Here is a 56,291-nt window from a genome sequence, read left to right as displayed (position 1 = left end):
CTGGGCCGAAGCCAGCGCGGCGACGGCAACGGTTGCGAACAGGATCTTCTTCATGGCGGGTCTCCGATACTCAACTAACAAGGCTCGCGCATCGCGCGCCGTCGATGCATCGGAGATAGATCGCTTTTGAATAAAATGCTGTCACTCCCGCAGCACACCGGCCTCCAACCCGACCTTCTCCGGGCAAAGGTTCTGGCGTAGTTAGTAATGCACTAACGAAGGCTGAACCGGGAGTTAACGCCGGGCCCCTTTGTGCCGCCGCGGCACAACCGGTTAAGGCGCGTTAAGAGCTCGATGCAGAGCCGCGACTGCGTCGCGCAGCTGCTCGCGATGAACGATGTCGTCCTTGGGCATCGAAGCGATGCCGGCGGCGAGCTCGTGCAGAATCGCGGCGAGCAGTCCGAAGTTCAGGTGCATATGGATCGACTTGCGGACGTCCTCTGGGCCGGGCCGCTCCAGGGTCAATGCCAGGCCGGATGATTCGAGATGGGCTTCGAACCGCGAGGAATGCTCGAACGTGCCGGCATAGAGCTTGTCGGGATATTCGAGCGCGATCTCAGCCTTGTCCGGGATGGGTTTCGACATGGTGGCTCCTGAAGCGACGATGCATGAATGTTCGCAGATCCGCCTCCCGCCGCCTTGCGCCAGGTCATAGTGGGAGGAGCGCCTGCATCCTCTGCCGAAGCGGGTTGGACCGCATTTCTACGGGGGCGGAAATTTACCTTCCCTGAGAAAAGGTTGTGCACGCTGATCAAATTAACGACTCGATGCCGGTCGTTCCGGACGGACCAGCTCCATGCAAGCGAGCGGAGAGGGCTCCGGCGGGGCGACGGCGGGTGCAGTCTACCCTCCAGCGAATGTGCCGCCGACATGAAGATGCGTCTCTCCATTTCCACGTTCATTGCGGCTTTTGGCCTTGTGCTCGCACTCGGCTTCGGTGCGGTCGTGCTGACCAGCGCCTATGCGCTGCGCGAGCTCAAGGTCGGCGGGCCCCTCTACGACAAGATCAAGCTCGGCAATGATCTGGTGGCCGACATCCTGCCGCCGCCTGAATATGTGCTCGAGGCCTATCTCGAGGCGACCCTCGCACTCCGGACGCCGAACGATCTCGACACGCACGTCAATAAGCTGGCGCAACTGAAGAAGGACTATGAGGATCGCAAGACGTTCTGGACCGGCTCGGCGCTGCAGCCTGATCTGAAATCGCTGCTGGTCGAACGATCGGACGGCGAGGTCCGGAAATTCTGGCAGGCCCTGGAGGCCGAGTTGATCCCGGCGCTGCGCTCCGGCGACATGGCGAAGGCCGATGCCGCCTATGTCCGTCTGGCCGAAGCCTACGCCGCCCACCGCGCGGTGATCGATACGCTGGTCGACAAGGCGAACAAGCTGAATTCGGACATGGAGGCGACGGCGGCGACCCAGGATCGCAGCATCTCCATCATTGTGTGGACCGTGTCCGGCATCGTTCTGGCTCTGGTCGTCGCCGGCATGTCGGGGCTGGTGATCGGCGTCGTCCGTCCGCTGTCGCGCATGACCGGGCTGATGCGGCGGATCGCCGAGGGCGATCTGTCGGCCGACATTTCCTATTCGGAACGCGGCGACGAGATCGGCGCGATGGCGGGCGCGCTGAGCATCTTCAAGACCAACGCGCTCGAGAACGCGAGCCTCCGCGACAGGCAGGAGCGCGATCGTGCGGCCGCCGAGGAGCATAAGAAGCGCGCCATGCTCGACATGGCCGACGTGATCGAGCGCGAGACCGAGACGTCCGTCGAAGCTGCGGCCGGCGCATCGCGCCAGGTCGAGGCCGTCGCCGCAGGCCTCTCGAAACTGGCCGAGGAACTGTCGACCGATGCGCAATCGGTGGCCGCAGCCTCGGAGAAGTCGCTCTCCAATGCCCAGACGGTCTCGTCGGCAGCCGAGCAACTGAGCTCGGCGATCCGCGAGATCTCGAGCCAGGTGGCGCGCGCCAGCACGATCACCAAATCGGCGGTGACCGAGCGCGAGAAGGCGAAGAACACGATGCTCTCCTTGTCCACGGCCGTGGACAAGATCGCCGAGGTCTCCAACCTGATCGGCGGCATTGCCGAGCAGACCAACCTTCTGGCGCTCAATGCCACCATCGAGGCCGCGCGCGCCGGCGATGCCGGCCGCGGCTTTGCCGTGGTTGCGGCCGAGGTCAAATCGCTGTCGGATCAGACCGCCAAATCGACCGAGGAGATCTCGCGGCTGATCGGCGAGGTGCAGACCACCACGCAGGCGACCGTCGACGTCGTCGAAGGCATCGGCAGCCAGATTTCCGAGATCGACGAGGTCGCAGCCTCGATCGCCGCGGCGATGGAGGAGCAGCACGCGGCGACCCAGGAGATCAGCCGCTCGGTCCAGTCATCGGCCAGCGCGGCGCGCGACGTGTCGTCCAAGATCGGCAATGTCGGCAGGGACGCCGGCATGGTCAACGATCGGGCCGCCGAGGTGCGCAACGCCATCGGCTCCGTGGCAACGGGCCTGACCTCGCTCCGTGCCACGCTGGTGAAGGCCGTCAGGACGGCGACCGCCGAAGCCGATCGCCGTCAGTCGCCGCGGTTGAAGTCGAGCCTGTCGATCAAGGTCGTCGACGATCGCAGGGGCACGGTGAAGGCCGATCTGGTGGACATTTCCGAAGGCGGCGCCTGGTTCCGGTTCGACCCCGAACCGGGCATCGGCGATCGCGGCGTCATGGAATTCAGCGGCTTCGACGGCAGCGTGCCGTATCGGGTTCGCGCCCGTGAAAAGGACGCGCTGCATGTCGAGTTCGACCCCGGCCAAAATCGCGAGACGTTCCTGGCATGGTTCAGGCGGACCTTCGCACGGCAGGCGGCGTAGACGGAGCGAGGTCGCCTGCCTCCGCTCTCGGTCGGGAGAACGGAGGCATTGCTTCGAACGGGCTTCGTCAAACCGCCAATGTCATTGGCGCGAGACCAGATCGCTGATCCGCACCGGAAAGCGCCTGATCCGAATGCCGGTCGCGTGCGCCACCGCGTTGGCGACCGCCCCGGCAGAGCCGGTGATGCCGATCTCGCCGACGCCCTTGACGCCGAGCGGGTTGACGAACGGATCGTGCTCCTCGACCGTGAAGGCCTCGATCGCCGGAACGTCGGCATTCACCGGCACATGATACTCGCCGAGATTGGCATTCATGATCCGCCCGGTGCGGCGATCGGTGACCGCCTCCTCGTGCAGCGCCAGCGAGATGCCCCAGATCATGCCGCCGACGAGTTGGCTCTTCACCAGCTTCGGATTGATGATCCGTCCCGCCGCGAACGCGCCGACCATGCGCGTGACGCGGACCTGGCCGAGATCGGGATCGACCTTCACCTCGGCAAAGACAGCGCCATGTGAATGCATCGCATATTGCTCGTTGGCCGCAGGGTCCGGCATGCCGCTGCCGGAGCCCTCGACCTGGTCGAGGCCGGCGCGGGCGAGGATGTCGGCGTAGCTCTCGCCGCGGCCCTCGTCGTCGCGCCGAAGCAGCCGACCGTTGCGCGCGATCACGCCGGCGTTGCCGGCGCCGAACAGTGGCGAGCGCTGGTCTGATGTCGCGAGCTCGGCGAGCCTGGCGATGACGGCGGCGCCCGCATTGTGGATCGCAGTACCGACCGTCGCCGTATGTGCCGAGCCGCCGGCGATGCCGGCATCCGGCAGGTCGGAGGTGCCGGCCTTGAACGTCACCCGGTCGAGTTCGAGCGCGAGCGAGTCTGCCGCGATCTGTGCGAAGGCGGTCAAGGCGCCCTGGCCCATGTCGTGCGCGCCGCTCTCGACGACGCCGGTGCCGTCGCGCCGGATCACCGCGCGGGCCTGGCCCGCGAACATCAGCGCATGGAACGTCGCCGTGCCCATGCCCCAGCCGACCAGGAAGCCGTCCTTGTCGCGCATCATCCGCGGCTTCAGCGGCCGCTCCCACCAGCCGAACCGCTCGGCGCCTTGCGTGTAGCACTCGCGCAGCGCCTTGGATGAGAACGGTTTGCCCGTGGTCGGCTCGACCTCGGCGTAGTTCTTGACCCGGAAGGCGAGCGGATCGAGGCCGCAGGCTTCCGCCATTTCGTCGACGGCGCTCTCCAGCGCGATCGATCCCGGCGCGATTCCGGGGGCGCGCACGAACAGCGGCGTGCCCGTGTCCATGCGTACCGCGTCATAGGTCGTCGCGATCGCCGGCGCGGCATAGAGCGTGTGCGTCACATGCGCCGCCGCTTCGTAGAAGTCCTCGAAGCTGGAGGTCGCGATCCGGGCGTGGTGATGGATGCCTGCGAGCTGCCCGACCGCGCTGGCGCCGAGGCGCAAGGTCTGCCGGGTCGGCGAGCGGTGGCCGAACGGGCCGTAGAGCTGCTCGCGGCGCGCCACAAGCTTCACCGGGCGGCCGACCATCCTGGCGGCGAGAATGCCGAGGACCTGCGGCCCGGCCATCAGGCCCTTGCCGCCGAAGCCGCCACCGAGATAGGGGCTGCGGATCAGGATGTTCTCAGGCGCGATGCCGAACAGCTCGGCAAGGCGGCCGCGCATCATCACCAGGCCCTGGGTCGGCGTGTCGATGATGAGCCTGTCGCCCTGCCACTCGGCGACGATCGCGTGCGGCTCCATTGCGTTGTGATAATGCGGCGGGGTCTCGTAGATCGCGGTGATCTGCTTGTCGCTGCCCGCCAGCGCGGCCTCGACATCGCCGTGATGGCTCTCGGCTGGAAAACCCATGCCGACGACAGGCGGCACATAGGCGTCGGCCGCATCGAGACCGATGCGGGCCGGCTCGGCCTCGTAGCGCGGCGACAGCAGCGCGGCGCCCTCGGTCGCGGCTTCCAGGCTTTCGGCAATGACCAGCGCGATCGGCTGGTTGGCGTAGCGCACACGGTCGTTCTGCAGCGCCTCGAAGCGGAATGCGAACGGGTTCGGCTTGCCGTCGGGATCGGCGTGCAGCGGCGGCCGGTTGGCGGAGGTCATCACCTCGACCACGCCGGGATGCGCCTTGGCGGCTTCGACGTCGAGCGCGACGACGCGGCCGCGCGCGATGCTGGAGACGGCGAGCACGGCATAGAGCAGGCCGGGCGGATTGTTGTCGGCGGCATAGCGCGCCGTGCCGGTGACCTTGGCACGGCCATCGACGCGCGACAGCGGCTGGCCGATGTTGGAGCCGTGTCTGATATGGGCGGGATCGCGGGAGAGATTGAGCTCAGGCGTCATGAAGTGCTCCTGGAACGGCGGAGAAGGGAGAGGCCGGCAGCGCCGGCACGCGCGACGGCGTGCCTTGCGCAGCGGCGGCCAGCGCGCGCATGATCAGGCTGCGCGCGAGAGGGATCTTGTGGGCGTTGTCGCCGGATTGCTTTGCATCGCGCAGCGCGATGTCGGCAGCCTGCTGGAATGTGTGCGGCATAGCCGGCTGGCCTGCGAGCAGCGCTTCGGCCTGGTGGGCGCGCCATGGCTTGGCAGCGACGCCGCCGAGCGCCAGACGTGCGTGCTTGATCGCGCCGTTCTCGATCACGAGACCGGCCGCGGCCGAGACGACGGCGAACGCATAGGAATTGCGCTCGCGCACCTTCAGATAGCGCGCGTGCCCTGCGAACGCCCGCGCCGCCGCGGGCAGCCGGACCGCGACGATCATCTCGCCCGGCGCGAGCACGGTCTCGCGCTCCGGCGTGGTGCCGGGCAGGAGATGCAGCGCCTCCAGCGCGACCTCGCGCCGGCCGGAGCCGCCTTCGATCTCGACGATCGCATCGAGCGCGGCGAGCGGCACGCAGAAGTCCGAGGGGTTGGTGGCGATGCAGGCCTCGCTCCAGCCGAGCACGGCGTGCTGATGGGTGTCGCCCCCGCGCGCGTCGCAGCCTGCGCCGGGCGCGCGTTTGTTGCAGGCCGAGGCCGGATCATAGAAATACGCGCAGCGTGTCCGCTGCAGCAGATTGCCGCCGACGGTGGCCGCATTGCGCAACTGTGCCGAGGCGCCCGACAGCAGCGCTTCGGCGACTGCCGGGAAATCGCGCGCGAAGGCCGCGTCATGCGCAAGGTCCGCATTGCCCACCAGCGCGCCGATCCGGACGTCGCCATTGCCGAGCGTCTCGATCCGCGTCAGCTCCTTGATCTGCGAGATGTCGACCAGCCGCGCCGGCCTGATGACATTGCCCTTCATCAGATCGAGCAGGTTGGTGCCCGAAGCGAGATAGGCCGCGCCCGGCGCGCTGGCCGCTGCGACCGCCTCCGCGACCGTCGACGGCTTCACATAGTCGAACCGGTTCATGCCGCGCGCTCCTTGTTCTCGGCGAGCGTCGCCTGGGCGTCGAGCACCGCCTCGACGATGCCGACATAGGCGCTGCAGCGGCACAGATTGCCGCTCATGCCTTCGCGCACGCGCTCCGGATCGCCGCCGGCGTGACCTTCGTTGATGAGCCCGACCGCGCTCATGATCTGGCCGGGCGTGCAGAAGCCGCATTGCAGGGCATCGTGGGCGATGAAGGCTACCTGCACCGGATGGAGCTGGTCGCCTTGAGCGAGCCCTTCGATGGTGGTGATCGCCGCGCCGTCGAGGCTGACGGCCAGCGTCAGGCAGGAATTGATGCGGCGGCCGTCGACCAGGACGGTGCAGGCGCCGCACTGGCCGCGGTCGCAGCCCTTCTTGGTGCCGGTGAGGTGGAGGCGCTCGCGCAGCAGGTCGAGCAGGGTGACCCTGGGGTCGTCGAGCGCAAGCGTTCGCGGCTCACCGTTGACGGTGAGTCTGACAGTCCAATTCATGCGTTGTTCCGATCGAAGCGATGGCCTAATCGGATCGCAGCGGGCACCGCCTTACGGGCGATGGTCCGTCCAGATCCAGCGACCGCGGGACGACAGCTGAGGAAGGTTGGCTGTCCCGGGTGGCAGGTCTATCTATACGGAGGGTTCCTCCGTTTAGCAAGGGGACATGAACGGTCCGTCATCAAGAGCTGGTGAGATGGAGACGAAACCACAAGACCGCCATCGCAAGCCGCGCGCCGATGCGCAGCGCAACCGCGAGCGCGTGCTCGAGGCGGCCAAGGCGGTGTTCAGCGTCGGCGGCGCCGAGGTCAGCCTGGAGGCGGTGGCGCGCCAGGCCGGCGTCGGCATCGGCACGCTGTATCGCCATTTCCCCACCCGCGAGGATCTGTTCGAAGCGGTGTACCGGCGCGAGGTCGAGCAGCTCGCCGAGCTTGCGGAAGAGCTGAAGAGCGAGCCGTCGGCGGTCGAGGCGCTCCGCCGCTGGCTGCGCTCGACGGTGCAGTTCGTCGCCACCAAGAAGGGCATGATGGCCGCGCTCGCGATCGTCATGAACGCGAACTCTGAGCTCGCGGCCTATTCGCACGGCCACCTCACCCGCTCGATCGGCGCGCTGCTGGCGCGTGCCGTCGCGGCCGGCGAGATCCGCAGCGACATCAGCGCCGACGACGTCCTGCGCGCGCTGATCGGCATGTGCTACATGCACGACCAGACCGGCTGGCAGCAGAGCGTGCTGCGGCTGTTGGATGTGTTCGTGGATGGGCTGCGGGTGGGGAAGGGGCGGGCGTGAGATTGCCTCACGCTGCGTATTAGCCGCTCATTGACTTGCCCGGGCCGACACGTCCGACGGCACTCTCGTCCGGGCGATACTCCGTAGATCCGGATGCTCCCTCCATCGTCATTCCGGGGCGCGCGAAGCGCGAGCCCGGAATCCATAACCACGTTCTGTTGCTGAAATTCGCAGTGCCTCTGTACGGCCCTCTCGCTCCACAACCAAGACCTGTGAGTATGGATTCCGGGCTCATTCGCTGCGCGAATGCCCCGGAATGACGAAGTTGGCGTGGGGTGATGCTATGAAACCGGCGTCCCGCAGGCGGCGCAGAATTTCGCGCGGGGTGTTCTCAACGGCTTTCCACACGACGTGCACGCCGGACCGAAATCACTTCGTCGATGGTGCCAGATCGCAAGGGCATTCGTCTCGTCAAAGCCGGTCAGTTCACGGTAGCGCTGCAGCACGCCCGCTTTGCTATCGACCGCAGCGGCGGCTTGCCCGAGAGTACATTCATTCAACCGCCGGTAGTCTTTGATGTCGTCGATCGGTTTCCTCAGGAGAGGCTCGATCTCCACCCACTCCTTCTCATCGAGCATGGGCACCTCGATGCCACAACGCCAGCAATATACTGTGATGGCCATCTCACCCCCGCAACCATTCCATCAGCGCCTGCGCCGTTTCCTCCGGCTGCTCGGGCTGCGGCAGGTGACCGCAATTCTCCAGCACGACCAGCCAGCTGCCGTCGATGCCGTCGGCCATTTCCTTCGACAGGCTGTTCGGGATGGTGTTGTCGGTGTCGCCGGTCAGCACCAGGGTCGGGCAGCGGATCGCTGTCAAGGTCGGCCGCGAGTCCGGACGCGACATGATGGCCGTCAGCTGCCGGATGAAGCCGATGACGCCGACCTCCTCGGCCATGTCGTGCACGAGCTGGCGCAGCCGCGGATCATCCTGGCGCGACGGATGCACGAAGCCCGAGAACAGCTCGTCGACCACGCCGTGATAGTCGCCCTCCTTGGCGCGGGTGATCATGGTGCGGCGGCGGGCGCTCGCCTCCGGCGTGTCGGGCCGCGCCTGGGTGTTGATCAGCGCCAGCCGACCCACGCGTTCTGGCGCCTGGCGCATGATCTCGAGCGCGATGTAGCCGCCCATCGAATGTCCCGCGAGCGCGAAGCGCGGCGGCGCCTCGGCCAGGATGCGGCGCGCGATCGCGGCCATGCTGTCATCGCGGATGTGGTTGGCCACCATCACCGGCCCGAGCCGCCACAGCGCCGGGATGACAGGCGCATAGATGCGGGGCGACGAGATCAGGCCAGGCACCAGCACGAGCGGCAGCGCATCAGTCATGGGTCTTCCCCCCGGAAACGGCATTCACCTGCAGGTCCGGGTGTTGTCCGCCCGGCATGCCATTTACGCGCGAGGGGCGGCCGATGTCCAACGATGTGCTGCGGCTCGCGCCCGCCGCCCCAGGCCGACAACCTCGTCCCCAGCCGTGTCCTGGCTCCTCCTGCGCCTCTTCGCGGCAGCGGGGGGGCCGGTCGGATGATCGCGGTGATCGGGGCGCCCGCGATGCTGCTTGGGCCGCGGCGCCTTCGGCTTTCGTGATTGCGGCGCCATTCGCGGCAATCTGGTGGCGTCGTCCGCAATTCGCGCGTGAGATCGGAGATCGAACTACTTCCGCTCCGGATCATGCCACCATCGCATGCAGCGCGATGATACCTGGATGGACCATCAATCGTGGCAAACAGGGTCGGGCGTCACGATAATATCACGTAATGGGCGTGGGCCGCGGCGTCGCAAGGCCTGCGACCACAACGATTAGTTCGCGCGGCCGGTAACTTCACGTGGCCGGCGATGGCCGGCTCTCTCGTGCTGCTGCGGAGATAAGTTGGTAGCACCGCGCTGTCGGTGATGACATCGGAAGGATTGTCGCGCGAAGTCCGGCTCTCACGAGAACGGCGGGTGCGCCGATCCGCGATGCAGCGAGGGGCGGGACGACGTGCTCGATCAGCGGCGCGACGATGCCTCTCGGCGATGTCGCTGCCGGATGGAGCAGCGGCGCTCGTGGCCGCGAGTTCGATGCGAAGGTTGCGGTGGCGTGACCTGATGCGCGAGCGAGAGCGAGCGCGCCAGCGGCCGAGGCCTCTCCTCGACGATCAGACGAGCAGAGGCTGCGCCGTCGCCGCGAGCTTCTTCAGCAGCGGCAGGAAGCGCTCCTTCATCTCGTCGACGCCGATGCGATCGACGTGGCCGCCGATGTTGGCGGCGGCGATGATGCCGCCGTCATATCGGCGAATCGGCACTGAAATCGAGCGGAAACCCTGCTCCGCCTCACCGTCGACGAGCGAGTAACCGTCGTCGCGGACGGCGATGATCGACGCGAGCAATGCTTCCTTGTCGGTGATCGTCTGCGGCGTCATCTCGGTCAGAGTCATGCGCTCGACGGCCTGGCGCAACTGATCGTCCGGCATCCGGCTCAGCAACACGCGGCCGACCGACGTGCAGAACGCCGGCAGCCGATAGCCGATTTCGAGCCCGGTCGAGAACATCCGCGTCGAGGTCGCGCGCGCGATGAAGACGACCGACTCGCCGTCGAGGACGGCGAGCGAGCAGACCTCGCGCGCCTCGCCGGCCATGCTGTCCATCAACGGCTGCATCACGCTGTTGATCTGGTTGGAGGCGAGATAGCTGGAGGCCAGCAGCAGCACGCGCGGCGTCAGCGAGAACAGCCGGTCGTCGCCATGGACGAAGCCGGAGGCCTTCAGGGTCAGCAGAATCCGTCGCACCGTGGCGCGGGCGAGGCCGGTGAGTTCCGCGGCCTTGCTCAGCGTCATCGGCCGGCCCTCGCGGCTGAAGGCTTGTATCACCCGCAGGCCGCGATCGAGCGCTTCCACGAACTCGGGGCCGTCGCCCCGAGCCTGCTTCTTCTCCTCATCAGTGCGCTTCAGTTTCGGCATCGGCCTGACATGATCCGCTGTTGTTGTTTTCGGCCGCAGTGAAGCTGCAGTCCGTTGGCCCCTCGGCTTCGGTTGTAGCTTTTTCACTTGCGCTTCTCCCCACTTAAAGCGAATCTAATCTGGGCGAACATGTGTTCGTCTAGCGAACATTATTAGATGATCGCGTGACGCTCAACGCCCGACTTGCGACGGAACAGGAGAGACGGCCATCATGATGAGCCAGGAGCAGAACGACCTGATCACGCGCGTCGGACCCGGCGCGCCCGCCGGTAAACTAATGAGGATGTACTGGCAGCCGGCCGCGCTGGTCGATGAGCTCGTGGGCGAGCGGCCGGTGCGCGCGGTGAAGCTGCTCGGCCAGGACTTCGTGCTCTTCAAGGATGCGCAGGGCCGCTACGGACTACTTGATCGCGATTGTCCGCATCGCGGCGCAGATCTCGCCTTCGGACGGCTGGAGAACGGCGGGTTGCGTTGCGCCTTCCATGGCTGGCTGTTCGACGCCGACGGCAATTGTCTGGAGACGCCGGCCGAACCGGCGGGCTCGCCGCTGTGCAAGAACGTCAAGCAGCGCGCCTATCCCGTGGTCGAGAAGGGCGGCATCCTCTGGGCCTGGCTGGGCGAGGGCGCCGCCCCGGCGTTCCCGGATCTCGACTGCTTCACCGCGCCAGACGCCTACACCTTCGCCTTCAAGGGCCTGATCGAGTGCAACTGGCTGCAAGCGCTGGAGGTCGGCATCGACCCCGCGCATGCCTCGTTCCTGCACCGCTTCTTCGAGGACGAGGATACGTCGACCGCCTATGGCAAGCAGTTCCGCGGCGCCTCCGCCGACAGCGAGCTGCCGATGACCAAGGTGCTGCGCGAATACGATCGTCCGATCATCAATGTCGAGGGGACCGAATACGGCCTGCGCATCATCGCGCTGCGTGAGATCGATGCCGAACGCACCCACGTGCGCGTCACCAATCAGCTGTTCCCGCATGCCTTCGTGATTCCGATGAGCACGGAGATGACGATCACGCAGTGGCACGTGCCGGTCGATGACGAGAGCTGCTATTGGTACGCGATCTTCACCAGCTATGGCGCGCCGGTCGACCGGGCGAAGATGCGGGCGCAGCGGCTCGAGCTCTATGAGCTGCCCGACTATCGCTCGCGCAAGAACAAGAGCAACGACTACGGCTTCGATCCACGGGAGCAGGCGACCGCGACCTACACCGGCATGGGCAACGACATCAACGTGCACGACCAGTGGGCGGTGGAGTCGATGGGCCGAATCCAGGACCGCACCCGCGAGCATCTGGGCCAATCCGACAAGGCGATCATCCAATATCGCCGGCTGCTGCGCGAGCAGATCGAGAAGGTCGCGAGCGGCGAGCCGCCGATGCTGTTCCTCGATGCCGCTGAGGCCCGCAGCGTGCAGGGCCCGGCGACGATGGACGGCATCGGTCCGACGCGCGGCTGGGAGACCTATTGGATGGAAGTCGACGTCCGCCGCCGCCGCAACGCCCCCTGGGCCCCGCCGGTGCCCGCGGATATCGTGCGGCGGGCCCCGCATCTGAGCGCGGCGGAGTAGCTCCTTTGCTCCGAGCTGCCGTAGGGTGGGCAAGGCCGGCGGAACGGCGCAGCGTGCCGTCCGACGGCCCGCCCACCATTCACGCGCACCGTCGCGGCGGTGGGCGCGTCGCGTTCGCAGTGTCCACTGGCGCAACAGCGGAGGCAGCGCCGCGAGCGCGCCTTTGCCCGTCCTACGATTCGAGGAGCCATCGTTGAGTTTCGTCGACAAGCATCAGTTGTGGACCGTCGAGCAGGCCGAGGCCGCAATGCGCATGCGCCGCCTCGCCGAGGAGCACGGCCTCACCACCATCCGCTTCTCGTTCCCGGACCAGCATGGCATCCTGCGCGGCAAGACACTCACTGTCGATGCTGCTTTGTCCTCGCTCGAGGATGGCTGCTCGATCACGACGACCCTGCTCGCCAAGGACACCTCGCATCGCACCGTGTTTCCGGTGTTCACCGCCGGCGGCGGCTTCGGCATGGCCGAGATGCAGGGCGGCAGCGACGCGCTGATGGTGGCCGATCCCACCACGTTCCGGGTGCTGCCCTGGGCGCCCGGCACCGGCTGGGTGCTGTGTGATCTGTATTTCGCCAACGGTGCGCCGGTCCCGTTCGCCACGCGCAATCTCTATCGGTCGGCATTGGCGACGCTCGAACAGCGTGGCTATCAGTTCATGGCCGGCCTCGAGGTCGAGTGCCACATCTTCAAGGTCGAGGATCCCAGGCTCGCGCCCGGTGATGCCGGCTCGCCCGGTCAGCCCGGCGTGCCGCCGACGGTCAGCCTGCTGACCCAGGGCTATCAATATCTCACCGAGCAGCGCTTCGATCAGATGGAGCCGGCGCTCGAGATCATCCGGGCGAACCTCGTCGCGCTGGGCCTGCCGTTGCGCTCGATCGAGCTCGAATATGGACCGAGCCAGTGCGAATTCGTGCTGCAGCCGGGCATCGGGCTGGCGCCTGCGGATACGATGGTGCTGTTCCGCAGCGCCGTGAAGCAGATCTGCCAGCGCCACGGCTATCACGCCACCTTCATGTGCCGGCCGCGCATCCCCAACGTGATGTCGTCGGGCTGGCATCTGCACCAGTCGCTGGTGGCGCGCGACGGCAGCAACGCGTTCATGACGGAGGACGCCGAAGGTCTGTCCGCGCTCGGCCGCCACTACATGGCGGGTCTGCTCGCGCATGCGCGTGCCTCCGCGCTGTTTTCGACGCCGACGATCAACGGCTACCGGCGCTACCGCGCCTATTCGCTGGCGCCGGACCGCGCGATCTGGGGCCGCGACAACAGAGGCGTCATGATCCGCGTGCTCGGCGGCCCCGGCGATCGCGCCACCCGCCTGGAGAACCGCATCGGCGAGCCCGCCGCCAACCCCTATCTCTACATGGCTTCGCAGATATCAGCCGGCCTCGACGGCATCGACCGCGAGCTCGATCCGGGACCGTCGGCGGATGTGCCCTATGAGACCAAGGCGAGCCTGCTGCCGAAATCGTTGCGCGAGGCGGTCGATGCGCTGAAGGACGATGCGTTCTTCCGCCAGGCGTTCGGTTCGACCTTCATCGACTACTACACCTTCATCAAGAACGCCGAGCTCGAGCGCTTCCAGCAGGAGGTCTCCGACTGGGAGCAGCGCGAATATTTCGAGATGTTCTGACGGCGCGGTGGCCCCTCACACGCTGCGCGTCAGCCCGCCGTCGACGCGGATGTTCTGGCCGGTGATGTAGGCGGCACCCTCGGAGGCCAGGAAGGCGATGGTCGCGGCGATCTCCTCGGACTTGCCGTAGCGGCCCATCGGCACCGTCTTACGGCGCTCCTCCGTCGCCGGCAGGCTGTCGATCCAGCCCGGCAGCACGTTGTTCATGCGGATGTTGTCGGCCGCGTAGGTGTCGGTGAAGATCTTGGTGAAGGATGCGAGCCCGGCGCGGAACACCGCCGAGGTCGGGAACATCGAAGACGGTTCGAAGGTCCAGGCGGTCGAGATGTTGATGATCGCGCCGCCCTTATGCGCCTGCATGACCGGTGTCACCAGGCGTGTCGGGCGGATGACGTTCAGCAGATAGGTATCGAGGCCCGTGTGCCACTGCTCGTCGGTCAGCTCCAGGATCGGCGCTCGCGGGCCGTGGCCGGCGCTGTTGACGAGCACATCGATGCGGCCCCAGCGGTCCATCGCGCCGTCGACGAGGCGTTTCAGATCGTCGCTGGACGTGTTGGAGCCGGTGATGCCGAGGCCGCCGAGCTCGGCCGCCAGCGCCTCGCCCTTGCCCGACGACGACAGGATCGCGACGTGGAACCCATCAGCGGCAAGCCGGCGCGCGGCCGCTGCGCCCATGCCGCTGCCGCCCGCGGTGACCAGTGCGACACGTTGTGTGGCCATGACGATGACTCCTGCCTTTCACGGATGACGACGGCGATCATGTAGCGCTGTTCTCCCGGTGGCGTCGAGCAAAACACAGGAACGCGCCGGTCGCCATGACGGCGAGCGACAGATCATCAACAAGCCGTATCGGCACCGATCTGATCCGGCGCGTTGCTTGACCGGCGGCTGCAACGCGCCGAAAATCGGAAACAGGCCGGTGCAACGGGAACGCGCCACCGCGTGGATCCGTTGAGACCGGACAGCAGGGAGGCACGATGCGCCACGTGACGACGCAGACACCGGCCGATACGCCGGCCGTTCAGGTTCGCGGCGCGTCGCGCGAGCCCGGCGTGGTCGCGGCGAGCGCCTATGCCGATGGCCGCCGCGTCGCCGACGTCGCGATCGAGGAGGCCGGCGCCTGGAGCAGGCGGCCGGGCCATGTGGTGTGGATCGGGCTGCATGAGCCTGATGCGGCGCTGCTGCAGCGCGTCGCGGATCAGTTCGGGCTGCACGAGCTCGCGATCGAGGATGCGTCGAAGGCGCATCAGCAGCCCAAGGTCGAGCGCTACGGCGACGCGCTGTTCGTCGTCGCCCGCACCGCGCAGCTCGTCAAGGAGCACATCGTGTTCGGCGAGACCCACATCTTTGTCGGCCCCGGCTTCGTGGTCTCGGTGCGCCACGGCGCCTCGACCTCCTATGGCGCGGTGCGCGAGCGCTGCGAGAGCTGTCCGGGCTCGCTCGCCAAGGGGGAGGACTACATCCTCTATGCGATCCTCGATTTCATCGTCGACAACTACCGGCCGGTGACCGAGAGCATCATGGCCGAGGTCGAGACGCTGGAGGAGGTCGTGCTGCAGCGGCCGCTGGCGCGCCACGAGGTCGACCTTCTGTATCGCCTGCGGCGCGACCTGCTGCGGCTGCGCCGCGCCGTCGGCCCCGTGGTCGACGTCTGCAAGCGGCTCGAGCATGTCGACAACGTCGCGATCGACGCCGAGATGGCGCCGCTGTTTCGCGACGTGCTCGACCACGCCAAGCGCGCCGAGGAGGATGCGGATTCCCTGCGCGAGATCCTCGCCTTCGTGTTCGAGGCCAGCATGATGGCCGGCCAGGCGCAGCAGACCGACATCGCCCGTCGGCTCACGGCCTGGGCCGCGATCCTCGCGGTGCCGACGGCCGTCGCCGGCATCTACGGCATGAACTTCGAGCACATGCCGGAGCTGAAATGGCAATACGGCTACTACGCCGTGCTGGGCTTCATCGCCACCGTGTGCAGCGTGCTGTACTGGCAGTTCCACCGGCGCGGATGGCTGTGAGGGGAGGGGCCGTCGGTCCCTGCTCGCGAAGCGGGTTCAGCCACTTGCGAGCGGCGCGAAGGCGTTGCTCCAAATCCCCTGCGCCCAAGCGAGGCGCGGTGCCAGGGCGCCGAGTGCGGTGGCGCCGCGACCGCCGGGCACGACGTGGCGCGTGTGGCATCGAAATCGTTTGCCGTTGAGGAGGCAAGGCGTGCCATGGCGCAGCGGTCACGCCGCGGCGGATCGCCCCTGGTGCGCGGACCACCACGCGGCGATCGCGTCCGTCAGTTCGTCCCAGATCGCGGTCGGCAGGTCGGGCACGGCGACGCGCACGCTGTAGCGATCCGTGGTGGCGTCGTGAAACCATTCCGTCGCAGCGAAATCGAAGCCGAAGCTGCCGGCGTGGCGGATCGGCAGCCCGGCGCGCCGGAGATCGTCGCTCATGGCGGTTGCGGCTTGCCGCGCGGTGGCCTCGTCGAGCGGCGCGCGGCCGGCGAGCGTGACGTAGAGCCCGTGCGCGAAGTCGAGCTCCGCGGTCAGGCCGTGCAGCGCGGTCGCGAATTGACGCCGCGCGCGCCGGCTGTTGCGCAGGATGGCGGCGACGCGCCGCGCGGTCAGTTCGCGATAGGCGGGCAGGCCGACATAAGGCGGGAAATGCGCCGGCAGCGCCGCGCCGCCGAGCAGCCTGACGGCGTTGCGCGTCTCGTCCGGCAGCGTCTGAAGCACAACGCGGCCCGCGGCGCCGGCCTTGCTCCAATCGATGAAGGCGACCGAGCCGAGCCGGCCATATTCAGCGCCGAGCGAGTCGAGCTTGGTATGGCTGCGCACCATCACGACCGGCACGTCCCAGCGTCGCGCCCAGGCCAGCACGCGGCGAACGCGGCCGGAGCCATTGGCAAAGCAGGTGGTGTCGAAGATCAGGAGATCGATCGCCGGACGGTCGCAATTCAGCACGGCCTCGAAGCGCGGCGCGGTCGCGCTGGAATCGATCAGCAGCAGCCGCGGCGCCGGCGCGGGCTGCGCCAGCGCGGCGGCAAGGTCACGGGTCAGCGTCACCGGGCGCAGGTGCCGCGCATGCGCCGCGACCAGCTCCTGCGTCTCGCCATAGGAACCCGGCAGCATCAGCAGGTTCGCCGTACCGAGAACGGGCCGCGTCGCGAGCAGCAGTGCCGCGATCGCCGCCATGCCGGAGATGGTGTAGATGGTGTCATGACGGCTCTCGCCCGCCGCATAGAACGACGGCCCGCGCACGTCGAGATCGGCGCGCTGATAGTCGTAGCTGAAGGCGAACGGTCCGGCGCGATGATCGTCCGCATCCGCCCAGGCCGTCTCTGTCGCGGTCCAGTCGCTGAGCGCGTGCTCGGCCTTCAGCGCGGCCGTGAGCTGAAACTTGCGCCGGACGACCTCCATCACGGAGCGTGGCGCCGGCAGCGCATGCGGTCTCCGCAGGCAGCAATTCAGGAGCTGCAGCTCCTGATGCTTGCGGGCGAGATAGGCTTCGATCGTCTCCATCGGGCTCTTCACGGGTGATGCTGGCGGCCGGGATGCAACGCGCAGGGATTGCGATGGGTCCAACGGAGTGCGGCAATGCCGCGCGGTTTGCTGTAGTCTGGCCGGACAAGGAGGAGATGAATGGGCAGGGAACTCGAAGGCAAGGTGGCGGCGGTCACCGGCGCGGCGTCGGGCATCGGCCTCGCCAGCAGCGCGGCGATGCTGGCCGCCGGCGCGCGCGTCGTCATGATCGATCGCGACGCCGCGGCGCTGGCGAGCCTGCGCGAGCGGCACGGCGAGGCCGTGATCCCCGTGGTGATCGACCTGCTCGATCCCACGGATTGCGCCACCCTGCTGCCGCGCGTCCTCGATGCGGCCGGCCGGCTCGACATCCTTCACGCCAATGCCGGCAGCTATCTCGGCGGCGATCTCGTCGACGCCAGGACGGACGCGATCGACCGCATGCTGAACCTCAACGTCAACGTCGTGATGAAGAACGTACGCGACGTGCTCCCGCACATGATCGCGCGCGGCTCGGGCGACATCATCGTCACCAGCTCGCTCGCCGCCCATTACCCGACGCCGTGGGAGCCGGTCTATGCGTCGTCGAAATGGGCGATCGACTGCTTCGTGCAGACGGTGCGCCGCCAGGTGTTCAAGCACGGCATCCGCGTCGGCGCGATCTCGCCAGGCCCGGTGATCACCGCGCTGATCGCCGACTGGCCGGCCGAGAAGCTGAAGGAGGCACGCGAGTCCGGCAGCCTGCTGGAGCCCTCAGAGGTCGCCGAGGTGATCATGTTCATGCTGACCCGTCCGCGCGGCATGACCATCCGCGACGTCGTGATGCTGCCGACGAATTTTGATCTGTAGGGCAGCCGGGTTTTCCTGAGCTGGAATCGGTCCCAAGTCATCGCCGCGCTTCAGGACATTCTTCAAGCGGCACGGGACGTCCTGTCCGGTGCCGTGTCTCCGATCGAGGGCGCGCGACGACCCCGTGGAACTACGGGGGTCGAATTAAGCGCAACCTTAATCATAAGGAACCTAGCGTGAGCCCGCGCAATCCGGGGGCAATAATGAAGATCGGCCGACTTTTCGCAATTTCCATGCTGTCGGTGACGGCTTTGGCCGTCCTGCCTGCTGCTCAAGTCGTGATCGAGCAGGTCAGGGCTGTCAGCGACAAGGCCGAGGCGATCAAGACGGTCGAGGCGTTCGGCGCCGTGCTGCTCTACGCGCAGGACGTGGTCGGCCATCGCGCCCCCTACATCACGCCGATCTTCCAGGATACTCCCGCCACGCCCGCGCAGCTCGAAGGCGTGCGCAAGATCAGGCAGTCCGCCGACGCATCCTTCGCCAGGGCGCGCGCGCAGCTGGCGAACGTCTCCAACGGCGAGGCGATCACGCGCAGCCTGGACCAGGCCTCGTCCAAGCTGAACGAGATCCTCGCCAAGGTGGACCCCGCGCTGACCGCGCCGCTGAACGCGCGCGATCCGGCCGTCATCAAGAGCTTTCTCCCCGGGGTCACCCAGGTCGCCCTGGCAATCGAGCCGATCCTGAACCAGCTGCAGAACCGCATCGCCAATGCCGACGCGTCGCTGACGACGCTGCTCGACGTCGCCCGCACCGCGCAGGACCTGCGCGTGACCGCCGGCGGCCGGGCTGCCGCGCTGTCGCCGGCGCTCAGCGCCCGCCGCGCCGTGGCACCGGCCGAGAAGGCGGCGATGGACCGCGCCCAGGGCCGCACCGAAGCCGACCGCGAGCGCCTGGACGCCGGCATCGACCAGCTCGGCAATCCGGAGCGGCTGCTCACGGCGTTCAAGGAGGCCCGTGACGGCTATTTCGGGCGCGCCGTTCCGATCGTCGACAAGGACATCGCAGCCGGGCTCGGCGATCTCAACTACACACTCACCGCCGACAGCCTGGCCGAGGCGGTCGTCCCGGCCGTGCAGAAGTTCTTCGTCGTGCGCGACGCCGCGATCGCCGAGGCCCGCGAACGCGCCGTCGCGGCGCGCGATGCAGCCTATCTGATGCTCGCGCTGGCGACGGCGGTGGTCGCGGCCCTCGCCGGCATTCTCGTGTTCGTCACCATGCTGCTGCGCCGCCGCGTGATCAACCCGATCGTGAACCTGACCGGCCTGATCGGCGAGATGGCGGCCGGCCATGACGACGTGGCGATCCCGACGATCAATCGCGACGACGAGATCGCCGCGATGACCGGCTCGCTGCAGACCTTCAAGGAGGCGCTGCTGGAGAAGAAGCGCGCCGAGCAGGCGGCCGCGGCCGACGCGCAGGCCAAGATCGAGCGCGGCCAGCGTGTCGAGCGCTTCACGCGCGAGTTCGAGATGGCGATCGGCGAGGTCGTCGGCGTCGTGTCATCGGCGTCGGCCGATCTGGAGCGCTCCGCCGCCACGCTGACGACGACCGCCGGCCGCTCGCTGGAGCTCGCCACCGTGGTGACCTCGGCCTCCGAGGAGGCCTCGACCAACGTGCATTCGGTCGCCGCGGCCGCCGAGGAGATGAGCTCGTCGGTCAACGAGATCAGCCGCCAGGTGCAGGACTCCGCGCGCATCGCCAACGAGGCGCTGGCGCAGGCGCGCAAGACCAACGACAACGTCGCCGAGCTCGCCAAGGCTGCGGCGCGGATCGGCGACGTCGTCGAGCTGATCAACGCGATCGCCGGCCAGACCAACCTGCTCGCGCTCAATGCCACCATCGAGGCCGCCCGCGCCGGCGAGGCCGGCCGCGGCTTCGCGGTGGTCGCCTCGGAGGTGAAGGCGCTCGCCGAGCAGACCGCCAAGGCGACCGGCGAGATCGGCCAGCAGATCGGCGGCATCCAGGCCGCGACCCAGGAGTCGGTCGGCTCGATCAAGGAGATCGGCGAGACCATCGCCCGGATGTCGGAGATCGCGTCCGCCATCGCTTCCGCCGTCGAGGAGCAGAGCTCGGCGACGCGCGAGATCTCGCGCAACGTCCAGCAGGCGGCGCATGGCACCCAGCAGGTGTCGGCGAACATCGCCAGCGTCCGGCATGGCGCCGACGAGACCGGCTCGGCCTCCTCGCAGGTTCTGTCCGCCGCGAAGTCGCTGTCCGGCCAGAGCAGCCGCCTCCGCGACGAGGTCAGCCGCTTCCTCGACTCGGTGCGCGCGGCGTGAGGGTGCATTATGCGTGGCCTCGACGAGGGCCGCGCATCGCCACCCGATCGCAGCAGCTATAGCCCGCATGAGCGCAAGCGACATGCGGGGCCAGCCCCCTCAGATATCGGTGCCGCTCATCCGGGCTACAGCTACTCAGATCTGCGCTGCTGCCGATGCTCCGCGATCGGACCGATCGCGCCCTTTGTTCTTCTCGGCTGCCCCGTTCTCCCGCGAACGCGGGAATCCATAACCCCAGGCGGATGTTAGCTTGCGAGACACGTTCAACTGAAGTGGACCCCACGCACGGGACCATGGATCGCCGAAAATTAAGGTGTGATCGCGCCTGCCCTGTCGTTCAAATCAAGCAGCTTCCTGCTGCTGCGTCTGGGCCTGCTGTGGGTATGTGGGCAACGCGTTTGCGTTGTCCAAGCGAAGCGGCATATCCACAGTCTGGGCCGCCTCGATCACATCCATGCCGGCGCGCCATGCCGCCATGGGAAACTGATTGTTCATCGCCTGGTGCGGGCGGCGATGATTATAAAAGGTCATCCATGAGCCGATGCCGTCTCGCGCTTCGCGCCCGTCAGCATAGGCTTTCAGATGCACTTCCTCATACTTGATCGAGCGCCACAATCGTTCGATGAAGATGTTGTCCATGAAACGGCCGCGTCCGTCCATCGAAATCGCAATGCCTGCAGCCTCCAGCCTGCCGGTGAAGGCTGAGCTGGTGAACTGCGCGCCCTGATCGGTGTTGAAGATCTTAGGCCGGCCGTGACGCGCCATCGCCTCGTCGAGCGCAGCGATGCAAAAGCCCGTATTCATCGTGTTCGACAAGCGCCACGCCAGCACCGCCCGGGTGGCCCAGTCGATGATCGCCACCAGATACAGGAACCCCTGCGCCATCGGAATGTAGGTGATGTCGGCCGCCCAGACGTGATTGGGCATCGGTGATGCTGACGCCGCGCAGCAGATAGGGATGGATCTTGTGGCCGGAGGCGGCCTTGCTGGTGCCGGGGCGCGGGACCAGCGCCAGTACCGTTAACGGACCGCCGGACAATGGTTGAAGTTTCCGATACAGGTGCTCTTTGAGTTTTGCTTCCAACCCTCTCCCTTTGAGGGGTTTCCGAGACATGTCTTGCAAGAAGTGGTCGACGTAGCGCCCTTGCAACCTAAGTTTTTGTAGCAGGTGCCCGCATGGACGGTCCAAGGAATGAAAACAATCGCGACTATTGCGGCGGCGGTGCAGATATTTCTCATCGTTTTTTCCCATTTGAAGCGGTGATGGTCTCGATCGAGCCGATAAGCGAAGGGCTCGACCAGCATTTCAGTCGTCAAAGCGGGCACGGCATTGGTAGCTACCAATGCTAACGCTGGAGACTTAAACTGACATCGGGGTCGCACCCCGTTTTCGCATTGGGAGAATCCCCCATGGGCCGCCCAGCTTCGCACGCGTCAACTTGCCGGACGCAGACGGGCATGGATCAAGGCGCCGGTGCGCCGTAAGGGTCGCCGAGCAGCACGCTGCGGATCGCCACCAGAAGGTCTTCTGTCATCTCCTGCTTGGCGACGTAGTCGTCGGTGCCGGATTCGAAAGCGCGGCGGACGTATTGCGGCGAATCATGCCTGCTCAATCCAGGTAGCGGCAGACGAACAAAGCGCGCGCGAACGTCTCTCACCAGATCCAAACCATTGCTATCGCCAAGGAACAGATCGACGATCCCTAGATCGGGTTTCGTGGCCGCGATGGCCACGAGCGCATCCCGTTGGGTGGCCGCCAAGGCACATACGACAAGACCGGGCTCAGCATTGATCAGCGCGGTCAGCCTGCGCCGCATCGGGGGTGACTGTCCACAATGAGCAGACGCCGCGTGCGCCGTGCTGATTGCGCAGTCCGCTTTAGCACCATGGCCCAGACCGCGTGTTCGGCCGTCGCGCTTGCCGGAGAGGGGCTGTGCCTGCTTGGTCGAGAAGTCATCGGCGGCATGGCAGACGTGTATGACACTAGCCGCGCACTTGGGCGAACTTTATGACTCAACCCAATCGGCCGATTGTAACCCATTGAGCCGCGCGTCGGGCGAGTTCAGCAGCCGATTCGATCGCCAGCTTATTCTTGATGTGCTCAAGATGGGATTCTACCGTTTTGACGCTGCGGTTCAGTAGACCAGCGATCTGCCGCGTGGTTCGGCCCTGACCAACGAGCCGAAATACCTGCAATTCCCGATCGCTCAGCGTGCGCACCGGCGAGGCGGTCTCGAGCGGTCGCGCGCCGACGCATCGTTCAGCCAGCCGCCGCTGCAGAGCCTCGCTCATGTAGGTCTCGCCTGCAAGCACCCGACGAATGGCAGCGATCACGGTCGATTCGAGCTGTTGTTTGGTGACATAGCCGAGGGCGCCGGCGCAAAGCGCGCGCTCGGCGAACACCTCTTCGTCGTACATCGAAAGCACCAGCGAGCGAACGCCGGGATGACGCGCTTTGATTTCCTTGACGAGATCTAGGCCGTCCTCGTCGCCGAGAGCAAGGTCTACGATCACCAGATCAGGGCGACTGATCGCGATGGTCTTGAGCGCGGCCACGCGCGTACCGACCGCGCCGTGAACGGCGAGGCCGTTTTCCGCCTCGATGAGGGCGATCAACCCGCGGCACAGCACGGGATGATCGTCGACGACAAGCAGCCTCTTCCGCACCGCGTCCGCGGCTTCAGCCAGGCAAGTGGGCATCGCCGATACTTTCCTGCCGTTCGTAATTCGATAACAGCGGAAACGCGCACGCAACCATGACGCCGCGACGGGCCTGCGGCTCCACAGTAAGAGAACCGCCGATCGCCCGCGCGCGGTAGTCCATGGTATAAAGCCCGATGCCGTCATGATCGCGCCATTTTTCGGGAAGCCCGACACCGTTGTCCCGGATGCTCAATAGTCCCGAGCCTGCAGTGCACGCCAGACGGATCTCGATTTCGTCGGCTCGGCCGTGGCTGACCGCATTGCGGACGGCTTCTTGGGCGATACGCACGAGGTGGCTCGTGGTTTCGCGGCCAAGATCGGGACAAGGGGTATCTTCCACAAACGCACAAAAGGCGCCATGAGCGGCGCTGACGTTGCGGGCGAGGCTCTCAAGGGAGCCGACAAGATCCGCGCTATTCAGACCGATCGAGCTGAGCCCACGAGCGAGGTCACGCGCCTCGCCGATGGTCTCGTTCAGCAATCGTACGAGTTCGGCCGCGGCCGCGGCGGGACCCGGTTGGCCGCTCGCCGCCAAACTTCGCCACAGCGCCGCAGCTAGCGCCGCTAAGCCGGCGAGCGATTGGCAGAGCCCGTCGTGGAGTTCACGCCCAATGCGCTGTCTCTCGCGAGAGGCAATCGCAAGAATTTCACGTTCAAGAATTTCTTGTTGCCCAATATCGCGAGTTATGGCTTCGATCTGCTCCCGTTGCATCGAAGACCAGCCAGGTTTTCTCGTGACTAAGATACACCCTTAGGATGTATCAGCAGTATGATCGAGTCAACTTCAAAGATCGATTTAAACCGCATAACTTTATGTACATTAAAGCTACGCGCCGCACCGTTGTAATTGTCGATCGGCAGGGCGTCGATGAAGCTCATCGCGTCGACGGAGAACACCGCGCCGCCATTCGCCGTCTTTCCCGACGCTAGCATGAGTCAGTGGACGCTGAGCCTTGCAGCTTCCATACGCATGAAATGTGGACGTGAGGTGAAGGTCTCACAGGCGTTGAATAGCGGGCAGCGGGTTTATCCTCATTCATGATTGATCGCCTCGGCAACTCTGTTGAGGCAATCTCATGACAGGCAAGATCAAACCAATCTCGATCTGTCTCGCGGGCGCCCGACCGCAAGGTACGACCGCCGTGCTTCCACGTCAGTTGCGCGAAACGGAAATGCAACGCCAGCGGTCGCCACGCTTCCATTAGACGTCCGTGTAGCAGCCAGTCCCCCGGCTTCCGTCGGGTTTGGTGAAGTGCGTGCGTGCATTCACGACACCGATGTCTCCAAGGACCCTGATCTGGATGTCGCTGCCGGAAATCTCGGTGACCGGCGACTTCCGGGCGACTTGCCGCAGGAAGCCGGCGCGGTCGAGGACGGTCCCGTCCGGGGATTACGGTGACGCTGGGATTAAGGTGACGCTGCACCAAACAAAGCCCCCTCCGCCGCCCGTATCCCAGCTCTGCTGAAACTGCCCGTCGTGCCACTCTGCCGCACCCATTCCCCTTGTGCCGTCGGGCAAATCACCTGCACATTTTCGGCCGTCCCGTGCTCATCGAAGAGGGGCGTTCGCGAGTCGTCACGAGCGTTGGGTGTGGGATGCGATGGCCGGTGTGTCGCCAAGGCGCGTCAGCGCGAGACGGCTGGTGACATGTCGGACGGTGAAGTCGCGTGGTCCCGACCTCCCGACGCTGAGGTCAAGCTCGCTGGTGTGCGTCAGTGCATCGCGGGTGATGGGGGCAACAAAGCCCGGTCCCCAGGGAGAGCGCGTATAAATCGTAAGCCCATCGCGCAGGGAGGGCCGGGTGTGTTCGGCCAGACCTGTGGTGACTGCCGCCTGCATTCTTTTTCTGCAGGCGGGCCACGGGCGCGGCCAGCGCCCGGCCTTCCCTGCGCCCTCGATTTCCGGAGAGGGCGGTGCTGCAGCAAAGCTCGGACGCAAATTGCGCCGCGAGGCCGATGACGCGCATCTGCGCGTGGCCTGTGGTCCCGAGGCGTCGCCGAGGATCATGTTGGGGAAGAATGCCCTGGTGCTGCCGGACAGGATTGAACTGTCGACCTCTCCCTTACCAAGGGAGTGCTCTACCACTGAGCTACGGCAGCAAAGGGACTGGCGGGGATCGGCCCGAAGGCCGCGACCGAACGCGGGCGGTTCTTGCCACAAGGTCCCCGCCTGCGCAAGCGCGGCTCGCCCGGTTTTCCGGGAAAGACGTCAGCGTGATGGATCGAAAGGGAGCGAAAGACCTCCGAATCGGAGCGAAATCGCCCGTTCGCGGCGGATTCTCGCGGTTTGCCGCTCGAGGTGCCCAACTGGCCGCAGCTGCGGCGGCAACTCCCCATCCGGGCAGGCGACGGCCGGCCGGGCGGAACCTAGCGTCTGCGTCGCCAACGCCTCTTGGCTTTCGCATCTGCGGCCCCAATTGTGCTTCTGGTATGGGGTGACCGGGGGAAGGGGATGGCGGAGAAGACCGGGAAGGCGGCGCCGAAGGGCGCGCGCGAGGAGCGGCTGAAGCAGGCGCTGCGCGAGAACCTGAAGCGGCGCAAGGCGCAGAGCCGCGAGCGCAGCCAGGCGGGGACGGTCGAGAAGGACGGCTTGGACGAGGCCGCTGCCGACGGCGCGGACGATTCGAAGCATTGAGCAGATTGCAGGCAGGGTGGGCGTGATGGCAGCGGATGAGGGGATGAGGGCGGATGCGGCGGCACAACGGGCGGAGCTCGCGAAGACGCTGCCGCGCTTCGACCAGACTTTTCCGGAGCTGACGCCGCCGGAGATCGCGCGTCTGCGCGGCTTCGGCGAGATCCAGACCTATCGCGACGGCGAGCTGCTGTTCGAGACCGGCAAGCCCGGCCCCGGCATGTTCGTGATTCTCAAGGGCCATGTCGCGATCACCCAGCGCGATGGCCTCGGTCACGTCACCCCGGTGATCGACCAGGGGCCAGGGCAGTTTCTGGCCGAGATCGCCCAGCTCTCCGGCCGCGCCGCGCTGGTCGACGGCCATGCCGAGGGCGACGTCGAGGTCATCCTGATTCGCCCCGAAAGGTTGCGCGCGTTGCTGATCGCCGAGGCCGAGCTCGGTGAGCGCATCATGCGGGCGCTGATCCTGCGCCGTGTCAATCTCATTCAGGGCGGCGCCGGCGGCCCGGTCATGATCGGGCCGCCGCAATCGGCCGCGATCGCGCGGCTGCAGAGCTTCCTCACCCGCAACGGTTTTCCGCACCATCTGCTCGATCCCGCTGTCGATCACGACGCGGCCGACCTGATCGCGCGCTATTCGCCGACCCCGGCCGAGCTGCCGCTGGTGGTGGTGTCCGACGGCAGCGTGCTGCGCAATCCCAGCGAGACCGAGCTGGCGCGTGCCGTCGGCATGATCGGCGGTCCGCGCGGCGAGAAGGTCTACGACGTCGCCGTCGTCGGCTGCGGGCCGGCGGGCCTGGCCACCGCCGTGTATGGCGCGTCGGAGGGGCTCACGGTGGCGGTGCTGGATTCGCGCGCGTTCGGCGGCCAGGCCGGCGCCAGCGCGCGCATCGAGAACTATTTCGGCTTCCCGACCGGCATCACCGGCCTCGCGCTGACCGCGCGCGCCTTCAACCAGGCGCAGAAGTTCGGCGCCGAGATCATGATCCCGGTGTCGGTCAATGCGCTCGACTGCGAGCGCAAGGCCGGCGCCTTCGTGCTGGCGCTCGAGGGCGGCGACGAGGTGCGGGCGCGCTCGGTGGTGGTCGCCAGCGGCGCGCGCTATCGCCGGCCTGATCTTGCCCGGCTCAAGGAGTTCGAGGGGCGCGGCGTGTGGTACTGGGCCTCGCCGATCGAGGCGCGGCTGTGCGCGGGGCAGGAGGTCGCCCTCGTCGGCGGCGGCAATTCCGCGGGGCAGGCCGCGGTGTTTCTGTCGGGGCACGTCAAGAAGGTGCGGATGATCATCCGTGGCGGCGGGCTTGCCGCGTCGATGTCGCGCTATCTCATCGAGCGCATCGAGGCGACGCCGAACATCGAGCTGTTGTTCAACACCGAGGTCGTCGCGCTCGATGGCGGGGCCGACACCGGCCTCGAACGCATCACCTTGAAGAGCCGGCTATCCGGCGAAGAGACGCAGGCCGACATCAGCAATCTGTTTCTGTTCGTCGGCGCCGATCCCGCCACCGGCTGGCTCGACGGCTGCGGCATCACGCTCGATCGCGCCGGCTTCGTCGTCACCGGCGCGCAGTCGGAGCAGAATGCCGGGCGGATGGTGTCGCCGCTCGAGACCTCGGTGCCCGGCGTCTATGCGGTCGGCGACGTCCGCTCCGGCTCGGTCAAGCGCGTCGGCGGTGCGATCGGCGAGGGGGCCCAGGTTGTCGCCGCGCTGCACGGGTTTCTGGCCGATGCGCTGGTCCCGCCGGTCTGATTCGCGCCTTTCCGCCGCGGGGGCCGTACCGTCAGGGGATGAATTCCCGGCGGCTGCGACCTGCCGTTGCGAACTCATCAAATCGCCGTAATGTCGGTCCTGTTGCGCCGACCTTAGCCCAATTTCCCGGCCAGCCCCACAGGACCAGCATGGATCGCATTCGCATCGTCGGCGGCAACCCGCTTCGCGGCACCATCCCGATTTCGGGCGCGAAGAACGCCGCCCTGCCGCTGATGATCGCGGGTCTTTTGACACCGGAGACGCTGATCCTGGACAACGTCCCCCGGCTGGCCGACGTCGCGCAACTGCAGCGCATTCTCGGCAATCACGGCGTGGACATCATGGCCGTCGGCAAGCGTCCCGGCGATGGCCAATACCAGGGCCAGACGCTGCAGATCTCGGCGGCCAACATCATCGACACCACGGCGCCCTATGAGCTGGTGTCGCGGATGCGCGCCAGCTTCTGGGTGATCGCGCCGCTGCTCGCGCGCATGCACGAGGCGCGGGTGTCGCTGCCCGGCGGCTGCGCCATCGGCACCCGTCCGGTCGACCTCCTGATCATGGCGCTGGAAAAGCTCGGCGCCAATATCGACATCGACGCCGGCTACGTGGTCGCCAAGGCGCCGGGCGGCCTGCGCGGCGGCACGATCGATTTCCCCAAGGTCACCGTCGGTGGCACCCATGTCGCGGTCATGGCCGCGGCGCTCGCCAAGGGCACGACCGTCATCGCCAACGCCGCCTGCGAGCCGGAGATCACCGATCTCGCCGACTGCCTCAACAAGATGGGCGCGCGCATCACCGGTGCCGGCACGCCACGCATCGAGATCGAGGGCGTGGCGTCTCTGCAGGGCGCGCGTCACACCGTGCTGCCCGACCGCATCGAGGCCGGCACCTATGCGATCGCCGCGGCGATGACCGGCGGCGATGTCCGGCTCGCCGGCGCGCGGCCGGAGCTGTTGCAGTCCGCGCTCGACGTGCTGACCGAGGCCGGCGCCGAGATCTCGAGCGACGCCGAGGGCATCCGTGTCGTCAGGAACGGCCACGGCATCCGCCCGGTGCAGGTGACGACCGCGCCGTTCCCCGGCTTTCCGACCGACCTGCAGGCCCAGCTGATGGCGCTGATGGTCTGCGCGCAGGGCGCCTCGGCGATCACCGAGACCATCTTCGAGAACCGATTCATGCATGTGCAGGAACTCGCACGGTTCGGCGCGCGTATCAGTCTCGACGGCGAGACCGCGCGGATCGAGGGCACCTCTCATTTGCGCGGCGCGCCCGTGATGGCGACCGATCTGCGCGCCTCGGTGTCGCTGGTCATTGCCGGGCTTGCTGCGGAAGGCGAAACCATGATCAATCGCGTCTACCATCTCGATCGCGGCTTCGAGCGGCTGGAGGACAAGCTGAAGGCCTGCGGCGCCACGATCGAGCGCATCCGCGAGTGAAGGCGCTGCCAAGAGGATGAGACCGTGACCGACCGGCTCAAACTGATCGCGCTCGATGCCGACGATCTCGCCGTCATCTCGGCCCATGTACAGGACGCGCGGGTGCAGGCGGCCGACATCATCTGGCGCCAGGCCGAGAAGCGGCTGGTGATCGGCATGAACCGGCTCGACTGGGATCAGGCGCTGCATGGTGAGAGCGAGCCGCGCCGGCTGCTCGCGGCGTTGCGGTTCGACCGGGTGCTGGCCTGCAAGTCGCGCCGCATCGACCTCGCCGCGCCTGACGCCGTGCTGGAGCTGATCGGCATCGAATTCCATGCCGGCGCCGAGCCGCCCGCCGGCAGCGCGCTGCTGCTGTTCTCCCATGGCGGCGCATTGCGGCTCGATGTCGAATGTCTCGAATGCGAGCTGACCGATCTTGGCGAGGACGATCTCGGCACCAGCGATATCGATGGCGTCCCGCCGCTGACCGGGTAGGCGCCGGTTCAAAGGGTTGACGGCCCCGCGCTGCCGCGCCATTGAGCAGGAGGTCGGGGGCAGCCACCCCTTCGGAAAGTGCCAGAGATGCCCATTCGCCTGTCCCGCGCCAGCACCGATTTCGACACTCAGTTTCGGCAGTTTCTCGCCGCCAAGCGCGAGACCTCCGCCGACGTCGAAGCCGCCGCCCGCGCCATCGTCGACGACGTCGCCCGGCGCGGCGATGCGGCGCTGCTCGAGGCGACCCGCAAGTTCGACCGCTTGGAGCTCGATGCCTCCTCGCTGCGCGTGACGGCCGCCGAGATCGAGGTCGCCTTCAAGGCCTGTGACGCCGCGACCTTGGATGCGCTGAAATTCGCCCGCGACCGCATCGAGGCCTTTCATCTCAAGCAGCTGCCGGCCGACCAGCGTTTCACCGACGAAGCCGGCGTCGAGCTCGGCTGGCGCTGGAGCGCGATCGAATCCGCCGGTCTCTACGTCCCCGGCGGCACCGCGGCCTATCCGTCCTCGGTGCTGATGAATGCCATTCCCGCCAAGGTCGCCGGCGTCGGCCGGCTCGTGATGGTGGTGCCGGCGCCGGACGGCAGGCTCAATCCGCTGGTGCTGGCCGCCGCCCATCTCGGCGGCGTCTCCGAGATCTACCGCGTCGGCGGCGCCCAGGCCGTGGCCGCGCTGGCGCATGGCACCGCGACGATCGCCCCGGTCGCCAAGATCGTCGGCCCGGGCAACGCCTATGTCGCCGCCGCCAAGCGGCTGGTGTTCGGCAAGGTCGGCATCGACATGATCGCCGGCCCCTCCGAGGTGCTGGTCATCGCCGACGACAGCGGCAATGCCGACTGGATCGCCGCCGATCTGCTCGCCCAGGCCGAGCATGACGCCAGCGCGCAATCGATCCTGATCACCGACAGCCGCCGCCTGGCCGACGACGTCGCCCGCGCCGTCGAGGGCCAGCTCAAGACCCTGCCGCGTGCCGCGATCGCCGGCGCGTCCTGGGCCGATTTCGGCGCCATCATCGAGGTGGATCATCTCGACCAGGCCGTGCCGCTGGCGGACGCCATCGCCGCCGAGCACCTGGAGATCATGACCGCCGATCCCGACGCGTTCGCGGCCCGTGTCCGCAATGCCGGCGCCATCTTCCTGGGCGCGCACACGCCGGAGGCGATCGGCGACTATGTCGGCGGCTCCAATCACGTGCTGCCGACCGCGCGCTCGGCGCGGTTCTCCTCCGGTCTCGGTGTGCTCGACTTCATGAAGCGCACGTCGCTGTTGAAATGCGGCCCCGAGCAGTTGCGCGCGCTGGGGCCAGCGGCGATGACTCTGGGCAAGGCCGAGGGTCTCGACGCCCATTCACGCTCCGTGGGAATACGCCTCAATCTGCCATGACCCAGCACCCGCCAGGCGACGACCGGACCAATCGCATCGTGGCGGTGACGCTCGACGAGGAGTCGATCGGCCGCTCCGGTCCGGACATCGAGCATGAGCGGGCGATCGCGATCTACGACCTCGTCGAGGAGAACCTGTTCGCGCCCGAGGGCGCCGACGGCGCCGGTCCCTTCACCCTGCATCTCGGCATCACCGCCAACCGCCTGATGTTCGACATCCGCAAGGAGGACGGCACGCCTGTCGTAACGCACCTGTTGTCGCTGTCTCCGTTCCGGCGAATCGTGAAGGACTACTTCATGATCTGCGACAGCTACTACCAGGCGATCCGCACCGCGACCCCCGACAAGATCGAGGCCATCGACATGGGCCGGCGCGGCATCCACGACGAGGGCTCGCGCACCTTGCAGGAGCGGCTGAAGGGCAAGGTGCGGGTCGATTTCGAGACCTCGCGCCGGCTGTTCACTTTGATCACGGTGCTGCACTGGAAGGGCGAGGGCCAGTGATGCCGCGGGCCGCCACGCGCGCGTCCCAGCTTTCGGCCAAGGGCGCCTAGGCGCATGGCCGAGGGGCCGCCGCGCGCGCGCCAGCCGCAGGCGGTGCTGTTCGCCTGCGGCCAGAACAGCGTGCGCTCGCCGATGGCCGAGAGCCTGCTGCGCCAGATGTATCCGCAGGCGCTCTATGTCCGCTCCGCCGGCGTCAAGAAGGGTGAGCTCGATCCGTTCGCGGTGTCTGTCATGGCCGAGCTCGGCCAGGACATCTCGCAGCACAAGCCGACCACCTTCGAGGAGCTCGAGGACTGGGAGGGGCTGAATTTCGACCTCATCATCACCCTCTCGCCCGAGGCCCATCACAAGGCCCTGGAGCTGACCCGCACCATCGCCGCCGACGTCGAATACTGGCCGACGCCCGACCCGACCGGCACCGACGGCAATCGCGAGCAGAAGCTCGCGGCCTATCGCGAGGTCTGCGACGGGCTGTTCACGCGGATCCGCAAGCGTTTCGGCAAGCCCGGTCCGGCGGGCTTGTAGGTTCCCGGTTCCACCGCAGGTGTCATCGAACCGAAATACCAACGTCGTCCCCCGCTCAAATTCGCGCCGTAGAGCAGGCTCGTCGCAGCCTTGTCGCAGCCTTCGGGTTGTGGAATGGCAGCCCTTCCGATAGGTTCCGCGCGCACGCCCCGCCGCTTCCGAATCCCCCAGCGAAATCAGCATGCTCGGCCGTCCCAAAATCGTTCTTGCATCCGGCTCGCCGCGGCGTCTGGCGCTGCTCAACCAGGCCGGCATCGAGCCCGACGCGCTGCGCCCGGCCGACGTCGACGAGACGCCGAAGCGTGGCGAGCTGCCGCGCGCCTGCGCCAATCGGCTGGCCCGCGCCAAGGCCGATGCCGCGCTCAAATCCGTCCAGCTCGACGACGAGCTGCGCGGCGCCTTCATCATCTCCGCCGACACCGTGGTCGCGGTCGGCCGCCGCATCCTGCCGAAGGCCAATCTGGTCGACGAGGCCTCGCAGTGCCTGCGCCTCCTGTCCGGCCGCAACCACCGCGTCTACACCGCGATCACGCTGGTGACGCCGAAGGAGGCGTTCCGCCAGCGCCTGGTCGAGACCCGCGTCCGCTTCAAGCGGCTCAGCGAGGACGACATCCAGGCCTATATCGGCTCCGGCGAATGGCGGGGGAAGGCCGGCGGCTACGCCGTGCAGGGCATCGCCGGCTCGTTCGTGGTGAAGATGGTCGGCTCCTACACCAACGTCGTTGGCCTGCCGCTGTACGAGACCACGACGCTGCTCGCCGGCGAGGGGTTTCCGATCCGCTTCGGCTGGCTCAACACCGTCGGAGTCTGACGCCATCCTTGAGGAGGTGCATCGCGCGTCGCGGGCGCCTAGATAGCGGCCATGTCCCAAGAATCGACCCGTTCGACCAGTTCCCCATCCGCCGCCTCCGCCAAGCCCACCGGCCGCTGTCCGATCTGCCGCCGGCCCGCAGCCGAGGCCGTCCGCCCATTCTGCTCGCCGCGCTGCCGCGACGTCGACCTGCATCGCTGGCTCAGCGGCTCCTATGTCATCCCGGCCACCGAGGGCGACGAGGACGACGTCGAATAGGGCCGTGTTTTCATGGCTTTGCCCCAGCGGAGCCGGCCGTCCGGCGGCGGCCCCGGGGCCTTCCGCGCAACTGCGAAAGGAATGTGAAAACTTCGCCTCAGGGCGGTAGACAGCGCCGCCCGCTCTGACTATAACCCGCCGGCTCGCCGGGCTTTTTTGCCCTTCACGAGACCTGCCCAGGTAGCTCAGTTGGTAGAGCATGCGACTGAAAATCGCAGTGTCGGTGGTTCGATTCCGCCCCTGGGCACCACGCTTCGCCCGTTGGGCTACGCGTGGCGCAGCCGCGCTGTAGTCCAACGGGCGAAGCGTGCCCGGCGAAGCCTCTTGGCGAAGCCGGGCGTTTGAGCCCCCCAAGTCTCGCTTGAGACCCGCTCTCTGATCTCCGATCAACCTTGTCAAACAGCCTGCCGCTCGTCGCCGTAGCTCGCGGCCATGCGCTCGCAACCTCGCGGCTGGATTGGCCCGAGCTCTGCTGCATGTGAGCGTCCTCATCAATTGAGAGGGCGCAGGGAAGGCCGAGTGCCGACTGGCACCCGCGGCCCCCGTGCGAAAGAGAGTGCACGGGGCAGGAACCACAGGCTCAGCCGGAAACAACCCGGCCTTCCCTGCGCGATGGTTTGAACGGCTGCTCCGTGCTCTCCCAGGGGACCGGGCTTGCTTGCCCCCGTCATCGACATCGTCGCCGACCAAGACACCAGCGTCGGGGTGTCGGGACCACACGGCTTGACCGTCCGCAGCACGACGTTCGTCCGCACCCCCAAATGAGATGCTGCGTCGCCCCGCGGCCACCGCTCCCCGCCGCAACGTCCCGTGACGATCGCGATGCGCCCCTCTCAGTGCGGGCGGGATGGCGGGAAATGTGGAGGTGATTTGCCCGACGGCGCAAGGGGAATCAGCACGACGGGCAGTCTGTGCAGAGCTGGGATACGCTGGCCGACATACGAGTTGGCAGAAACAGCGCGAGCAGCTCGGAGACATCGCCATTGTTTGACGTATGTATCATTAAATGATACATACGTTGGCACATGATCAGAAGCTTCCGCGACAAGATCACCGAGGCTGTCTTCGACGGCGAGAACCCGAAGGGCTTTCCGTCGGATCTGTCAAAAGTGGCCCGCCGGAAGCTGCGTTACCTCAACGCTGCAGCCGATCTCCGCGACTTGCGATCGCCTCCGGGCAATCGGCTGGAGGCGCTGACGGGGGATCGTCAGGGGCAGCATTCGATTCGCATCAATGATCAATTTCGGGTGTGCTTCGTTTGGACGGCGGAAGGTCCGGCGGACGTCGAGGTCGTGGACTATCACTAAGAGGCACTGCAATGACCAAGAAGCTGAAACCCATGCATCCCGGTGAGGTTCTGCGGGAGGAGTTCCTCGATCCTCTCGGGATCTCCGCGGGCGCTCTCGCCAAGGTGTGTGGCCTGCCGCGGACACGAATCGAGCGGATCGCGAGCGAGCAGAACGGCATCACCGCCGACACCGCGCTTCGGCTCGCCAAGGCGCTCGACACGACGCCCGAGCTTTGGCTCAACCTGCAGACGGACTATGACGTCCAGATCGCGAAGCGCGACCTCGGCAAGACTCTCGACCGGATCGAGACGGTGAACAAGCCGCGAGCGGCGTGACCGGGCCACGGCCGCCGAGCGGTCGCGCACTGCGGCCCGGAGTTTCATGCAGCGTCACCGTAATGCGCAGCTTGAAACTCGCGAGAGCGCGGGTGCTATCAAAACGAAAATCAAAGACGCAATCTCACCCGAGCATCACGACACGCGAACTGACGAAGATGATTGAGGGAGTTTCGACCGTCACGATGTCAGCAATCAGGTCCAAGTTCAGGGCGGACCTCAAACGACCAAGAGAACGAGGCGTGCCGGTGTGCATGTAACGTCGAATTCGTTACCAAGTGTGCACTCCGGAATCACGGTGATTTCCTGAATGCCCTTCTTTTTTGTTGCATGCACGGCCACACTTTGGACACGGCTCTCCGCACCTTATCTCAGGAAACTCCTTCTTGGTTTGTTTCTTTGCAGTGGAGGCCTTCTTGGTAGCGGAGGTCTTCTTTGTAGCGAGGCCGCGTTTGACGTTCCTTTTGGTTGAATTCTTCATTTCAAATACTCTTCATTATTATCGTTGCAACTTTAAGTTCAATTTTGCATTCGCGTATTGATGTAGGTCAATATTTGTCGGGGCAGGGCTAGACGTCGATGTGATCTTTCTCACAGCCCGCCACGCGATGGCGCGTCAATGTCGTCCCATGTGGTCCTGGCACGCCGAACACGCGAGGTGATGACATGCGCTGGAGTGACTCAGCCAAGGGATTTGCGGTCGTTCTGGTGGTGACCGTCGCGGGGTACGTGTCCACGACCTATGTCGACCACCGGTTTGCCGCGCTTGACGCATCCGCGGATGCGACAACGAACCCGCCTCCGACATCCTCCGCTTGCGTCGGCGAAGATGGGCGCTGGCACAATTGGCCGTGGGCGAACGTGCCGATGCTCTCGCCGGCGTGTCGGCAGAATCGATAGCACGTGGCGGATGAGCGGAGCGTCATCCGCTATGCGGGATCATCGATGTCGGCCTGGACCGTCGGCCGCAAGCTCGATGAGCAACCCCTCGCCGATCAAGCTGGTTCACGGCAGGAACGAGCTTCCGCCAGGAATGAGCGCCGACGACTGTTGGCAAGCAGCGTAAGCTGGCGGATGACGCTTCGCTCATCCGCCCTACGAACTACGAACGGTCGGACTCTTTCTGACTCAAAGTCTCAGGCATCCCACGGCCGACCGCGAATCCGCCTTTGACTCCAGGTTGTCGAAGTGATCATCTTCTCCATTGACGGGAGAGGCGGGCTCCAGCCAATCACACGCACCCAGGGAGGCGATGATGAACGGCAACAACAACAAGCTCGTGGCGGAGGCGATCGGGACGTTCTGGCTGACATTCGGCGGTTGCGGCAGTGCGGTGATCGCGGCCGGCGTGCCGGATGTCGGGATCGGGATGCTCGGCGTGGCGCTGGCGTTCGGGCTCACCGTGGTGACCATGGCCTATGCGATCGGGCACATCTCGGGCTGCCATCTCAATCCGGCTGTCACCGTGGGACTGGCGTGTGGCGGGCGGTTCCCAACCGGGCTGATCGTGCCCTACATCATCGCGCAGGTGGTCGGCGCCATCGTTGGCGCGGCCGTGCTGTATGCGATCGCCAGCGGGGCGCCGGACTTCAGCACGGCGAGCGGCTTTGCCGCCAATGGCTATGCGGAGCATTCGCCCGGCAGATATGGGCTCGGGGCCTGCCTGCTCAGCGAGGTCGTGCTGACGATGATGTTCCTGTTCGTGATCATGGGCGCGACCCATGGCAAGGCGCCGGTGGGATTTGCGCCGCTGGCGATCGGGCTGGCGCTGACGCTCATTCACCTCATCAGCATCCACGTCACCAACACCTCGGTGAACCCGGCGCGCAGCACCGGGCCGGCGCTGTTCGTCGGCGGCTGGGCGCTGGCGCAGCTCTGGCTGTTCTGGGTGGCGCCGCTGCTCGGCGGCGCGGCCGGCGGCTTCATCTATCGCTGGCTGAGCCCGGAGCCGGCCGGCGAGGTGACCGGCGAGCGGACGGGGCAGGGCGCGGTCGCGAAAAGCGCCTAGGAGATCTCCTCACGCAGTTGGATCGGGCCGCGTCACGGCGTGGCCCGTTGCCGCGGTCGCGCCGCTCTTGATCGCCGCCGGCTCTGTTGGATAATGCGCGCCTTGTCAGCGTGCACGATTTTGCAGGTGTCGTGATGAGCCGGAGGAACAACGAGCCGCTGTCCGATCGGGTGGCGAGGGCGGCCGAGGCGCTGCTGGCCGAGGAGCATCATGTCAGCGTCGTCGACCTGTTCTGCGACCTCGGCTGGCTCGATGCGTCGCTGCTGGAGCAGTGGCGGCGCGGGCAGGTTGGGTCGCTGGAGGAGGTCACACGCTCCGGACTCCCGCGCATCAGGGAGGCGATGACGCATGTTCGTGCCTGGGCGCTCGCCAAGGGGCTGAGCCCGAGCGAGACCGCCTATGTCGCACAGACGCCAAGCCGGCAGCCGCTGCGGTTCAGCCGCAGCAATGATCCGGGACTCGAGGCGCTGTTTCGGACGCATTGGGTCTCCTCTCAGCTCTCCGAGAAGAAGTACGCGCGTGTTGCGGCGAAGGCTAGCCGGGCGCCGGAGCTGGTGGCGATCGCGCCGGCGCGGGACGGCTGGAGCTGTCATCGCTGCGGCGGGACCGGCGATGTCCTCATGATGGAGGATGGCGGTCCGGCGTGTCTCTCATGCGTCGGTCTCGGCGATCTCGTGTTTCTGCCCGCCGGCAACGCGCTGCTGTCGCGGAGGGCCAAGGCGAAGAGCAAACGCCATGCGGTCGTGGTGCGCTTCAGCCGGACGCGCGGGCGCTATGAGCGGCAGGGGCTGCTGGTGGAGCCAGGGGTGCTGGCCGAGCTGGGTCAGGACACCGCGTGAGCACGGCGCAGGACGCGCTGTCGGTCGTCTCCATGATCTCGCCGTGCTACGATGCTCGTCGTCCGCAGGGGCATCCGGTCCGCCCGCTCCGGCGTTCTGCAGCGACAGGTGAGGGCCGCAATGTTCGTCGACTTGCCCGGCCACTGGCCGCATGATCCGAAGCCGGAGCCGCCGAAGCGACGGCTGTCGCCGCGGCGTGAAAAGCTGCTGCTCGTGCTGATCGGCTTCAACATGATGCTGCTTATGGTCGCGCCTATTGGCGGTGCCACGCTGATCCACTGGCTAGTCGCCGTATTCTCGCGCTGACGCGGGAGTCGCCGGGCTATCGAGGCCGGCCTACACCTTCATGTCGATCACGGTGCGGCTCATCTCGTCGCTCGCCTTCAGCACTTTCGCGTTCGCGGCAAAGCTGTATTTGGCGACGAGCTGGCTGATCATCTCCTGCGCGAGATCGACGTTGGGCGCGGCGACGAGGCCATCCTTGTTGGCGAACGGCGCGGTGGGATCGTAGCTCGCGGACGTACCCGAGCTCGAACGCGTGATGGTCATCTGCGTGCCGCCGCCGGCGACGTCGCTCTGCACCAGCTCGAGCGGGTCGTAGGCCTTCGGCGCACCGGCCGGCAGCGTGCCGTCGGCATTGGGCAGCGCGCCCGTGCTCCTGGCATTGGCGACGTTCGAGGCGGACACCTCGAGCCGGCGCGAGGCGGCTTGCATGCCGGAGACTGCGATGGTGGCGGTGGGACTCATGGCGGCGCTTGCTGATGACGTGATGCGCCAGCTAAGCCCGCGGCGCACCAAGCAAGTGTCAAGACCGCCGATGAGACTCGAGCGTCCGGCTCAAGGTTTTGTTCACCATCACGAACTCAACGCGGCCGGTCCAGGGCGGTGGGCACATCCCCGGCTGCGGAGACGAGCACATATTCGCCGCGTGCCGCGTGGACGCCGCCGGTGACCACGACCGCCCGCTTCGGGCAGAGGCCGAAGCAGCTCGTCGCGATGACGCGGGCGGGCTTCTCGCCTGCGCGGCTGCCGGGGCTGTCGTGGGATTCCAGCGCGTGCCTGATGGCCTTCTTCAAGGCCTTGTTCAATGCTTTGGGGTCATCGCTGCGCTTCAGGCATTTGCGGCAGACGAACACCGGAGCGGCGCGGCGGGGGCGGACGAGAGAGGGGAGGGCCATGCCTGCGAGCTAAGCGGCTGGCCGAGCCGCCGCATCCCTCGGGGATGCGCAGCCGTCGTGCGCCGAGCGAGGGTCCGCGACGCTGGGCGCAACCTGCTGAGATTGGGCTATTGCCCACGATCAGAGCATATGATCTGGTCTGGACGACCCTGCCGCCTTCCTCCTGGGGATGGTGGCGGGCCTCGGTTCCCGGCGCCGTGAGCGCCGTGGCATAGTGCAGGCCGATCAGCGTCGGGCCGCGCTCGGCCGGGAAGACATGTTCTGAAAGGGAGGCCGGCTCGGCGTCATGGCGGGCGACAGCGACAAATCACGGCTCGACGATGCCGCTCGCGCCGGCTGGCTGTACTTCATCGCCGGCCATACCCAGGACGAGATCGCCCGGATGCTGCAGGTGTCGCGCGCCTCGGCGCAGCGGCTGGTGTCGCTGTGCCTTGCCGAGCGGCTGATCACGTTCCGGCTCGAGCATCCGATCGCCTCGTGCATGGCGCTGGCCGCGCAGCTCAAGGAGCGCTTCGCGCTGGTGCACTGCGAGGTGGTCCCGACCGATCCGGCCGCGCCGGCCGGCGCAGCGGGGATCGCCGAACGCTGCGCCAACCTGCTGGAGACGACGCTGCGCGCCGAGACGCCGGTCATCATCGCGCTCGGCACGGGCCGGGCGGTGCGCGCCGCGGTCGAGCGCGTCTCGCCGGTCGACCGGCCCGAGCACCAGATCGTCTCGCTGGTCGGCAACATCCTGGCCGACGGCTCCGCCAGCTTCTTCGACACCGTCGGCCGGCTCGCCGACCGCACCGGCGCGCGGCATTATCCGATGCCGCTGCCGTTCCTGATGGGCACCGAGGACGAGCGCGACCGCATGGTCCGGCTCGATGCCATCGCCAAGGTCAAGGCGGTCGCCGACAAGGCCGACCTCAAGCTGGTCGGCATCGGCCAGATGGACCAGAAGGCGCAGATGCATGTCGACGGCTTCGTGACCCGGGACGAGCTCACCGAGATGATGCGGCTCGGGGCCATCGGCGAGATCACCGGGTGGGCCTATGACGCCAACGGCAGGGTGATCGCCGGCGGCACCAACCGCAGACTCACCAGCATTCCGCCCGAGGTGCCGGCCCGCGCGATGACGATCGCGGCGGCGCTGGGACCGGCGAAGATCCCGGCCATCCGCGCCGCGCTGACCGGGCGGCTCATCAACGGCCTGATTACCGACGAGGCCACGGCGCGCGCCATCCTGGCGTGAATGCCCGCGGTGCTGCTGCGCATTGTTCTATCAAAGGTCGGATCCCTGTGGCGCCGCACAACCTGTGGGCGCCGGCGCATGCTTGACAAAGCCCGATCAGTGTTGTGAACATCAGCCCAGCCCGTGAGCATATATTCAATAACCGCGGGAATGGGAGGAGACCGTGAAGACCATCTTCACTCGGACGAGCACGCTTGCCGCCCTGCTGGGCGCCGCCACGCTGCTGACACATGCGCCCGCACTGGCGGAGACGAGCCTGACGATCGCCACCGTCAACAACGGTGACATGATCCGGATGCAGGGCCTCACCAGCGAGTTCACCAAGGCCAATCCCGACATCTCCGTGAAATGGGTGACGCTGGAAGAGAACGTGCTGCGCCAGCGCGTGACGACGGACATCGCCACCAAGGGCGGCCAGTTCGACATCCTCACCATCGGCACCTATGAGGTGCCGATCTGGGCCAAGAAGAACTGGCTGGTGCCGCTCGACAAGCTCGGCGCCGACTATGACGCGGGCGACATCCTGCCCAAGATCAAGGACGCCGTGTCGGTCGACGGCAAGCTCTATGCAGCGCCGTTCTACGGCGAGAGCTCGTTCGTGATGTACCGCACCGACCTGTTCGACAAGGCCGGGCTGAAGATGCCGGAGAGCCCGACCTGGGACTTCGTCGTCGATGCCGCCAAGAAGCTCACCGACAAGCAGGCCGGCGTGTACGGCATCTGCCTGCGCGGCAAGGCCGGCTGGGGCGAGAACATGGCGTTCCTGACCGCGATGTCGAATTCGTTCGGCGCGCGCTGGTTCGACGAGAAATGGCAGCCCCAGTTCAACACGCCGGAATGGAAGAAGACGCTGACGACCTACGTCGATCTGATGAAGGAGGCGGGCCCTCCCGGCGCCAGTTCGAACGGCTTCAACGAGAACCTCGCGCTGTTCAACTCCGGCAAATGCGCGATGTGGATCGACGCGACCGTGGCGGCCTCGTTCGTGACCAACCCGAAGGACTCCAAGGTCGCCGACAAGGTCGGCTTCGCGCTGGCGCCGAATACCGGCCTCGGCAAGAACGCCAACTGGCTGTGGGCGTGGAGCCTCGCGGTGCCCGCCGGCTCGCAGAAGGTCGAGGCGGCGGAGAAGTTCATCGCCTGGGCGACCAGCAAGGACTATCTGAAGCTCGTCGCATCGAAGGATGGCTGGGCCAACGTGCCGCCGGGCACGCGCACCTCGCTCTACAAGAACGAGGAGTACCTGAAGGTCGCGCCGTTCGCCAAGCTGACCCTGGCCTCGATCGATGCCGCCGATCCGAACAAGCCGACGGTCAAGCCGGTGCCTTACGTCGGCGTGCAATACGCCGCGATTCCTGAATTCCAGGGCATCGGCACCGCGGTGGGGCAGCAGTTCTCGGCGGCACTCGCCGGCTCGATGACCGTCGATGCGGCGCTCGCGGCGGCACAGTCCTCCACCGAACGCGAGATGAAGCGCGCCGGCTACATCAAATAGGCGCGCAAAGTTATCAGCTCGACACGAAACTCCTCCCGAGCTGATCACTGGCGGCCATCCCTCCCCACAGGGATGGCCGCATTTTCTCTCCAACGTTGTTCGAGCTCTTGCCCGGACGACGGTGCGCTCCCTCTCCCCGCTTGCGGGGCGAGGGTTGGGGTGAGGGGGACTCTCCACGAATACCGCGCTCGCGGAGAGTCCCCCTCACCCGGATTGCATCTGGCGATGCAATCCGACCTCTCCCCGCTTGCGGGGCGAGGTGCACCGTGCCCGAGGCTTTTATTCTCACGGCGGCGTGGTCATTGCGAGGAGCCGAAGGCGACGAAGCAATCCAGAGTCCCCCGTGATTGTGGATTGCTTCGCTTCGCTCGCAATGACGGCAGTGTTCATCGAGCAAATGGACAGCGGCAATGGCCACCAGGCAGACGCAACTCCTCGCCCGCGCGCTGATGTCGCCGGCGGTCATCCTGCTGTTCATCTGGATGATCGTGCCGCTGGCGCTGACGATCTACTTCTCGACCCTGCATTACAGCCTGCTCGATCCCGGCTCGGAGAGCTTCGTCGGCTTCGAGAACTTCACCTACTTCCTCACCGATCCCGCCTTCCTCGCCTCGCTGCAGAATACGCTGGTGCTGGTCGGCTCGGTGCTGCTGCTGACCATCGGTCTCGGCATTCCCCTCGCGATCCTGCTCGACCAGCCCGTGATTGGCCGCAACATCATCCGCCTGATGGTGATCGCGCCGTTCTTCGTGATGCCGACGGTGAGCGCGCTGGTGTGGAAGAACCTGCTGATGCATCCGGTGTCCGGCCTGTTTGCCTGGATCGCGACCTCGCTGGGGCTGACGCCGATCGACTGGTTCACCGACGCGCCGCTGCTCGCGGTCATCTTCATCGTCGCCTGGCAGTGGCTGCCGTTCGCGACCCTGATCCTGCTGACCGCGCTGCAGTCGCTCGACGAGGAGCAGAAGGAAGCCGCCGAGATGGATGGCGCCGGCGCGCTGTCGCGCTTCATCTATCTGACCGTGCCGCATCTGGCACGCCCGATCACGGTGGTGATCCTGATCGAGACCATCTTCCTGCTCACGGTGTTCGCCGAGATCTTCGTCACCACCGGCGGCGGGCCGGGGTTGCAGACCACCAACATCGCCTTCCTGGTCTATTCTCAGGCGCTGATCCAGTTCGACGTCGGCACCGCCTCGGCCGGCGGCCTCGTAGCGGTGGTCATCGCCAACATCGTCGCCTTCTTCCTGGTCCGCATCGTCGGCCGCAATCTGGAGGCCTGACCATGGCGCGCAAGGTCACCGGACGTCATGTCGCGATCTCGACCGTGGCCGCGTGGCTGGCCGGCTTCGTGATCTTCTTCCCGATCCTGTGGATGGTGCTGGCGAGCTTCAAGACCGAGCTGGAGGCGTTCGCGACGCCGCCGTCGTTCCTGTTCTTCCACTGGACCACCGAGAACTACGTCACCGTGCAGGAGCGCAGCGACTATCTGCACCACGCGCTGAACTCGCTGATCATCGCCGGCGGTTCGACCCTGATCGCGATGCTGATCGCGATCCCTGCGGCGTGGTCGATGGCGTTTGCGCCGACCAAGCGCACCAAGGATATCCTGCTCTGGATGCTCTCGACCAAGATGATGCCGCCGGTCGGCGTGCTCGTGCCGATCTATCTCATCTACAAGAATTTCGGTCTGCTCGACACCCGCACCGGGCTGATCTTCATCCTGTGCCTCGGCAACCTGCCGATCGTGATCTGGATGCTGTTCACCTACTTCAAGGAGATCCCGAAGGACATCCTCGAGGCGGCGCGGATGGACGGCGCCACGATCGGGCGCGAGCTGATCTACGTGCTGACGCCGATGGCGATCCCGGGGCTGGCCTCGACCCTGCTGCTCAACCTGATCCTGGCGTGGAACGAGGCGTTCTGGACCTTGAACCTGTCGACATTGAATGCGGCGCCGCTGACGACCTTCATCGCGTCCTATTCGAGCCCGGAAGGCCTGTTCTGGGCGCGGCTGTCGGCGGCGTCCACGCTCGCGATCGCGCCGATCCTGATCATCGGCTGGTTCAGCCAGAAGCAGCTCGTGCGCGGGCTGACCTTCGGCGCAGTGAAGTAACGAAAGGGCTGACCATGGGACGGATCACGCTGGAAGGTGTGCAGAAATCGTTCGGGCCGGTCCACATCATCAAGGGCGCCGATCTCGACATTCCCGACGGCGCCTTCGTGGTGTTCGTCGGCCCCTCCGGTTGCGGCAAGACCACGCTGCTGCGGCTGATCGCGGGGCTCGAGGACGTCTCCGGCGGACGGATCCTGATCGACGGCAACAATGTCGTCGATGTGCCGCCGGCCAAGCGCGGGCTGTCGATGGTGTTCCAGTCCTACGCGCTGTATCCGCATATGAGCGTGCGCGGCAACATCGCCTTCGGCCTGAAGATGGCCGGGCTGCCCAAGGCCGAGATCAACCAGAAGGTCGAGGCGGCCGCGGCCACCTTGAACCTCACGCCCTATCTCGATCGAAAGCCGCGCGAGCTGTCCGGCGGCCAGCGCCAGCGTGTCGCGATCGGCCGCGCCATCGTGCGCGAGCCCAAGGCGTTCCTGTTCGACGAACCGCTGTCCAATCTCGATGCCGCGCTGCGCGTGCAGATGCGGCTCGAGGTGACGCGGCTGCAGAAGCAGCTCGGCACCACCGCGATCTACGTGACGCACGACCAGGTCGAGGCCATGACCATGGCCGACAAGATCGTGGTGCTGAACGCCGGCCGCATCGAGCAATATGGCTCGCCGATCGAGCTCTATCAGCGCCCCGCCAATCTGTTCGTCGCCAGCTTCATCGGCTCGCCGAAGATGAACCTCATCACCGGCGCGGAAGCGGACAAACACCATGCGACCACCATCGGCGTGCGGCCCGAGCATGTCGCGGTCGTCGACGACGGCGGCGAGGGCTGGCCCGGCAAGGTGGTGATCGCCGAGCATCTCGGCAGCGACACCTTTCTCTACGTCGATGCCGGCGCGCTCGGGACGCTCACCGTGCGCGTCGTCGGCGAGAAACGACTCGGTGCCGGCGACACTGTGACGCTGCGGCCCGAGCCCAGCCGCATCTACCGCTTCGACGAGAGCGGCAATTCGATCTTCGCATGAGAGGTGACGTCCCCTCCGGGCGTCAACGACAACAACGGACCACGACGATGTATCTCGAAAAATTCAAACTGAACGGCAAGACCGCGTTGGTCACCGGCGGCGGGCAGGGCATTGGCCTGGCTTGCGTCGAGGCGCTGGCGGAGGCGGGCGCGCATGTCGTGATCGCCGATCGCGACGCCAAGGCGGCGGCGGACGGGCAGGCGGCGATGAAGGCCAAGGGCTATGACACCGAGACCGCGCTGATGGACGTCACCAACTCGGCTCAGGTCAACGAGGTGGCCGACGATCTGGTCGCGCGCTACGGCGGCATCGACATCCTCGTCAACAATGCCGGCATCGCGCGCAGCGAGACGCCGGCCGAGACCGTCACCGACGAGCACTGGCTGAACGTGCTGGACGTCAATCTCAACGGCACCTTCTGGTGCTGCCGCGCCTTCGGCAAGCACATGCTGGCGGCCAACAGTGGCGCCATCGTCAACATCGGCTCGATGTCCGGCTTCATCGTCAACAAGCCGCAGGAGCAGTGCTTCTACAACGCGTCCAAGGCTGCGGTGCACCATCTGACCAAGTCGCTGGCGGCCGAATGGGGCGCGCGGGGCATCCGCGTCAACGCGGTCGCGCCGACCTATATCGAGACGCCGCTGAACGCCTTCGTGAAGAGCAATCCGCGCATGTACGACGCCTGGATCGGTGGAACCCCGATGGCACGGATGGGGCAGGTCGAGGAGATCGCCTCGGTGGTGCTGTTCCTGGCCTCGGAAGCCGCAAGTTTGATGACCGGCAGCGTCGTCGTTGTCGATGGCGGCTACACTTGCTGGTAAGCTCGCGTCAAAATTGACGGGAGCGAAACATGCGGCAGGCGTTCATCGGTGTCGATGTCGGCACAACCAGCACGCGCGCCGGGATTTTTGACGGCAACGGCCGGCTGCTTGCCGCGGCGCGGCATCCGATCCAGACTTGGCACGAGGCCGGCGATGTCGTCGAGCAGTCGTCCGACGACATCTGGCGTGCGTGCTGCGCGTCGGTCAAAGCCGCGCTAGCGGAAGCCGCGATCGCGCCGGAGCTGATCAAGGGGATCGGCTTCGATGCCACCTGCTCGCTGGTGGTGCTGGACCGCCAGGGCGCGCCGGTCACCGTCAGCGGCTCCGGCGACGCCAGCCGCAATGTCATCGTGTGGATGGATCATCGCGCTCTGGCCGAGGCCCGCGACATCAATGCGACCCAAGACGAGGTGCTGCGCTATGTCGGCGGCTCGATCTCGCCGGAGATGGAGATGCCGAAGCTGCTGTGGCTGAAGCGGCATCTGCGCAAGAGTTTCGATGCGGCCGGCCATTTCTTCGATCTCGCCGACTTCCTCACCTGGCGTGCGTCAGGCTCTCTGGCACGCTCGATGTGCACGGTCACCTGTAAATGGAATTATCTGGCGCACGAGACGTGCTGGAGCGCGGCCTTTTTTCGCCGTATCGGGCTGGAGGATTTCGTCCGCGAGGATTACGCGCGGATCGGCACCGAGATCGTCGCGCCCGGTACGCCGCTCGGCCGTGGGCTGTCGCAGGACGCGGCCGAACAACTCGGGCTCGTCGCGGGTACGCCGGTCGGAGCCGCGCTGATCGATGCCCATGCCGGCGGCATCGGCGCCATCGGTGGCCGCGCGGCTGACGGCGGGGAGGTCGATGTCTGCGACCGGCTCGCCTACATCATGGGGACTTCGGCCTGCATCATGGCGACGACGCGGGTGCCGTCCTTCGTGTCCGGCGTGTGGGGACCGTATTATCAGGGCATGGTGCCTGGGTTCTGGCTCAACGAGGGTGGCCAGTCTGCCGCGGGGGCGGCGATCGATCATCTGCTGCGCTCGCACCCGGCCGCGGCCGAGGCGACCGCTGCGGCGCGCGCGGAAGGGCTCGACCTGATCACCCTGCTCGAAAAACGGATCATGGCGCGGGTGCCGAATGCCGGCAGCGCGGCGCTGCTGGCGCGAGATCTTCACATTCTCCCGGAATTTCTCGGCAACCGCTCGCCCTATGCCGATCCGGACTCGCGCGCCGTCATTGCCGGCCTTGATCTCGATGCCGATGTCTCCGCGATGGAGCGGCTGTTCATGGCCGGGTTGTGCGGGCTCGCCTATGGCCTTGCCGACGTCATCGATGCCTTCGCCGCCAACGGCGTTACCAGCCGGACGCTGGTCATGGCGGGTGGCGCCTCACGCAGCCCGCTGGTACGCCAGATCATGGCCGATACGACGGGATTGACGGTGGCGCTGCCGGGCACCCAGGAGCCGGTGCTGCTCGGTGCGGCCATGCTCGGCGCGGTCGCCAGCGGCGCTTTCCGCTCGATCGGCGATACGATGGCCTCGATGTCCTCGCTCGGGCGTCTCAGCGACCCGACCGATCCGAACATCGCGGCCTTCCATCGCCGCAAGCGGCGCATCCACGGCTTGCTGCGAGCGCTTGATCGCGAGAGCCGTTCCGTGATGCATGGTGCCGATGAGGAGGCACGCTGATGATCCTGAGCTGCGGCGACGCGTTGATCGATTTCGTCCCGGCCAGATTGGCCGACGGGCGCGATGCCTTGCGGCCAGTGGTCGGCGGCTCCTGCCTGAACGTCGCCGTCGGCGTGGCGCGGCTCGGCGCGCCCACGGGCTTCGTCGGTGGCATCTCGACCGACCTGTTCGGCACCATGATCGCGGCGCATGCCCAAGGCTCGCACGTCGACCTCGGCTACGCCGCGCGCAGCCCGGACCAGACCACGCTCGCTTTCGTGCGCCATGTCGGCAGCGAGGCGCAGTATGCCTTCTACGACGCCGAGACCGCCGCGCGGAAGTGGACGTTCCGGCCGGGCAGTATTGCCTTTGCAGACATCGACGCCATCCATGTCGGATCGACCACGTTGATCCACGATCTCGGTGCCGCGGAGACTCGTGCGCTGATCGCCGCCACGCAGGGCGCGGTGACGATCTCCTTCGACCCGAACTGCCGTCCGAATCTGGTGACTGATAAGGCTGGCTACCGCGCTGAGATGGATGGGTTCGCCGCGAGCGCCGACCTGATCAAGATGTCGGATGTCGATTTCGACTATCTGCATGGCCACGATGACTACACTGCGCGGGCGGACGCGCTGCTGGCGCGCGGCGCCAGCCTGATCGTCGTCACGCGGGGTCCCAAGGGGGCGCTCGGCTGGCATGCGCAGGCCGGCGCGGTCGAGGTCGCGGTCCCCGCGATCGAGGTGGTCGATACGATCGGCGCCGGCGACTCCTTCCAGGCGGGGCTGTTGTTCGCGCTGCGCAAGCTCGGCCGCATTGACCGGGAGGCCCTGAGAGGATTGAGCCAGACCGAAATGCGCAAGGCGCTCGCCTTTGCCGCAGCCTGTGCGGCCGTCACCTGCACCCGCGAGGGCGCCGACCCGCCGCGCTGGGACGACGTGGCTGCAACCTGGGATCGCCTGGGCTGAAGCTCCCCATTGCACTCGTCATTGGGAACTGGTTGGCTGTTCCCCCGTCATATGTGAGTACCGGACGAGGAAGCGCGATCGCGAGACTCCTCTGCCCGGGCCGCGGAAATCTTGATGCGACAAAGAGTTGCAGGGAGGAGAACCATGGCACCCGCCGCACGGACCGAGCCGCTGTCCCGTCACGCGCTGGCCTTCGTGTTGGCTGGCGGACGCGGCAGCCGGCTGCTGGAGCTGACCGACCGGCGCGCCAAGCCCGCCGTCTATTTCGGCGGCAAGTCGCGCATCATCGATTTCGCGCTGTCGAACGCCGTCAATTCCGGCATCCGGCGCATCGCCGTGGCGACACAGTACAAGGCGCACAGCCTGATCCGCCATCTGCAGATGGGCTGGAACTTCTTCCGCCCCGAGCGCAACGAGAGCTTCGACATCCTGCCGGCGAGCCAGCGCGTCTCCGAGACGATGTGGTACGTCGGCACGGCCGACGCCGTGTACCAGAACATCGACATTCTCGAGACCTACAACACGAAATACATCGTCGTGCTGGCCGGCGACCACATCTACAAGATGGACTACGAGCTGATGCTGCAGCAGCATGTCGACCAGCGCGCCGACGTCACCGTCGGCTGCCTGGAGATGCCGCGCGAGGAATCCTCAGGCTTCGGCGTCATGCACATCAATGAGGACGACACGATCCGCGACTTCATCGAGAAGCCGGCCGATCCGCCGCCGATGCCGGGCAAGCCCGACAAGTCGCTCGCGAGCATGGGCATCTACGTGTTCGACGCCAAATTCCTGTTCGAGGAGCTGAAGCGCGACGCAGCGGAACCGAATTCCAACCACGATTTCGGCCGCGACATCATTCCCTACATCGTCAGGAACGGCCGCGCCGTGGCGCACCAGTTCTCGCGCTCCTGTGTCCGCGCCGCCCACGATCAGGGCAGCTACTGGCGCGACGTTGGAACGGTGGACGCCTATTGGGCGGCCAATCTGGATCTGACGGACGTCGTGCCCGAGCTCGATCTCTACGATCGCTCCTGGCCGCTCTGGACCTATTCTGAGATCACGCCGCCGGCCAAGTTCGTCCATGACACGGACGGACGCCGCGGCGAGGCGACCTGCTCGCTGGTCTCAGGCGGCTGCATCGTCTCCGGCGCCCAGGTGCAGCGCTCGCTGCTGTTCACCGGTGCTCATCTGCATTCCTATGCCAAGCTGCAGAACGCGGTGCTGTTGCCCTACGTCAACGTCGCGCGCCATGCGCGCCTGACCAACGTGGTGGTCGACCGTGGCGTGCAGATTCCGGAGGGGCTGGTGGTCGGCGAAGATCCGGAGTTCGACGCCAAGCGGTTCAGGACCACGGAGAACGGCGTGACCTTGATTACCCAGCCGATGATCGACGGGCTCAATTCATGACGCCACTGCGCGTTCTGTCGGTTGCCTCCGAGGTCTATCCCATCGTCAAGACGGGCGGCCTCGCCGATGTCGTCGGCGCCCTGCCGTGGGCGCTGATGGCGGAGGATGTCGAGGTCCGCACGCTGATCCCGGGTTATCCCGCAGTCATGAAGGCGCTGGAGCAGGCCAGCGAGATCAGCTCGCTGCCGAACTTCTTCGGCGGCAACGCCCGGCTGCTCGGCGGCAGCCATGGCGCGCTCGACCTGTTCGTGCTCGACGCGCCGCATCTCTACGACCGCGAGGGCAACCCCTATCTGGGGCCCGACGGCAAGGATTGGCCGGACAATGCGTTCCGCTTCGCGGCACTGGCCCGCGCGGCGTCCTATATCGGGCTCGGCGCGGTGCCGGCCTTCGTGCCCGATGTCGTCCACGGGCACGACTGGCAGGCTGGGCTGGTGCCGGCCTATCTGCTGTACAGCCACCGGCCGCATCCCGGCACGGTCATGACCGTGCACAATCTGGCGTTCCAGGGCCGCTTTCCGCGCCACTTCCTGCCGCCGCTCGGCCTGCCGCCGGAATCCTTCTCGATCTACGGCCTCGAATATTACGGCGACATCAGCTTCCTCAAGGCGGGGCTGCAATTCGCCGACAAGATCACCACGGTGTCGCCCACCTATGCGCGGGAGATCCAGAGCGACGAGCAGGGCATGGGCCTCGGCGGCCTGTTGCGGCAGCGATCCTCGGACCTCGTCGGCATCCTCAACGGCATCGATACGACGGTGTGGGATCCCGGCAGCGATCCGGCCATCGTCTCGCATTTCGGCATCGAGAAGCTCGAGGCACGCGCGCCGAACAAGGCCGCGCTGCAGGCGCGGATGGGCCTGCAGGCCTCGCCCGAGACCTTCCTGCTCGGCGTCGTCAGCCGGCTGACCTCGCAGAAGGGGCTCGACCTCCTGCTGTCCTGCCTGCCGACCCTGACCGGCAGCGGCATCCAGCTGGCGCTGCTCGGCGACGGCGAGTCCGAATTGCGCGACGCGTTCCGCGCCGCGGCCGCGCGCCATCCCGGCCAGATCGGCGTCATGATCGGTTATGACGAGAGCCTCGCGCATCTCATCCAGGCCGGCTGCGATGCGCTGGTCGTGCCGTCGCGGTTCGAGCCCTGCGGCCTGACCCAGCTCTGCGCGCTGCGCTACGGCGCGCTGCCGATCGTCACGGCGGTGGGCGGCCTCGCCGACACCGTGATCGACGAGACCGAGGCCGGCGTCGCCGCGACGGGATTCAAATGCGCCGCCGTCACCGCCGAGGCGCTGGACCAGACCCTGCGCCGCGCCGCCGCCGCCTTCTACGCCGCCCGCAGCAACGCCTCGAACTGGACCCGCATGCAGCTCAATGCGATGCTGACCGACGTCTCCTGGCGCCACCGCGCCGGCCGCTATGCCGAGCTGTATCGCCAGATCGTGGCACAGCGGCGGCCGGCGGGGTGAGGGGAGGTCTCGCGGCGCGCCAGGCGCGAGCGGCGTGCCGCCTGATCGGTATGGGGTCGATGAAGCGCACCGAATTGCGCCGGTGGACCCGTTGATAAGATCGGAGGGCGGCTTGCTTCGGCTCGAGTCCGTCGTGGAGATAGCGAGCGGTAGCATCGTCGACGCGGACCTGAGCGAGGGCCAGTCTGCCTGCTATATCGTGAACGATGATGATGTCTGCTCGCTCGTGGTGCGCGGCGATGCCTGGGCATCGTGGAACGCACGCGAACGCGCCTACGTGCGCAAGGTACGATGGTCGACCGACGATCGCGTCCTGGTCTGGCATTGGACGTCGAAAGATCGCGCCGATTTCCGCCTGCGATCATTCGGCAGGAATGAGGCCGACGATGTCCCGGTCGACAGCCCCCGCGATCTGATCGTCGGAGAGCGCGTGATCTACGTCTCCTACGGCGAGGATCAATATTTCGCTGCTGTTCGAAATGAGATCGCATGGCAACTCGTCGCAGCCATCGATCGGCGGGGAGACGTTCTATTCGGGCTCGGTGAGGCGCTGGAAGTTGGCGGCTGCGACGGTGCAATCGACGTTGACAGGGGATGCGTATCCGACGGCGACGAGGGATTGTTCATGCTCTATCCGAGCGATGATCTCTGGAGCATCTCGCCGCACCGGGCGTCCGTGCGTCGGATCGGCTTGCCGGAGCGCCTTCGCACCTGCGCGGCGCTCGCGGCAAAGGGCGCGTCGGTCTACGTCGCTGCCTTCGAACGCCACGGGATCGTTTTCAGGCGGCTCGATCGGCGCTCTGGGGAGGTGGACGAGGTCGGCGTCGTCACGACGGAGGCGCTGGGACTGCCCGACGGATCGGCTGGCGTTGGCGGACGCATCCGGGGCTGTCGCGACGGAACGATGGTGTTGATGTCGGATCGGCGTGTCTGGGCGGTGAGCTTCTGACGGATGTGCTGCCCTGAATTGATCTCCGTCCCGGGCATCCCGCGTCGTCCTCAGGATGCCGGCCGACGTGGATGGCCGGGACAAGCCCGGCCATGACGATGGGAGATGGACGGGCTCCCCCTGGCTTTGATGGCCGCTACGCATGGAAATAAGCCCAGCGAGCTGGAATTGTGCTTGCTCTTTTTCCGAAATCATGCTCTATTCCGCGCATCCCGTCCTCATGCAGAGGGGCGTACGCGTCGTCACGATACGTTGAGGCGGGGAGCGGTGGCCGCGGGCCTGTCAGGTGCTCAAGCGCTGGACGATTGGCAAGCCTGCGGACGGTCAAGCCGTGTGGTCCTGGCGCCCCGACGCTGGCGCTAAGCCTTGATGACATGACGTGTCGCGAGGTGACGGGGGCAAACAAGCCCGGTCCCCGGGGAGAGCGCGGAGCAGCCGTTAAACCCATCGCGCAGGGAGGGCCGGGTCTGTCCGGCTGAACCTGTGGTACCTGCCGCCTGCATTTTTTTTCCGCAGGCGGGCCACGAGCCTCAGTCGAGGTCCGGCCTTCCCTGCGCCCTCGGCATTGCCGGAGGTGTATCGCAAGATCAACCCCGGGTGCCGGCGCGCCGCGGGAGGCGTCGATGCGCCTGTGGCGATGATGGACCGCGCGACCTTCGGGGCCCGCAGCGGGCGCGATGGCCATCGCTGCGAGCAGTTGGCCCCGCAACGGAGATCGGCAATGACGCCAAGTCGGTGATGACGCCAAGGCAGCGCTCGGCCTGCCAGGCAGCCCAGCCCCGCGGATGCCTCATGCGGATCGGCCTGGACCTGGGTGCGGGGCTCACTGATAGTCGCGTCAGCATCGATCAAAGTCCCCGCGAGACCTCATGACCGACCCCATGCCTTCACCGACCTCCTTCGACCTCATCATTCGCGGCGGCACCGTGATCGACGGCACGCGGGCACCGCGGTTCGCGGCGGATGTCGGCGTCAAGGACGGCCGCATCGTCGCGATCGGCGAGGTCGTGGGAGAGGCGCAGCGCGAGATCGACGCCACCGGCCGCATCGTTGCCCCGGGCTTCATCGACGCGCACACCCATGACGACAGCGCCGTGCTGGTCGATCCCGGCATGACCTGCAAGGTGTCGCAGGGCGTGACGTCGGTCGTCACCGGCAATTGCGGCGTCAGCATCGCGCCGCTGAAGCCGGGCTCGCCGCGGCCGATGCCGCTCGGCCTGCTGTCCCCGGGCGACGGCCGGGTCGTCGAATATGCCTCGTTCGCGGAGTACGTCGCGGCGCTGCGCGCGGCGCCGGCCGCGGTGAACGTCGCGCCGATGGCCGGCCACACCTCGCTGCGCGCCTCGGTCGTCAGCGATCTCGGCCGCGCCGCGACCGATGCCGAGATCGCCGAGATGCGCAGCCATGTGCAGGAGGCGCTCGATGCCGGCGCCATCGGCGTCTCGACCGGCACGTTCTATCCGCCGGCGGAAGCCGCGCCGACCGAGGAGATCATCGAGGTCTGCCGTCCGCTCACCGGCAGCGGCGGCGTCTATGCGACGCATATGCGCAACGAGGCGGATGACGTGATCAAGTCGCTGGAGGAGAGCTTTGCGATCGGCAAGTCGCTGGACGTCCAGGTCGTGATCTCGCACCACAAGGTGGTGGGGCCGGCGAATTTCGGCCGCACCCGGGAGACGCTGCCGCTGCTCAGCAAGGCAATGAGCTGCCAATGCGTCGCGCTCGACTGCTATCCCTACAACGCGTCCTCGACGATGCTGCACACCGATCCGGCCAAGCTGCAGGTCAAGGTCGTGGTGGCCGCGTCGACGCCGCATCCGGAGATGGCCGGGCGCGATCTCGCCGACATCGCAACTGCCTGGGGCGTCGACCGGCTCGAAGCCGCGAAGCGGCTGCAGCCGGCCTCGGCGATCTACTTCTCGATGGACGAGGCCGACGTGCGGACCATTCTCGCCTTCGCGCCGACCATGATCGGCTCCGACGGCCTGCCGTTCGGCGAGCGGCCGCATCCGCGCCTCTGGGGCACGTTCCCGCGCGTGCTCGGCTACTACTGCCGCGAGCTCGAGCTGTTCCCGCTGGAGACCGCGGTGTGGAAGATGAGCGGCCTGACCGCGCAGAATTTCGGCATCGAGGGCCGCGGCACGCTGGCGGTCGGCAACCATGCCGACATCACGATCTTCGATGCCGCCAGCGTCCGGGACAGCGCGACCTATGATGCCCCCTGCGTGCCGGCCGCCGGCATCGAGGCCGTCATCGTCAATGGCGCGCTGACCTGGTGGCAGGGCACGCACCAGAAGGCGCGTGCGGGGCAGGTGATCACGCGCGGATCACGGCGGTGATCTAGCTAGATCGTGAACGGGCGCTGGCTGTCGTACTCACGATCTTCCTTGCCGGTCCTGTAATGGTTCGGCGATTGCGTCGGCAGCATCTTGCGCTGAATCTGAAGGTGGAAATCGTTGTAGTTGCCCTTGAATTGACCGTTCGCCCAGACCAGCAGCAGCGCCGCGGTGAAGACGCTGTTGATGGCGCCATCGAATGACACCTGATTGTCCTGGCAGCCCGAGATCAGACGGATGCTGGCCTTGGCGACATCGCTCGACTCCGCACCCGGCGCGCCCTTCGCGGCCCGGCCGATGGCTTCATAAAATGCGCGGTTCTGCTCATACGTACGAAGGGCGATATCCTGCGGCAAGAACTTGGGCGCATAGCTGATCGCTTTCGTCGCGGCCCTGCCGGCCACGGCGATATCCAAATTCCCGGCGAAGCCGGCGGCCTGCGCCATCTCGTAGTAGCTCACCTTGGCCACAGTGCCGCTATGGCAGGAATCGGAGAGAATCAGAACACGAACGCCATCGGCGATCGCGCCGTACACGCGATAGAGTTCATCATCGATCATCTGTCCGTCATAGAGGCACCAGGTCTCATCCAGTGCGTCGATCTCGTCACCATCGAGGTCCTGAACCTGGCTGCCGTGGCCCGAATAGGTCAGCAGCAGAATGTCTCCGCTGTTCAAGTCGCGGGCGGCCATCGTCAGCATGTCGGTCACGGCGCCGCGCGTGGCCTGCTCGCTGAGCAGAATGCCGGTCCGATAGCCCGCCGTCTTCGCAATCGCCTCCATCGCGCGCGCATCATTCTCACAGGCGTTCAGCTTGCCGTCCCACCCAGCATAGTGCTTCGGGTCCAGCCGATTGAGACCGATATGCAGCGAAATGCCCTTGGCCATTTCCGTCCCCCTGATGTCTCGGCTTGCAAACATCAAGCCGGCGGTTCGAGCCGATTGCCGCTTTCCGTGACCACCCAGGCGCAGACCGCGCAGATCGCATCGCCGTAGTCGCCGTGCCAACGGCAGTTCGCGCGGATCGAACACCGCGGCAGCGCCGCGGTCCGCTCATTCGGCAAGAGCTCCAGCCCGTGCTCGTTCAGGATCTTGGCGACGCCACAGCGCTTGCCGTCCCACTTCGCGCAGCCGCGCGCGAGGCACGGCGACGAGAAGCGGAAGCGCTGTTCCGGCGGACGTCCCTGCCGGGCGATCGCGACGAAGGCGGCGTCGACCTCGAAGCGCTCGGGAATGAAATCGATCCGGCCCTCGGCATTGACGATGCCGAGCAGCGTGTTGCCGTCGGCGCAGCGCGAACTCGGGCACATCGGCACCGACTTCGGCTTCACGGATGCTGCATCGGACATCGCCTGAACGCCTCTCGATTAGCTCTCGCCTCGCCCGGCTTGCTTGGTCTGGACATCGCCGTGATCCGAACGTGTGCCGGGCATTCGACCGCACTCAGGGATTATCCAGCTTCGGTCGATAGACAGCTCCGTAAATGTGGGAGCCAGGTCCCGCTCCGAACGCCTTGATCTGCGACAGCGGCGTCGCAACCATGTCGCCGCGCGTATCGAGCTTTGCGATTTCGGCCGTCACCGCCTTCTGAATGGCTTGCTCGATCTCAGACTTCAACTGGTCGGAGAGCGGACCGCCATCGATCTGAGCGACGAAGCGCTCCATCTCCGGCGCGGGCGCCGCCTTGGCGCCTCCACGCTTCGCAATCTCAGCGTCCAAAGCGGCCAGCGCAGCGACAAGATCACCCTGGACGCCGACGATCTGGCGCGCATGGTCGCGCAACGACACCAGATCGTCGATGGATGCGGGCCCTTTGACGGCCGCCGCCAACGCGTTGCCAATGGCAACGCCATAGACCATGATTGCTCCACCGGCGAAGGATGCGATTCCGCCAGCTGTACTCTTCTCGGTCATGATGTCCTCCTCCAGACCTTCAAGGCGCTGACTGAAGATCGATCGTGGCGATCAGACCCGCAGTGGCGCCGCCGTGTGTTCCCCCGAACGACTGGATTTGAGACAACGCCGTGATCTTCAGGTCGCCGCCGCTATCGTGAGCGGCAATGGCAGCCTTCACCGCATTATTGACGGCCTGCTCGATGCTCTGTCTCGCCTGTGGCTCGATCGGAAGGCCGGTGATCTGCACGGTGAAGCGTTCGGATGGCACCACCTCGGCAGGCGCCGCGCCCTTGGCGGCCGCCTGTCCGCCGCGCTTGACGATTTCCTCGTCGAGCGCGTTCACCGCAGAAACCAGATCGCCTTGAGCGTCGACGATCGCCTTCGCGTGCGAGCGCAATGTGACCAACTCGTCCAGAGTGATACCGCCACTTGCGAGCGCATTGCCGATCGCAAGGCCGTACAGAGGCACCACTCCGCCTGGAACGCCTTCCTTCGC

At 66.5% G+C, this 56,291-nt stretch carries 53 protein-coding genes, 2 tRNA genes and 2 pseudogenes (2 of these 57 cut by a window edge); 35 read left to right on the top strand and 22 right to left on the bottom strand.

Features of this window, described 5'->3' with window-relative positions; all coding sequences use genetic code 11:
* Both QW861_RS20875 and QW861_RS20870 read right to left on the bottom strand, forming a co-directional pair.
* Window positions 1-54, bottom strand: partial view of a porin family protein gene (locus tag QW861_RS20875; RefSeq protein ID WP_315717895.1) — the 5' end (the start) only. The gene continues 681 nt to the left of window position 1, outside the view; 54 of the gene's 735 nt are visible here — the first part of the coding sequence; the start codon lies at window positions 52-54; its stop codon lies beyond the left edge, outside the window.
* A 219-nt stretch (window positions 55-273) separates the two neighbouring features.
* Window positions 274-585 (bottom strand): hypothetical protein, encoded by a 312-nt coding sequence (locus QW861_RS20870; RefSeq protein ID WP_316193448.1) that lies wholly within the window; start codon window positions 583-585, stop codon window positions 274-276.
* Window positions 586-870: 285 nt separating this feature from the next.
* Between QW861_RS20870 and QW861_RS20865 the strand changes: the two genes are divergently transcribed.
* A complete protein-coding gene (locus QW861_RS20865; RefSeq protein ID WP_316193447.1) occupies window positions 871-2,859 on the top strand; it encodes a methyl-accepting chemotaxis protein in 1,989 nt (662 codons plus the stop codon).
* A gap of 81 nt (window positions 2,860-2,940) precedes the next feature.
* On the opposite strand, the gene QW861_RS20860 is transcribed toward QW861_RS20865, so the two are convergent.
* Genes QW861_RS20860 through QW861_RS20850 form a run of 3 tightly spaced genes read right to left on the bottom strand, consistent with a single transcriptional unit; the run spans window position 2,941 to window position 6,744 of the window.
* Window positions 2,941-5,205, bottom strand: a complete 2,265-nt coding sequence (locus QW861_RS20860) for a xanthine dehydrogenase family protein molybdopterin-binding subunit (RefSeq protein ID WP_316193446.1) — start codon at window positions 5,203-5,205, stop codon at window positions 2,941-2,943.
* Complete coding sequence (locus tag QW861_RS20855) at window positions 5,195-6,253, bottom strand: xanthine dehydrogenase family protein subunit M (RefSeq protein ID WP_316193445.1); 1,059 nt, start codon at window positions 6,251-6,253, stop codon at window positions 5,195-5,197. Before QW861_RS20855 ends, QW861_RS20860 begins: the two co-directional genes overlap by 11 nt.
* Complete coding sequence (locus QW861_RS20850) at window positions 6,250-6,744, bottom strand: (2Fe-2S)-binding protein (RefSeq protein ID WP_316193444.1); 495 nt, start codon at window positions 6,742-6,744, stop codon at window positions 6,250-6,252. Before QW861_RS20850 ends, QW861_RS20855 begins: the two co-directional genes overlap by 4 nt.
* A 196-nt stretch (window positions 6,745-6,940) precedes the next feature.
* On the opposite strand from QW861_RS20850, the gene QW861_RS20845 reads away from it, so the two are divergent.
* Entirely contained in the window at window positions 6,941-7,531 is a 591-nt protein-coding gene (locus QW861_RS20845; protein ID WP_316193443.1) for a TetR/AcrR family transcriptional regulator, read from the top strand.
* Window positions 7,532-7,812: 281 nt separating this feature from the next.
* On the opposite strand, the gene QW861_RS20840 is transcribed toward QW861_RS20845, so the two are convergent.
* The 3 genes from QW861_RS20840 to QW861_RS20830 form a co-directional block, all read right to left on the bottom strand.
* Entirely contained in the window at window positions 7,813-8,109 is a 297-nt protein-coding gene (locus QW861_RS20840; RefSeq protein ID WP_315751326.1) for a zinc-ribbon domain-containing protein, read from the bottom strand.
* Between the two features lie 46 nt (window positions 8,110-8,155).
* A complete protein-coding gene (locus tag QW861_RS20835; protein ID WP_315751328.1) occupies window positions 8,156-8,857 on the bottom strand; it encodes an alpha/beta hydrolase in 702 nt (233 codons plus the stop codon).
* 809 nt (window positions 8,858-9,666) lie between these two features.
* Complete coding sequence (locus QW861_RS20830; RefSeq protein ID WP_315751330.1) at window positions 9,667-10,467, bottom strand: IclR family transcriptional regulator C-terminal domain-containing protein; 801 nt, start codon at window positions 10,465-10,467, stop codon at window positions 9,667-9,669.
* A gap of 211 nt (window positions 10,468-10,678) precedes the next feature.
* On the opposite strand from QW861_RS20830, the gene QW861_RS20825 reads away from it, so the two are divergent.
* Window positions 10,679-12,037, top strand: coding sequence for an aromatic ring-hydroxylating dioxygenase subunit alpha (locus QW861_RS20825; RefSeq protein ID WP_315751332.1), 1,359 nt, complete (start codon window positions 10,679-10,681; stop codon window positions 12,035-12,037).
* A gap of 193 nt (window positions 12,038-12,230) precedes the next feature.
* Window positions 12,231-13,670: a glutamine synthetase family protein gene (locus tag QW861_RS20820; RefSeq protein WP_315751333.1), complete on the top strand. Its 1,440-nt coding sequence runs from the start codon at window positions 12,231-12,233 to the stop codon at window positions 13,668-13,670.
* A 15-nt stretch (window positions 13,671-13,685) separates the two neighbouring features.
* Here QW861_RS20820 and QW861_RS20815 read toward each other — a convergent pair whose 3' ends face one another.
* Window positions 13,686-14,390: an SDR family oxidoreductase gene (locus QW861_RS20815; RefSeq protein ID WP_315751335.1), complete on the bottom strand. Its 705-nt coding sequence runs from the start codon at window positions 14,388-14,390 to the stop codon at window positions 13,686-13,688.
* A 257-nt stretch (window positions 14,391-14,647) separates the two neighbouring features.
* Between QW861_RS20815 and QW861_RS20810 the strand changes: the two genes are divergently transcribed.
* Window positions 14,648-15,685, top strand: coding sequence for a magnesium and cobalt transport protein CorA (locus tag QW861_RS20810; RefSeq protein WP_315717882.1), 1,038 nt, complete (start codon window positions 14,648-14,650; stop codon window positions 15,683-15,685).
* A 207-nt stretch (window positions 15,686-15,892) separates the two neighbouring features.
* On the opposite strand, the gene QW861_RS20805 is transcribed toward QW861_RS20810, so the two are convergent.
* Window positions 15,893-17,176 (bottom strand): hypothetical protein, encoded by a 1,284-nt coding sequence (locus tag QW861_RS20805; protein WP_315751338.1) that lies wholly within the window; start codon window positions 17,174-17,176, stop codon window positions 15,893-15,895.
* 120 nt (window positions 17,177-17,296) lie between these two features.
* On the opposite strand from QW861_RS20805, the gene QW861_RS20800 reads away from it, so the two are divergent.
* The gene (locus QW861_RS20800) at window positions 17,297-18,025 is read left to right on the top strand and encodes an SDR family oxidoreductase (protein WP_315751340.1); all 729 of its coding nucleotides are present in this window, start codon (window positions 17,297-17,299) and stop codon (window positions 18,023-18,025) included.
* Window positions 18,026-18,228: 203 nt separating this feature from the next.
* Complete coding sequence (locus QW861_RS20795) at window positions 18,229-20,304, top strand: HAMP domain-containing methyl-accepting chemotaxis protein (protein WP_316172615.1); 2,076 nt, start codon at window positions 18,229-18,231, stop codon at window positions 20,302-20,304.
* 342 nt (window positions 20,305-20,646) lie between these two features.
* On the opposite strand, the pseudogene QW861_RS20790 reads toward QW861_RS20795, so the two are convergent.
* Window positions 20,647-21,316: pseudogene (locus QW861_RS20790) on the bottom strand (IS3 family transposase); the annotation flags it as partial.
* Between the two features lie 164 nt (window positions 21,317-21,480).
* Here QW861_RS20790 and QW861_RS20785 point away from each other — a divergent pair.
* On the top strand, window positions 21,481-21,654 hold the full coding sequence (locus tag QW861_RS20785) for a hypothetical protein (RefSeq protein WP_315717878.1): 174 nt from the start codon (window positions 21,481-21,483) through the stop codon (window positions 21,652-21,654).
* 113 nt (window positions 21,655-21,767) lie between these two features.
* Here the strand turns inward: QW861_RS20785 and QW861_RS20780 are convergent, their stop codons facing one another.
* From QW861_RS20780 to QW861_RS20765, 5 genes and pseudogenes are all read right to left on the bottom strand, one after another.
* Complete coding sequence (locus tag QW861_RS20780) at window positions 21,768-22,121, bottom strand: response regulator transcription factor (RefSeq protein WP_315717877.1); 354 nt, start codon at window positions 22,119-22,121, stop codon at window positions 21,768-21,770.
* A 196-nt stretch (window positions 22,122-22,317) separates the two neighbouring features.
* The gene (locus QW861_RS20775) at window positions 22,318-23,004 is read right to left on the bottom strand and encodes a response regulator transcription factor (RefSeq protein WP_315751344.1); all 687 of its coding nucleotides are present in this window, start codon (window positions 23,002-23,004) and stop codon (window positions 22,318-22,320) included.
* Window positions 22,985-23,719, bottom strand: coding sequence for a sensor histidine kinase (locus QW861_RS20770; protein WP_315751346.1), 735 nt, complete (start codon window positions 23,717-23,719; stop codon window positions 22,985-22,987). Before QW861_RS20770 ends, QW861_RS20775 begins: the two co-directional genes overlap by 20 nt.
* A gap of 489 nt (window positions 23,720-24,208) precedes the next feature.
* A pseudogene (locus QW861_RS34040) lies at window positions 24,209-24,382 on the bottom strand (nuclear transport factor 2 family protein); the annotation flags it as partial.
* A gap of 650 nt (window positions 24,383-25,032) precedes the next feature.
* A tRNA-Thr gene (locus QW861_RS20765) sits at window positions 25,033-25,107 on the bottom strand.
* Window positions 25,108-25,459: 352 nt separating this feature from the next.
* Here QW861_RS20765 and QW861_RS20760 point away from each other — a divergent pair.
* From QW861_RS20760 to QW861_RS20690, 15 genes are all read left to right on the top strand, one after another.
* On the top strand, window positions 25,460-25,642 hold the full coding sequence (locus tag QW861_RS20760; protein ID WP_315717874.1) for a hypothetical protein: 183 nt from the start codon (window positions 25,460-25,462) through the stop codon (window positions 25,640-25,642).
* Between the two features lie 25 nt (window positions 25,643-25,667).
* Window positions 25,668-27,386 (top strand): FAD-dependent oxidoreductase, encoded by a 1,719-nt coding sequence (locus tag QW861_RS20755; protein WP_315751348.1) that lies wholly within the window; start codon window positions 25,668-25,670, stop codon window positions 27,384-27,386.
* 149 nt (window positions 27,387-27,535) lie between these two features.
* Window positions 27,536-28,825: a UDP-N-acetylglucosamine 1-carboxyvinyltransferase gene (murA, locus tag QW861_RS20750; protein WP_315751350.1), complete on the top strand. Its 1,290-nt coding sequence runs from the start codon at window positions 27,536-27,538 to the stop codon at window positions 28,823-28,825.
* A gap of 24 nt (window positions 28,826-28,849) precedes the next feature.
* Complete coding sequence (locus QW861_RS20745; RefSeq protein WP_315751352.1) at window positions 28,850-29,299, top strand: DUF2948 family protein; 450 nt, start codon at window positions 28,850-28,852, stop codon at window positions 29,297-29,299.
* 87 nt (window positions 29,300-29,386) lie between these two features.
* Window positions 29,387-30,682: a histidinol dehydrogenase gene (hisD, locus tag QW861_RS20740; RefSeq protein WP_315751354.1), complete on the top strand. Its 1,296-nt coding sequence runs from the start codon at window positions 29,387-29,389 to the stop codon at window positions 30,680-30,682.
* Complete coding sequence (locus tag QW861_RS20735) at window positions 30,679-31,185, top strand: UPF0262 family protein (protein ID WP_315717869.1); 507 nt, start codon at window positions 30,679-30,681, stop codon at window positions 31,183-31,185. Before hisD ends, QW861_RS20735 begins: the two co-directional genes overlap by 4 nt.
* A gap of 54 nt (window positions 31,186-31,239) precedes the next feature.
* On the top strand, window positions 31,240-31,710 hold the full coding sequence (locus tag QW861_RS20730) for an arsenate reductase ArsC (protein WP_315717868.1): 471 nt from the start codon (window positions 31,240-31,242) through the stop codon (window positions 31,708-31,710).
* 181 nt (window positions 31,711-31,891) lie between these two features.
* On the top strand, window positions 31,892-32,521 hold the full coding sequence (locus QW861_RS20725) for a Maf-like protein (protein WP_006613056.1): 630 nt from the start codon (window positions 31,892-31,894) through the stop codon (window positions 32,519-32,521).
* Between the two features lie 51 nt (window positions 32,522-32,572).
* On the top strand, window positions 32,573-32,779 hold the full coding sequence (yacG, locus tag QW861_RS20720) for a DNA gyrase inhibitor YacG (protein WP_315751356.1): 207 nt from the start codon (window positions 32,573-32,575) through the stop codon (window positions 32,777-32,779).
* Between the two features lie 174 nt (window positions 32,780-32,953).
* A tRNA-Phe gene (locus QW861_RS20715) sits at window positions 32,954-33,029 on the top strand.
* Window positions 33,030-33,804: 775 nt separating this feature from the next.
* Window positions 33,805-34,086: a type II toxin-antitoxin system RelE/ParE family toxin gene (locus tag QW861_RS20710; protein ID WP_315751358.1), complete on the top strand. Its 282-nt coding sequence runs from the start codon at window positions 33,805-33,807 to the stop codon at window positions 34,084-34,086.
* An 11-nt stretch (window positions 34,087-34,097) separates the two neighbouring features.
* Entirely contained in the window at window positions 34,098-34,403 is a 306-nt protein-coding gene (locus QW861_RS20705; protein WP_315751360.1) for a HigA family addiction module antitoxin, read from the top strand.
* 1,255 nt (window positions 34,404-35,658) lie between these two features.
* Window positions 35,659-36,411: an aquaporin Z gene (gene aqpZ / locus QW861_RS20700; RefSeq protein ID WP_315716346.1), complete on the top strand. Its 753-nt coding sequence runs from the start codon at window positions 35,659-35,661 to the stop codon at window positions 36,409-36,411.
* Between the two features lie 134 nt (window positions 36,412-36,545).
* Window positions 36,546-37,250, top strand: a complete 705-nt coding sequence (locus QW861_RS20695) for a hypothetical protein (RefSeq protein WP_315751362.1) — start codon at window positions 36,546-36,548, stop codon at window positions 37,248-37,250.
* Between the two features lie 120 nt (window positions 37,251-37,370).
* Entirely contained in the window at window positions 37,371-37,556 is a 186-nt protein-coding gene (locus QW861_RS20690) for a hypothetical protein (protein WP_315751364.1), read from the top strand.
* A 30-nt stretch (window positions 37,557-37,586) separates the two neighbouring features.
* Here QW861_RS20690 and QW861_RS20685 read toward each other — a convergent pair whose 3' ends face one another.
* Together QW861_RS20685 and QW861_RS20680 are read right to left on the bottom strand one after the other, a co-directional pair.
* Window positions 37,587-37,997 carry a flagellar basal body rod protein FlgC gene (locus QW861_RS20685; protein WP_315751366.1) on the bottom strand — a complete coding sequence of 137 codons (411 nt, stop codon included), beginning with the start codon at window positions 37,995-37,997 and terminating at the stop codon, window positions 37,587-37,589.
* A 116-nt stretch (window positions 37,998-38,113) separates the two neighbouring features.
* The gene (locus QW861_RS20680) at window positions 38,114-38,428 is read right to left on the bottom strand and encodes a hypothetical protein (protein ID WP_315751368.1); all 315 of its coding nucleotides are present in this window, start codon (window positions 38,426-38,428) and stop codon (window positions 38,114-38,116) included.
* 286 nt (window positions 38,429-38,714) lie between these two features.
* Here QW861_RS20680 and QW861_RS20675 point away from each other — a divergent pair, with 286 nt between their 5' ends.
* The 12 genes from QW861_RS20675 to QW861_RS20620 all read left to right on the top strand — a co-directional run bounded on the left by QW861_RS20675 (window position 38,715) and on the right by QW861_RS20620 (window position 53,903).
* Complete coding sequence (locus tag QW861_RS20675; protein WP_315716342.1) at window positions 38,715-39,662, top strand: sugar-binding transcriptional regulator; 948 nt, start codon at window positions 38,715-38,717, stop codon at window positions 39,660-39,662.
* 163 nt (window positions 39,663-39,825) lie between these two features.
* Complete coding sequence (locus QW861_RS20670; protein WP_315751370.1) at window positions 39,826-41,157, top strand: sugar ABC transporter substrate-binding protein; 1,332 nt, start codon at window positions 39,826-39,828, stop codon at window positions 41,155-41,157.
* Between the two features lie 410 nt (window positions 41,158-41,567).
* Window positions 41,568-42,440 (top strand): sugar ABC transporter permease, encoded by an 873-nt coding sequence (locus QW861_RS20665; protein ID WP_315751372.1) that lies wholly within the window; start codon window positions 41,568-41,570, stop codon window positions 42,438-42,440.
* A gap of 2 nt (window positions 42,441-42,442) precedes the next feature.
* Entirely contained in the window at window positions 42,443-43,273 is an 831-nt protein-coding gene (locus QW861_RS20660; protein WP_315751374.1) for a carbohydrate ABC transporter permease, read from the top strand.
* 14 nt (window positions 43,274-43,287) lie between these two features.
* Complete coding sequence (locus QW861_RS20655; protein WP_315716338.1) at window positions 43,288-44,295, top strand: ABC transporter ATP-binding protein; 1,008 nt, start codon at window positions 43,288-43,290, stop codon at window positions 44,293-44,295.
* 47 nt (window positions 44,296-44,342) lie between these two features.
* Window positions 44,343-45,116 carry an SDR family NAD(P)-dependent oxidoreductase gene (locus QW861_RS20650; protein WP_315716337.1) on the top strand — a complete coding sequence of 258 codons (774 nt, stop codon included), beginning with the start codon at window positions 44,343-44,345 and terminating at the stop codon, window positions 45,114-45,116.
* 29 nt (window positions 45,117-45,145) lie between these two features.
* The gene (locus tag QW861_RS20645; RefSeq protein ID WP_315751376.1) at window positions 45,146-46,795 is read left to right on the top strand and encodes an FGGY-family carbohydrate kinase; all 1,650 of its coding nucleotides are present in this window, start codon (window positions 45,146-45,148) and stop codon (window positions 46,793-46,795) included.
* On the top strand, window positions 46,795-47,742 hold the full coding sequence (locus QW861_RS20640) for a carbohydrate kinase (RefSeq protein WP_315751378.1): 948 nt from the start codon (window positions 46,795-46,797) through the stop codon (window positions 47,740-47,742). The genes QW861_RS20645 and QW861_RS20640 overlap by 1 nt, the downstream gene beginning before the upstream one ends.
* 144 nt (window positions 47,743-47,886) lie before the next feature.
* The gene (gene glgC, locus QW861_RS20635; protein WP_315751380.1) at window positions 47,887-49,152 is read left to right on the top strand and encodes a glucose-1-phosphate adenylyltransferase; all 1,266 of its coding nucleotides are present in this window, start codon (window positions 47,887-47,889) and stop codon (window positions 49,150-49,152) included.
* Complete coding sequence (gene glgA / locus QW861_RS20630; RefSeq protein ID WP_315751382.1) at window positions 49,149-50,615, top strand: glycogen synthase GlgA; 1,467 nt, start codon at window positions 49,149-49,151, stop codon at window positions 50,613-50,615. The genes glgC and glgA overlap by 4 nt, the downstream gene beginning before the upstream one ends.
* 112 nt (window positions 50,616-50,727) lie before the next feature.
* On the top strand, window positions 50,728-51,564 hold the full coding sequence (locus QW861_RS20625) for a hypothetical protein (RefSeq protein WP_315751384.1): 837 nt from the start codon (window positions 50,728-50,730) through the stop codon (window positions 51,562-51,564).
* Between the two features lie 869 nt (window positions 51,565-52,433).
* On the top strand, window positions 52,434-53,903 hold the full coding sequence (locus tag QW861_RS20620) for a D-aminoacylase (RefSeq protein ID WP_315751386.1): 1,470 nt from the start codon (window positions 52,434-52,436) through the stop codon (window positions 53,901-53,903).
* A gap of 5 nt (window positions 53,904-53,908) precedes the next feature.
* Here the strand turns inward: QW861_RS20620 and QW861_RS20615 are convergent, their stop codons facing one another.
* The 4 genes from QW861_RS20615 to QW861_RS20600 all read right to left on the bottom strand — a co-directional run.
* Window positions 53,909-54,931 (bottom strand): caspase family protein, encoded by a 1,023-nt coding sequence (locus tag QW861_RS20615; RefSeq protein WP_316172616.1) that lies wholly within the window; start codon window positions 54,929-54,931, stop codon window positions 53,909-53,911.
* Entirely contained in the window at window positions 54,820-55,248 is a 429-nt protein-coding gene (locus QW861_RS20610) for a hypothetical protein (protein ID WP_316172617.1), read from the bottom strand. Before QW861_RS20610 ends, QW861_RS20615 begins: the two co-directional genes overlap by 112 nt.
* Before the next feature lie 94 nt (window positions 55,249-55,342).
* Complete coding sequence (locus QW861_RS20605) at window positions 55,343-55,729, bottom strand: hypothetical protein (protein ID WP_316193442.1); 387 nt, start codon at window positions 55,727-55,729, stop codon at window positions 55,343-55,345.
* Window positions 55,730-55,832: 103 nt separating this feature from the next.
* Window positions 55,833-56,291, bottom strand: the 3' portion of a protein-coding gene (locus QW861_RS20600; protein ID WP_315716327.1) for a DUF1843 domain-containing protein. Its footprint extends 3 nt past the window's final position; the window shows 459 of its 462 coding nt (coding positions 4-462); its start codon lies beyond the right edge, outside the window — the gene reads right to left on this strand; its stop codon occupies window positions 55,833-55,835.

Origin of the sequence: Bradyrhizobium sp. SZCCHNRI1029 (assembly GCF_032487555.1) — a bacterium.
Classification (GTDB): Bacteria; Pseudomonadota; Alphaproteobacteria; order Rhizobiales; family Xanthobacteraceae; genus Bradyrhizobium.
Note: the sequence above shows the minus strand (reverse complement) of the source record. Positions and strands in the feature narration are given on the sequence as shown.

Bases quoted from the DNA above. Each gene is read 5' to 3' on its own strand.
- QW861_RS20830 (WP_315751330.1), bottom strand. From the start codon at position 10,467: ATGCCGAAACTGAAGCGCACTGATGAGGAGAAGAAGCAGGCTCGGGGC.
- hisD (WP_315751354.1), top strand. From the start codon at position 29,387: ATGCCCATTCGCCTGTCCCGCGCCAGCACCGATTTCGACACTCAGTTT.
- QW861_RS20610 (WP_316172617.1), bottom strand. From the start codon at position 55,248: ATGTCCGATGCAGCATCCGTGAAGCCGAAGTCGGTGCCGATGTGCCCG.
- QW861_RS20845 (WP_316193443.1), top strand. From the start codon at position 6,941: ATGGAGACGAAACCACAAGACCGCCATCGCAAGCCGCGCGCCGATGCG.
- QW861_RS20725 (WP_006613056.1), top strand. From the start codon at position 31,892: ATGCTCGGCCGTCCCAAAATCGTTCTTGCATCCGGCTCGCCGCGGCGT.
- QW861_RS20735 (WP_315717869.1), top strand. From the start codon at position 30,679: ATGACCCAGCACCCGCCAGGCGACGACCGGACCAATCGCATCGTGGCG.
- QW861_RS20695 (WP_315751362.1), top strand. From the start codon at position 36,546: ATGAGCCGGAGGAACAACGAGCCGCTGTCCGATCGGGTGGCGAGGGCG.
- aqpZ (WP_315716346.1), top strand. From the start codon at position 35,659: ATGAACGGCAACAACAACAAGCTCGTGGCGGAGGCGATCGGGACGTTC.
- QW861_RS20660 (WP_315751374.1), top strand. From the start codon at position 42,443: ATGGCGCGCAAGGTCACCGGACGTCATGTCGCGATCTCGACCGTGGCC.
- QW861_RS20645 (WP_315751376.1), top strand. From the start codon at position 45,146: ATGCGGCAGGCGTTCATCGGTGTCGATGTCGGCACAACCAGCACGCGC.
- QW861_RS20760 (WP_315717874.1), top strand. From the start codon at position 25,460: ATGGCGGAGAAGACCGGGAAGGCGGCGCCGAAGGGCGCGCGCGAGGAG.
- QW861_RS20690 (WP_315751364.1), top strand. From the start codon at position 37,371: ATGTTCGTCGACTTGCCCGGCCACTGGCCGCATGATCCGAAGCCGGAG.
- QW861_RS20855 (WP_316193445.1), bottom strand. From the start codon at position 6,253: ATGAACCGGTTCGACTATGTGAAGCCGTCGACGGTCGCGGAGGCGGTC.
- QW861_RS20800 (WP_315751340.1), top strand. From the start codon at position 17,297: ATGGGCAGGGAACTCGAAGGCAAGGTGGCGGCGGTCACCGGCGCGGCG.
- glgA (WP_315751382.1), top strand. From the start codon at position 49,149: ATGACGCCACTGCGCGTTCTGTCGGTTGCCTCCGAGGTCTATCCCATC.
- QW861_RS20685 (WP_315751366.1), bottom strand. From the start codon at position 37,997: ATGAGTCCCACCGCCACCATCGCAGTCTCCGGCATGCAAGCCGCCTCG.
- QW861_RS20775 (WP_315751344.1), bottom strand. From the start codon at position 23,004: ATGCCCACTTGCCTGGCTGAAGCCGCGGACGCGGTGCGGAAGAGGCTG.
- yacG (WP_315751356.1), top strand. From the start codon at position 32,573: ATGTCCCAAGAATCGACCCGTTCGACCAGTTCCCCATCCGCCGCCTCC.
- QW861_RS20675 (WP_315716342.1), top strand. From the start codon at position 38,715: ATGGCGGGCGACAGCGACAAATCACGGCTCGACGATGCCGCTCGCGCC.
- QW861_RS20730 (WP_315717868.1), top strand. From the start codon at position 31,240: ATGGCCGAGGGGCCGCCGCGCGCGCGCCAGCCGCAGGCGGTGCTGTTC.
- QW861_RS20860 (WP_316193446.1), bottom strand. From the start codon at position 5,205: ATGACGCCTGAGCTCAATCTCTCCCGCGATCCCGCCCATATCAGACAC.
- QW861_RS20850 (WP_316193444.1), bottom strand. From the start codon at position 6,744: ATGAATTGGACTGTCAGACTCACCGTCAACGGTGAGCCGCGAACGCTT.
- QW861_RS20665 (WP_315751372.1), top strand. From the start codon at position 41,568: ATGGCCACCAGGCAGACGCAACTCCTCGCCCGCGCGCTGATGTCGCCG.
- QW861_RS20795 (WP_316172615.1), top strand. From the start codon at position 18,229: ATGAAGATCGGCCGACTTTTCGCAATTTCCATGCTGTCGGTGACGGCT.
- QW861_RS20655 (WP_315716338.1), top strand. From the start codon at position 43,288: ATGGGACGGATCACGCTGGAAGGTGTGCAGAAATCGTTCGGGCCGGTC.
- QW861_RS20770 (WP_315751346.1), bottom strand. From the start codon at position 23,719: ATGCAACGGGAGCAGATCGAAGCCATAACTCGCGATATTGGGCAACAA.
- QW861_RS20680 (WP_315751368.1), bottom strand. From the start codon at position 38,428: ATGGCCCTCCCCTCTCTCGTCCGCCCCCGCCGCGCCGCTCCGGTGTTC.
- QW861_RS20810 (WP_315717882.1), top strand. From the start codon at position 14,648: ATGCGCCACGTGACGACGCAGACACCGGCCGATACGCCGGCCGTTCAG.
- murA (WP_315751350.1), top strand. From the start codon at position 27,536: ATGGATCGCATTCGCATCGTCGGCGGCAACCCGCTTCGCGGCACCATC.
- QW861_RS20815 (WP_315751335.1), bottom strand. From the start codon at position 14,390: ATGGCCACACAACGTGTCGCACTGGTCACCGCGGGCGGCAGCGGCATG.
- QW861_RS20710 (WP_315751358.1), top strand. From the start codon at position 33,805: ATGATCAGAAGCTTCCGCGACAAGATCACCGAGGCTGTCTTCGACGGC.
- QW861_RS20840 (WP_315751326.1), bottom strand. From the start codon at position 8,109: ATGCTCGATGAGAAGGAGTGGGTGGAGATCGAGCCTCTCCTGAGGAAA.
- QW861_RS20835 (WP_315751328.1), bottom strand. From the start codon at position 8,857: ATGACTGATGCGCTGCCGCTCGTGCTGGTGCCTGGCCTGATCTCGTCG.
- QW861_RS20650 (WP_315716337.1), top strand. From the start codon at position 44,343: ATGTATCTCGAAAAATTCAAACTGAACGGCAAGACCGCGTTGGTCACC.
- QW861_RS20640 (WP_315751378.1), top strand. From the start codon at position 46,795: ATGATCCTGAGCTGCGGCGACGCGTTGATCGATTTCGTCCCGGCCAGA.
- QW861_RS20705 (WP_315751360.1), top strand. From the start codon at position 34,098: ATGACCAAGAAGCTGAAACCCATGCATCCCGGTGAGGTTCTGCGGGAG.
- QW861_RS20755 (WP_315751348.1), top strand. From the start codon at position 25,668: ATGGCAGCGGATGAGGGGATGAGGGCGGATGCGGCGGCACAACGGGCG.
- QW861_RS20870 (WP_316193448.1), bottom strand. From the start codon at position 585: ATGTCGAAACCCATCCCGGACAAGGCTGAGATCGCGCTCGAATATCCC.
- QW861_RS20785 (WP_315717878.1), top strand. From the start codon at position 21,481: ATGGACGGTCCAAGGAATGAAAACAATCGCGACTATTGCGGCGGCGGT.
- glgC (WP_315751380.1), top strand. From the start codon at position 47,887: ATGGCACCCGCCGCACGGACCGAGCCGCTGTCCCGTCACGCGCTGGCC.
- QW861_RS20805 (WP_315751338.1), bottom strand. From the start codon at position 17,176: ATGGAGACGATCGAAGCCTATCTCGCCCGCAAGCATCAGGAGCTGCAG.
- QW861_RS20825 (WP_315751332.1), top strand. From the start codon at position 10,679: ATGATGAGCCAGGAGCAGAACGACCTGATCACGCGCGTCGGACCCGGC.
- QW861_RS20780 (WP_315717877.1), bottom strand. From the start codon at position 22,121: ATGCGGCGCAGGCTGACCGCGCTGATCAATGCTGAGCCCGGTCTTGTC.
- QW861_RS20620 (WP_315751386.1), top strand. From the start codon at position 52,434: ATGACCGACCCCATGCCTTCACCGACCTCCTTCGACCTCATCATTCGC.
- QW861_RS20865 (WP_316193447.1), top strand. From the start codon at position 871: ATGAAGATGCGTCTCTCCATTTCCACGTTCATTGCGGCTTTTGGCCTT.